Origin of the sequence: Kitasatospora sp. NPDC058046 (genome assembly GCF_042885595.1) — a bacterium.
Lineage (GTDB): Bacteria > Actinomycetota > Actinomycetes > Streptomycetales > Streptomycetaceae > Kitasatospora.
Genome location: NZ_JBHVRS010000042.1, coordinates 22670 through 63533, shown reverse-complemented (window position 1 = coordinate 63533; position 40864 = coordinate 22670). Strand labels below are relative to the sequence as shown.

The window sequence follows — 40864 nt, the reverse complement described above, 5'->3', positions numbered from 1 at the left end:
CGCTACCGAGCCGGCGTCATCCTCGCATCACTGATCTTGTGGCTGCGGGCCGAGGAGCAATGACCCCGCCAAGATCAATTACGAGACACGGCCTAACGCGCCGCGTGACCCGCATGAGCTCGTGACCTACACAAATGCACAACGCTGGGAGAACGGTTTGAGCGTGTACTGCGGCATCGACTGGGCCGAATCGCACCACGATGTGGCGCTGGTCGACGAGGACGGACAACTGCTGGCCAAGCGCCGGATCACGGATGACGCGGCCGGCTACCGGCTGCTGCTGGACCTGCTCTCCGAGTACGGCGACAGCTCCGAGGAACCGGTCCCCGTCGCGATCGAGACCAGTCACGGCCTCCTCGTCGCCGCGCTGCGGAGCGGAACCCGCAAGGTCTTCGCGATCAACCCGCTGGCCGCCGCCCGCTATCGGGATCGCCACGGCGTCTCGCGCAAGAAGTCCGACCCCGGCGACGCCCTGGTCCTGGCGCACATCCTGCGCACCGACATGGCCATGCACCGCCCGCTGCCCGCCGACTCCGAGCACGCCAGAGCCGTCACCGTGCTGGCACGGGCCCAGCAGGACGCGGTCTGGAACCGTCAGCAGCTGGTCAACCAAGTCCGCTCGCTGCTGCGCGAGTACTACCCCGCAGCCCAGGCCGCCTTCCAGCACAAGCAGAGCGGCCTCGCCCGACCCGACGCCCGCACCATCCTGACGGCCGCGCCGACACCCGGCCAGGCCGCCCGGCTCTCCCTCGCCCAGCTCCGCTCGGCCCTCAAGCGGTCGGGCCGACAGCGCGGCATCGACGCCGAGGCCGAACGCCTGCGTGAGGTCTTCCGCGCCCCGGCTGCCCACCAGCCCCCGGCCGTCGAGGAGGCGTTCGGGAAGCAACTCGTCGCATTGATCAAGCAGTTGGACGCGGCCTGCGTTGCTGCCGACGAGCTGGCCAAGGCGGTCGAGGCCAGCTTTCGCGAACACCCCGACGCGGACATATACCTGAGCTTCCCCGGCCTCGGCGTCCAGCTCGCCGCCCGCCTCCTCGCCGAGATCGGCGACGACCGCCACCGGTTCGCCGACGCCAGAGCCCTGAAAGCCTACGCCGGCTCCGCGCCCATCACCCGCGCCTCGGGGAAGAAGAGCTTCGTGGGACGCCGGTTCGTCAAGAACAACCGGCTCATCTCCGCCGGCTTCCTCTGGGCGTTCAGCTCGCTCAAGGCCTCGCCAGGAGCCGACGCCCACTACCGCCGCCGACGCGAAGCAGGCGACTGGCACGCCGGAGCCCAGCGCAACCTGCTCAACCGCTTCCTCGGCCAGCTTCACCACTGCCTTCAGAACCGGCAGTTCTTCGACGAACACCGTGCCTTCACCTCCCCTCTCACGTCATCGTTGGCGGCTGTGGCTTGACTTCTTAGGACCCAGAGATGTCTCTCAGGCCCGTCGGCCCCGCTCGCCCAGCGGACCGCGGCCATGCGGGCCTTGGTGAGCGAGTGCCCGCCGCACCGGATCGAGCAGCAACCTGCGCGTCACGCCAGAAACCGGATCGGACATGCCCGGTCAACGCTATTTCCGAGTAGATCGAGGCAGGCAAACGATTCCACTCTTTCGAATGAATCACTGCGGAGAGCCGTTATGAATCGCCAAAAGCGAGGAATCGAGGACGGGAAACTAACGCTCGGGAGCTGACCATGTGGGCCTTCGCTACGGGGGGCATCGGACACCCCTTCTCGGTAACCGGGTTGCAGGACGCGGTTCGGGTGACGCCGCTGCGTTCTTCGACCACATCGCAGCTGCGTCGGGCCGCGATGTGTCCGGGCAGGCTGATCTGGCGGCTTTCGCCTGGTGCCACCTCGTGCACCGGGCCCTCCGCAGTGGCGTCCCCACCGGCCCGGCCCCGGTCGGATCCAGGTGACGTTCACCGCGGCCGGGCAAACGGGCACGGCCGGAAGAGCAGACACCGCCGCCCTTCCCCTGCTGTTCCGATCACCGTCGTGGCCGGTGCGCGAGCGGCCGGGGCTGGCCACCATCCGCCGCCTCGCCGAAGGCTGTCGTCAGCGGGGCGACCCGAACCATTCGAGAGGTCAGCCGTAGAATTGAGCGCAATTCGATTCCCTCCTGCACCCTGGCACATCGCCGGTGACATGATCGTCTCACTGTGGCGCATTCCAGCCGACGAGCTGCCGGGCTGGCCTCTGCCTCTGCATTGCCGGCCCTGGATCACCCGCGGACGCAGCACCCTGATCACGTTCTGGGTCGACTATCGCGGCGAAAGTGTCATCGCGTACCATGAGTTCCTTATCGCACAGGTCATTCGGCACGGGCGACGACTCACTGCCAGTGCCGTCGCGGCCTGGGTCGACGACGAGCGCGCCCTTCACGGCGGACGGGTCCTGTGGGGCGTACCCAAAGAGCTGGCCACCATCATCCTCCAAACCGACGCTAGCCGTACGGACGCCGAACTCTTCTCCGCAGGCTCCCTACTCGTGCGCGCCGTCCATCGCACCGGACTTCTCCTGCCGCTCCGCGTCCCGGCCCGTGCACATCTGGTCCAGCAGTTGCCCGACGGAGCGACCTGTCGGGTGTCAATGGAGATCAGAGGCCGGCCCGGCGTCGGGCGAACCAGGGTGATGGCGGTCCCGTCGGCACTGACCGCCTTCCTCCAAGGCCGCCGACCCCGGCTGTCTCTGACCGTGCACTCATTCCGCGGCACCTTCGGCCGGGACTCGTGACATTCATCGGAGGCGACCGTGCAGTGCCGAGAGGTACGGGGAATGTACCGGTGCTGACTGCTCGAATGCGCGGGCGACCGCCGCCCGCTTGCGGCGGTCGACGTCGTTTACTCCATCGGTGGAATCCGATGAACGGGGGCGTCACGCCCCTGCCGTAGCGCGGCTAATCTATCATTTGCAGGATTTACAGTTCGACTACAGATTGATTCTGTATAGGAGAATCCGATCCTCTGGCGGATCGTTCGCAGTACTACGGTGACCGACGCGATTGCCTGCCATGCCGGGACAGTTGAGATCGACCTGAAGGGGAGGAATCGGTGGCGACGGAACTCAGGAAGGTCCTGGTGACCGGGGGGAGCGGATTCCTCGGGTCGGAGATCTGCCGACAGTTGGCGAACCGCGGCACCCTGACCAATTCGGTCAGCCGGCGGCCCAACCGCGAACTGGAGGACCTAGGCGTCCGCCAGTACCAGGCAGACATCGCCGCCACGTCCGACCTCGCCGTCCTGGCCCTCGCCGCGGCGGGCTGCGACGCGGTGATCCACAGTGCGGCTCTCGTCGGCTTCAGCGGTTCGCCGCGCCCCTACTGGCGGACCAACGTCCTGGGCACGCTCAACGTCGTCGCGGCCTGCCGCCTGCACCGCATCCCGGTGCTGGTCCACACCTCCGCCGCCCGTGTGGTCTCCCGCCCACGCGGGCTGGAGAACGCCGACGAGACCGTTCCCTACCCGAGGCACCATCCGGCCGTGTACCCGAGGACGAAGGCCAAGGCCGAGCAGATCGTCCTCGCTGCGAACTCGCCATCGCTGGCCACACTCTCCCTGCGCCCCCACGCAATCTGGGGGCCCGACGACCCGCATCTTCTCCCGAGCCTGCTCCGGGCGGTCCGGGGCCACCGGCTCCGCATGCCTGGCGACGGGTCCGCGCTCGTCGACGGCACGCACGTCCGCACCGCCGCGTACGCGCACCTGCTGGCCGTGGATCGCCTCCACGAACGACAGACGGTCGGTGGTCGTGCCTACTTCATCGCCCAGGGCGAGCCGTACCCGGTCGGCACCCTGGCGCTCCTACTCCTGGACAGTGCCGGAGTCTCGGCGCGCTGGGCATCGCTACCGGGACCTCTGTTCCGCAGCGCGGCAGCGGCCCGGGGGGCGGCCGCCCGGGTCGCTCGTTCCGTCGGCTCTCATACGCCGAGTCGCTTGTCGGTGCCCGACCTCACCCGCCCCCACTGGTTCGACCTTACTGCCGCCCGAGCCAACCTCGGTTTCATCCCACCCCTCACTATGGCCGAGGGCCTCGCGGAGCTGACCCCAGACGGCCGCCTGTCCGCTGCCGCCGAACTACTGCTGGGCACACGGCTCAGACGACCGCGGTCGGAGAATGTCACAAAGGTGCTCCCGGAGGACCTGGGAGGCGACCGGCCAGGCGAACCCGGTCCCAGCCGATGCTGACTCCTCGATCGAGAATGGTCGGACACCGGTCGTCTTCGTGCTGGTGAGCGTCGGCGTCGTCACTGACCAGTGCCTGTCGGCGAGAGTGCCCGGGCTGGAGCGCATCACGGGCGCCGCAAGACTACGGCACGGACTGCGCAGCCGTCTGCCTGTCGGACAGACACGGTTGGGGCACCCTCGCCGACCGATCGGCACGGCGTTCGGGGCGATGGTCAGGTCCGGGTCTTGCGCGCGATGAGCGCGCGGGCGGTGGGTGCCCCCTCCAGGCACACGACGCGCTCCGTCTCCAGCCCCCTCTCCGCGAGCCAGGCGGTGTACTCGGGCACCGTGTAGTTTCGACCCCAGGTATCCAGCAGCATGGTCAGGCTTATGAGTGCTGCGGACAGAGGCCCACGCTTATCGTCGTCGACGAACGACTCGCAGATGATCAGGGCACCGCCCCGCGGCAGGGCCTTCGCGCAACCGGTGAGGATCCGCTGGGCATCGGCCTCGCCCCAGTCGTGGAGGATGTTCGACAGCAGGACGATGTCATGACCCTCGGGGAGGGGATCGGTGAAGAAGTCCCCGCCCACGAGGTCGACACGGTCCGCCAGACCTGCCGCGGTGATGCGCGGACGGGTGAGCTCGCAGACGAATGGCAGGTCGAAGATGGTGACCCGCAGCTCGGGAAGGCACCGGCACAACTCGACAGCGAACGCTCCGCCCCCGCCGCCCACATCTAGGACCGACCGGACCTCGCCGAGGTCCAGCCGCTCGGAGAGCCGGCTTGCAGTGAATGCGGACAGCGCGTGCATGCCCTCCCAGAAGTGCTCCACCATCACCGGGTCCGCCGGCACGAACATCGACTCCTGGCGCTGCGGGTCCCAGGACACGGGGCGGTTGCCGCGCAACGCTTCGGCCAGTCCGGAGAGGGCAGGGTAATCGCGCTGGTCGAACAGTGTCACCCAGCCACCGAAGTAGTACGGCCTGCCGCGTACGAGGAACTCCTCGGACAGATCCGTGTTCCGGTAGGCGCCCGCGTCGTCACGTAGCAGGAGACCGAGCGCGGTGCACGCGGTCAGCAGCAGTTCAGCCGGCCGCTCCTCGATGCCGTGCCGTTCGGCGAAGACTGCCACGGTCGCAGAGGTCCCGGACAACTCGGTGAACACCCCCAATTCGGTGGCCACCGCCAATGCCTTGAAGGCCGCCACGCCGAAGGTGAGGTCCAGCAGCGGGAGCGGCACATTGGGAACATTCATGACGATCCTTCGAGGAGAGTCGGAAGCCTCCGCGAGGCCGGTCTCGCCGCGCCACGTCAGCGAGGAGGAGCGGCTGCACATCGGCCTGCGGGCGTCGGAGCCGCCTGACGCGTCTGCGGCAAGAAGGGCACTCGAGACTCGCCGAGCGGAACGATGACGGGATGTCACCCAGCCGCGGCCAGGACGGGGGCCGCATGATCCAGAGCTTGGCCGGACCGTTGACGACGACAGACTCCATCCGCCGGGCCGGGGTGGGTCTGGAGAGGACGAGGCCAGGGCCATAGGATAGGTCACCCTTGTCGGCACACGTCGGATCGAAGCTGCCCGGCCGGTCCAGGTGGGCCTCCGGGTCCCGTCCTACCGCGCCGAACCTGAGCAGGGTCGCCTGCCCCTGCCTGAGGACCACGCCCTCGCCGAGGTCGATGTCTTCCAATGGGTAGACCAGTGGCTGTACATCGTCGGACTCTCCTGGCGCATGGTCTCCTCGATGGTGCCCGCACGGACGGCGGCCAGGTGGCGAGGGTGAGTGAGGAGTGACTAGATGCTGCCGGCCGGCTCGGACCCGGCACCGAGCACCAAGCAGAGCGGGTCGTGGGACTCCTCCTCGGTCGGACCAGTCCCGTCGTCGCCGCTGATCACGTCGCTGACAAGCTCGCGCCCGGGATCGCGCCGTTTGAACTCCAGCAGGTCGGTCAGGCCCCCCGTTGACGTCCTCCCGCGCGGCCGTCGTCTGCTCGGCCGACGCCGAGGCCGTCAGCATGGTGGCATCGCTTCGGTGGCCGTCGCTTCGACCCCGGGCCGCGGTGCGGGACAGCCGACGGGGTGAGAACGAGGGCGCCACCCGACGCCGCGCCGTGCGCTGTTCGTCGCCGTGGAGGTGGGAGAAGTTCCGACGGGAGACGGTCTGTCCCATCGGTCACACCTCGGATACCGAGGCCAGGGCCGGGCCAGTGCTTGGGGGACCACGGGAGATCCGCGTGTCGCCGTCCAAGGCGCGGATCTCCAAACTGCGGATCACAGTCCGGGCAACACCACCGTACGGGAGTTCGACCAGCACAGCGGGCCCGGCGGAGCGCAGCTCAGCGTTCTGTCCATGGGGGTTCGTCGCATTCATGTCCCGCTTTGGGCAGCCGCTGTCATCTGGAGCCATGGCCGCTCCTCAGGATCGTTCGGACACGTGCCATCATATCTTCGCGGGTCATTGCGGCAACCCGCCCAGGCGCTGGAAGAACACGGTTCGGAGTCGTCGGGCAAGGCCGACCACCATCAGGCTCCGCACCACTATTTTAGTCGCCGGCGGCAGTCCCGGCTCGTCCGAACGCGTTAGATTCGGCACCGTGGTCGCGTCGTTCCGGATCACCCGGCGCACAGTCCCAGCAAGCGCGGGAAATGAGGTGTGCGGCTGCGCAGGTGAGAGGTGATTCTGTCCAACTTCAGAAGTTGGACCAGAACCACAACTCACGTATAACGACCTGGTGCGTGATAGGGGCGGCGATGTGACCAGCAGTGTTGTGACCGGCATGATCTGACGCTGTGGCGATCAAGGTGAATCGTGCCGTCCTCGGTCATCAGGTGCTGACTGGAGCCTCGCGCCAGCATCCCTGGCAGGTCGGAGTTGAGGGGCGACGGCATGTCGCCCGTGGTGGAGTGCGTCGACGCGCGGCGGGTGCGGGTGCCAGGCACCGGCTCGTGTTCGTCGACCGGGTGGCCGCCACGCTCATCCACCTGCGCCGCGACCTGCCGCGCTCTGTCCTGGCCCTGCTGTTCGGCGTCGACCGCTCCACGATCAGCCGGGCTGCTGGCGAGGTCCGCGGCCTGCTCGCCGGCCGAGGCTTCGCGATGCCCGATCGTCCTGGGATCCGCCTGCGGACTCTCGCAGAGACGTTTTCGCCTATGCACAGGCCGAGAGAGACGTGCTGCGATTGGACGCCACCGAGGTCCAGGTCCGCCGCTCTGCCCCGTACCGTAGTGGGCGTCGGGCCTACGTTTCCGGCAAGAAGAAGCAGAACACGACGCAAAGGGCCGTAGCCTGTGGGCCGGTAACCTCCGCCCAGGACGCATGCACGACGCCACCGCGATACGGGGTGAAGGCATCGACGATCTCTTCCGTCAGTTCCCCAAGGTCCAAGTACTTTTCAACGAAGGCTACTTTGGCCTCCGAAGGGGCCATCCCGGCAAGGTCCTCACGCCATCCAGGACGCCGAACAAGATCGCCGCTCCCGAGGTGCATGCGGCTGGAGAACAGGCTTGCTATGAGCACTCTTTTCCCAGCGCATTCCCGTCGAGCACGCTCTCGCCGACCACAAACGGTGGAAGAGACTGGCCCGCTGGACCAACCGCCGCGACACTCCCGGCGACCTACCTCGCCGTCGCCGGCCTCGTCTCCGACCGCACCACCGCAGTGTCTGACCAGCGGTCCTGCTCAGGCCATCACATCGCCGCCGCTATCACGCACCAGGTCGTTAGTCTTCGGAATAGAGCCCAAGGCGATGGTTCCACTCTCGCGTGAAGTTGCTGACGAGGTTGCGGATCGCGGAGTCTGTTCGAGGTTGGGTCAGGACCGGGTCGCTCCCGCGCAGGGGACACCGCGGTCCCCGTGTGTCGGACCGGTCCTCCTGCAGGGTTCAGCCGTGCCCGGTGGATGGTACCGGTGCGGCCCTGGTGGGGAGAGGGCCGAGTAGGGCCGGATGGTCGGGGGTCAGGTAGTGGCCCGAGAGGCGGTCGGCGGCGCCCGCCGCGAGGAGCAGCGCGCCCCGGGTGCCTCGGTCGGTGGCGGTGGTCCGGCCCTCGGCGTGCTCCTTCAGGTACCAGCTCTGGATATGGGCCTTCCAACTGTCGGGGGGGAACTGCTCGTCGAAGTGGGCGGCGGCCATGCCGATGGTGAGCAGGCCTGGGTGGTAGGCGAAGACGGGCACGTCGTGGCGGCGGAGTTCAGAGGCGAGGTTCTCCGCGAGTTTGATGACGGCGGCTTTCGAAACCGAGTAGGCCGACAGAAGCGGCCACCGGTGAAGTCCGGCGCGGCTGGCCACGATGATGACCCGGCCATGGCGTTCGATCAGGGACGGCAGGAAGACGCGGCATGGCAGGTAGGTGCCGAGAACGTTGGATTCCTGGGTGGACCACCACTGCTCGGGGTCGTTCTCCCATGCAGGGCCGACCGGGCCGGGGACGCCGGAGTTGCAGATGAGCGTGTCCACCATGATGCCGCGCCGGTCCAGTAACGAGGAGAAGCCGTGTAGGGCCGCCAGGTCGGTGCTGTCCACGGCGGCGGTGCCGAGGACGCCCAGGGGGCCGAGGGCCTTGCGGGTCTCGGCCAGCGCTGCCGGGTCACGGCCTGTGATCAGCACCCTGGCGCCGTGTCGGAGGAAGGCGCTGGCCATGGCCCGACCGAAGCCGCGTGATCCGCCGGTGATCAGAACGGTGCGCGCGGTGAGGTCGGGTTCGTCTCGTGCGGTAAGAGTAGACCCGTTCGCGGCGGGGCCGTGGGTGTCGGGGGCCTCCGGTGTACATAGCCCGCGCAGGGGCTTGCCGGAGGCGGTGCGTTCCACCGAGGTGACGGCGGTGATCCGGCGGGGCCGGTTGTGGACCGCCAGCCGCTGGGTGATGAACTCCTGAAGTTCACCCTCCAGCCCCGCGGTGAGCCGGTGTCCGGGTGTCAGCACGACGCGGGCAAGGGGGACTTCGCCATCGCGGGGGTACGGCGCGGCGACCAGCAGGGCGTCCTGGACCGCGGGGTGCTCGCGCAGAACGCCCTCGACCTCACTGGGAGAGATCTGGTGGCCTCGGTACTTGATGATGTCCTTGAGACGGTCGATCACCTCGAGGCAGCCGTCGTCGTGGACGCGGACCAGGTCCCCGGTGGCGAACCATCCCTCGGCGTCCGTGAACCGGACCAGGCTTCCGTCTGGTTTCAGATAGCCGTCGGCGATCTGAGGCCCGCGCAGGTGCAGCTCGCCCGTCCCGCCCATGCACTCGTCGGTGCGGACCCCGACGTCAGGCGGCCCCGGCACCACGCGGTAGTCGATCCCTGGGACTGGCTGTCCGCAGCAGCCGGGGCGGCGTGGAGCGCCTCGTCGGGCGAAGTGGGACGCGCCGGCCTCGGTGAGGCCGTAAGCACCGTCTACCGGTACTCCCAGGGCCTGCTCGTAGCACCTGGCGGTCTGGGCGGACAACGGGGATCCGCCGCTGAGCACCTGCTGGAGGCTCCCCAGGCGCCACCGCCCCTGAGTCACCCGTTTCGCCAGGTCGTGGACCATTGACGGGACGGCGTGCACCAGTGTTATGCCGTACGTGTCCACCGCGTCGAGGGCCGCGGTGCTGTCCCAACGGGGCAGCAGCACCATGGTCGCGCCGGTCAGCAGGGCCTGGTTGAGGATGTACTGCATCCCGAACAGGTGGCTGAACGGAAGCACCCCGAGCAGGACATCGTCCGGGGTCAGGTGCCGGGCCAGGGACAGCTGGACCTGGCCCGCGATGAGGTTGCGGTGGGTAACCGCGATGGGTTTGGGGCTCCCGGTGGTTCCCGACGACCAGGGCAGCAGCGCGAGTCCAGTGGGAGCGGCGGCCTCCGTGCCGGAATCGGCCCCGGAGCCCGGGGCGATCCTGGACAGGGTCGTCCGCGACCGACTGCCGCTGAGCACTCTGCGGGCTCCGATACAGGCTGCCCGGCGGGCCAGTTCGGGCGCGGGCGAGCCGTGTATGACCGGACTCACCACGGCTCCCGCGGCAAGCAGGCCGAACAGGCCGGCGACGAAGCCGATCCCGTTCGGCGCGCTCAGCACGACCCGCTCGCCGGGGTCGATTCCGGAGCGGCGAAAGTCGGCGGCGGCAGCCAGGGCCCGCTCCGACAGGTCCTGGTGGGTCCAGCGCTCGCCTGTCTCTGCGTCGATCAGCGTGGTGCGCGACGCGACCTGCGACCCGGGGCGCAGCAGCATGGTGTCGAGGGTCGTGTCGGGTATGCCGGGCAGCGGTTCGCCGAACCGCGAAATGGTCGTGTGCATGTTGGACTCCAGTAGTGTGGGCGGCTATCCGGGCGGGACGGCGGTCAGGTCCCGTCCGTGCCGCGGGCCTCGAAGGGTGTGGTAGTCGGCCGCGGCGCGGCGTGCAGGAGGCTGCCGTCGAGCAGGAGGCGGTCGACACGGAGGAGGGCGAGTCTGGCCGCGGCCAACAGGTGTGTCGGTAGTTGTCCACCATGCGTTCGTGACCGCATATGTTGCAGAGCATGTGCAGGTCCCAGAGCACCGCACGAGAGGGGCTGTCGTTCGTGGAGATCAGGCATTGGAAGATCAGGAGCCTGGCGTCGGGCGACATCTGGCGGGCGAGGCCAGCCAACTCGGGCACGGGCGCGAGCATGAGAGCGTTGGCGGCCATCGCGGCGACGCGCAGCCCGGCGTCACCGGGATGGTCGGCGAGGTAGCCGAAGAACCTCCGGCCATGCAGGACCGTGAAGGCGGACTGCCCGGTACGCATGGCCTGGCCCGGGGCTCCGAAGGACCAGTAGAACAGGCCGCCGTTCAGTCGAGCGACGGGCCGCAGCGAGGCCTCCGCCGTGCCGCACACGGGGTCGCCGACGAACGTCAGGGTGAACGCGTCGTCGCGTCGGGTGACTAGGCCGGCGGATTCCAGGTAGCGCAGCAGCCGTGCGAGCGCGTCGGGGTCGACAGGAAGGATCCTGGCGCGTTCGTCCACGCGGGCGGGGAGGTGGTTGTGCAGGCCCAGCTCGGCGGCCGCTGCGATCGCTTGGGTTGTCCAGGCTTCCGTCAGCATGGCCAGCAGCACTCGCTCGTTGCCGTGCCACCTCTCATCTCACTGGCCAGGTGGGAGGCCAGTGCTCGCGGATGGCGGCCCGGGACCCGTAGTTCCAGTCGGTGGTAGCCCAGGTCGTTCGGATCTCTGTCGGTGCGGTAGTAGAAGACGGTAGAATCCTCGCCGGGATTGAAGCCACCGCTCTCGGGGAGCAGTGTGCCCTGCTCCCCGAATAGGCAGCGGAGCCAGTCCAGGACGGCTTCATCTCCTCCCCGGACACTGAATGCCAGGTGGTGTTCGGTGCGTTCGGTGCGTTCGCGGACGGCGATCGCGGTCAGCGGTGACCCGGTCGGCACCGGCAGTACAAAGAGCTCGACGCTCATGCTGCTGCACGCCTCCTGAGGGAGGGCGATGCGCAGGATGGACAGGTCCAGGTCGGCGAGCGGGATCCGGTGGCGTCGGGCGAGACGGTCTCTCACCACCACGCTGGGAACGGGCTCCTCCACCTTCAGCCCTGAGTTGCGCAGCGCGGCGACGAGCCGGTCACGCGAGGGCGGGAAGACCATTGCCGCCACGTGGTCGGGGCTGCAGTGGGCTGTCACTGCGCTCAGTTGGTCCTCGTCGAGCCCGCGGAGGATCCTGCCGGGGAGGTCTTCGGGGGTGGTGCTTCGGACGAAGTCGAGGGCCTCTTCGATCGCGCTGCTGTCCGCCGGACCGAGTTCCGCGGCCCAATCGGTTGTGTGTCCCATGGGGAGCTCCTGAGGGAGGATGCCGCGCCGGTCCGCTCCGGGGCCGCCTCCGCGATGCGTTCAAGTAGAACCAGGGTCTGGTCCTCGTGGCGGGAGGGCTTCCTGCCTGACTGGCTGCCTGGGGATGATTCGATGCTCTGAGGGACCGTCCCCGTGTCCTGGCCCGGCAGCCGGGTAGCCATCGACCGGGCACCGGACTTGTCCGAAGGTCCGGCTGGAGCGCTCCCCTGCGCGTCCGCGGCCTCGACCCGAGTGGACAGCCGCAACCCGGAGCACAGCCGCGTCATGGGTTCCACGAGCGATGCCGTGGTCATCAGCATTCTGGGGCTTGTCAACAGGCACCTGGCGGTCTAGCCGTCGCTCCACGAGGTGTCGAGTGGGACGGCCTCTGAGTAGGGCGCGACCGTAGCGAGGCATGAAGGCAACCACGCGGCCTCGCTCGGCAGGAGCAGCGCCGTGCCTGTGTTCCTCGTCATCTCCGGGATGTGTGCGCGTGTCGCAGGTGCTGCGCCCAGCGGGCGAGCTATTGGTAGGTGACCGTCGTGTGCTCGCCGATCATGGCAGTCCGATCGCTCCCGCTCGTCACGGTGCTGACGACGGTATGTAGGGACACGGTCGGCTTCCTTCGTCGGGGGCCGTTGCGGTCCGTGGGCCAGGAGACGTGCGGGCAGGAGTGCGGGGGAGACCTACAAGGGGGCTGAAGGATTCCCGGATGCACATCAAGTGCATGGTGACGCTCTCGACCACGTAGACCTGGGTCGCGCGCGCACTCCAGTGCTGGCCGACGAGCCACGCCCTCAGAACCGAGTGTACGACGACGCGCGGCAGCGCCAGCCGGGCAGAAGCCAGCGTGATCCCGATGGGCCGCGTCGGATCGGCCACGGCGGCGGTGTGGACCGGGTCCACCCGCTCGCACAGGGCGACGGTGTTTCATGAGACCTCGGCCCCCGGGCCCGGTCAGCAGCCGAAAACGGCGCACCAGGCACTCGTCGCACATGCAGGGCAGCAGCGCGTGCACGGCTGGACCCACCCACGCCCAGGAGACCAGCCCCGGGTCAACTCTGGCCCTTAGCGTGGCGCCGACCATCCGCTGCAGCAGCAAGATTTTCATCACCTTATACGCGAAGAGCGTGTGGGTCTAAGGGGAGGCGAGTCCTCGTACCTGCGCTTGCACGTGCCATCCCCCGGTGGAGGGGAGCAGCTGGATCATGCGAGAAAGGCACCATAGGGCGCCCCTCCACGGCGCTCGCCGGGTGTCGTGCACTCTTCGGCGCGCAAGGCAGTTCGCGCGGAGCGTTCGGGGCCGAACGTGAAATCAGGACACTCGGAGTGTCGTGGGAATCCTGGTGTGCATCCACCTCCAGAGTGGCACACCGTCTCCCCGGCCGCACACACGGTGCAGGTGCCGTCCCGTAGCCCTGGCTACCAGTGCCCCGCCCGGCACTGAACCGCAAGCAAGACCGACCACTACCTGACCGCTTTGCTGGCCCTTCCGGCCGTTCGCCGTGGACGCCATCACCGTGGCCGTGCCGGATTCCCTGCCGCGAAACTGCCCCCGCAATCTCGTACCCTCGACATTTCGAACGGGTACCCCATGTTGTCGCGCTGCAGAACGGTGTCCTGTCGCCTGAGAAGTCCGCGTGCACCCGCTCAACGACTCGACGGGAACTGTCCACCCTGCCCTCGCACAGGTCCTGAGGGGCCTCTCCGGCGATGGCGTCGCCGCCGGATTCCGGCCGGTGCGTTACAGTTTCCGATCCGTGCAATGGCCTCCCACTCAGGCTCTCCCCCTCCCGAGCACCCTCACGGCACCTGGTGCGGGGTCGCACACCGGGCCAGTTGCCCGGAACTCGGCCCGGGACGATGCTGGACTGAGTATGAAGCGACTCGTCCAGCGGCCTGATCCGAACGCTTTCCTCCTCCCCCGTAGAGGCATCTATGAACGGTCTCTTTCGACTCGACGGCAGAACCGCGCTGATCACCGGGGCAGGCGGTGGATTGGGCCGTGAGATCGCCCTGGGGTTCGCCGAGGCCGGTGCCGACGTCGCCTGCGCGGGACGCACCCTCACCGCACTGGAGATGACCGTCCGGCAGGTGCGAAGCCTGGGCCGGAGGGCCCTGGCCGTCCGATGCGACGTCTCGGACGAGAACCAGGTGGCCGACGCGGTCGCCGGGACGATCGACGCGCTGGGGCCACTGGACATCCTCGTGAACAACGCCGGGGTGGCCGACGTGCCGCCGGCGCGCGTGCACGAGGTCGCCACCGAACGATGGCACGACGTCGTCGAGGTGAACCTACACGGAGTCTTCTACTGCTCTCGGCAGATTCTCAGGGGCATGGTGGAACGACAATCCGGCAAGATCGTCAACATCGCGTCGATGTGGGGTCTGGCCGGGTCCGCGACAATCCTTCCTATGCCCGCCTACACCGCGGCCAAGGGGGCCGTGGTCAACCTGACCCGCGAACTCGCCCTGGAGTACGCGGGCGACGGCATCCAGGTCAACTGCCTGTGCCCCGGCTTCCACGCGACCGGCATCTCCGACCACGTCTACGACGACGAGGAGTTCGTGGCGGCGGCGACGACGCTCACCCCCATGCGGCGGATCGCCCGCGCCTGCGAGATCAGGGGCCCCGCCCTGTTCCTCGCCTCAGCGGCCTCCGACTTCATGACAGGCCAGACGCTGGTCGTCGACGGCGGCCTTCTTGCCGGGTAACCCGACCGGGAGCCAGGAAGTGCCATGCCGCGAGGAGTTCGACGTTCTTCCGGACGCTGTCGGCTGCAGCGCCCGGCGACGGCGAGTGGGCACGTACTGGTCACTCACCGTTCCGTTCAGGGTCCAGTTGGTTGCCGGCGTGTTCGGCCAGGCTCCGCAGATCGGCCGCGGCGAGCAGCATCGCCGCTGAGAGGTCGATGCCGAGGCGCTGGCTGATCCCGATCGAGAGTTCCGTCGCCATCAGGGAGTCGAGGCCGAGACTGACGAGCGGAGCCCCCCGGTCGATACGGTCAGGTGTCGTCTCCAGGACGTCCGCCACCATCGCAGCCAGAGCCTCCTCCGTCCGTTCCCCGGCCGTCGCCTCGTCGTCGGACGACAGGGCGCGTAGGGCGACGCTCTCCTGCCGCTCCCCGGAGAGGAGTTCGGCGGTGCGGGGTGCGGTGACGGTCGGCAGGTAGAGCTGCAGCGGCGCGGGGCGCAGCCGGGCGACGCACAGGACGACGTCCTCGTGGTCGGCGCGCTCCAGTACTCGGTCGAGGGCGCCGAGGGCGTAGGCGGCCGTCATGGTGGTCAGCCCGACGGCTTCCAGGTCGGCGGCGAGGCCTTGGTCGTGGACGTAGCCGACGTCGGAGAGCGGCCCCCATTGGATCGCCAGCCCGGGGAGCCCGGCCTTCCGCCGGGCGGCCACGAGGGCCTCCACGGCGGTTCCGGCCGCGGCGTAGGCCGCCTCGGTACGGTTGCCCAGGGCGACCGCGGCGGAGCTGTGCACCAGGAAGAGGTCCAGGTTCCGTTCCCGGGTGAACTCGTCGAGGAGGAGGGCAGCCGTCAGTTTGGGTGCGAGGACGGCGTGCGTCTGGCGGGCCGTGAGCTGTTCGGTCGGCGCGCTGTGGAGGACCATCGCCGAGTGGACCACGCCGGCCAGCCTGCGGCCCCGGGCGTCGAGGTCGGCGAGGACCTCGCGCAGCGCCGACGGGTCGGCGGCGTCGGCGGCGTGGGAGGTGACCCGGACACCTTGCCGGCGCAGGTCTGCGAGCAGGGCGGGGGCCTCGGGGGTGGCCCGGCCCCTGCGGCCGACGAGGATGAGATGACGGGCGCCGTGCACGGCGAGGTGGCGGGCGGTGGCGGCTCCGAAGCCAGAATGGCCGCCGGTGATGAGGTACTCGGCCGTCGGGTCGAGGCGCAGCGGCGCGATCTCCGGTACGACGGGGGGCGCCTCGTCGAAGGTGATCACGATCTTTCCGAGGTGACGGGAGTGCCGCAGGGCGGCGAAGGCCTCGTCGATCCGAGTGGCCGCGTAGCGGCGGTGCGGCAGGGCAGTGAGACCACCCTGCTTTAGCCGGCTGGCGAGTTCGCGGGCGTAGCCGCTCCGAAGGTCTTCTGTGAAGTCCAGGATGTCGACGCCGTGGAACGAGGCGTTGCGCTCGAACACGCCGGAGGGCAGAGCCCGGTCGGCGAGGAAGTCGCGCCTGCCCAGTTCTACGAAGCGGCCGCGCGGCTTGAGCAGCGCCAGGCCGCGCAGCATCGCCTCCCCGGTGAGCGAGTTGAGGACGACGTCGACGCCCTCTCCCTCGGTGGCGTCAAGGACCCGGTCGGCGAAGTCCGGGTTGCGGGAGTCGAAGACGTCCGGTAGGCCGAGTTCGTGGAGGAGGTCGCGCTTGGCCGGAGTGCCGGCGGTGGCGATGATCCGGGCGCCGATGTGCCGAGCATGGCGCACTGCGGCCAGGCCGACTCCGCCGGCGGCGCCGTGAACCAGCACGGTCTCGCCGCTCTGGAGACGGGCGACCCGGTCGAGGCTGTGGTCGACGGTGACGGTGACCACCGGGAGCGTTGCGGCGTCGGCGAAATCGACGCGGTCGGGCAGGATGGTTAGTTCGGCGGCCGATGCGAGGACATGCGAGGCCAGTGACCCGGTCGCCATGCAGGCGACTCGGGCGCCGACGGCCACCGTGGTGACGTCGCGGCCGACTGCGGTCACGGTGCCCGCGCACTCGCAGCCGAGCCGGGGCTCACCCTCAGGGGAGGCGAGCGGCACCAGGCCCGTGGCGGCCATGACGTCGCGGTAGTTGAGGGCGGCCGCGGCGACTTCGACGAGGACCTCGCTGGAGCCGGGTGCGGGGATCGGGCAGGCCCGCCAGTCAAAGTGGTAGCTGGTGCCTTCCTGTACCAGTCGATAGGCACTGGTAGGACGTGTTCGCGGCCGTGGCCGCCAGGGTCGCAGCCGGGGGACAAAGCGGCCATGGGCGGTGAGCACGACCTCGTCCTCGTCGCTGTCCGAATGGATCTCGGTGGCCAGGCGACCGAGGGCGTCGGGAGTCAGGACGATCCGGCGCACGGCGAGGCCGGGCTGCTCGTTAGCGAGGACCCGCAGCGCCCCCCAGAGTGCGGCGCCGACGCCAGTGGCGATGGGCAGGCCGCTGGCGGCTTCTTCGACGGCGGCCAGATGGATGCGCGGTGCGCGGCCTCGCGGCAGCGCACGGCAGGCGGCGGCGAGGGCACCGAGCGCGGTGAGGCGGGAGACGGCGGTCTCGGTCGTCGCGGTGGCGTCGTTGGTGCCGGACGGCCCGGAGAGCAGGACGAGTTCGGCGGCCTGGGCGATGATCCGGGCCCAGTGGGCCGGGCTGTCGCTCGCCGGCTCGGTGCGGGCGCGGAGCGTCGCGCGGGCCAGGGGCAGCAGGGAGCTGCCGAAGTCGACCAGGACGACTGGGCGGCCGTCGGTCTCCGCATGGGGCGCCCTGGAGGCCGGTGGGGCAGGGTGCGGAGCGCGGGCGACCGCGAGGAAGGCTGAGGTGGTCGCCGAGTGGTCGTCCCCGTCGTCGAGCAGGATAGTGTCGGCGAAGCCGCACTCCGGCAGGAGCCTGAGCCACTGTTCGCGGCTCAGGAGCGGTCCGTCCGGGCGCAGGTCCCGGTCGGTCGCGTCCCAGAAGCTGTCCAGGAACCCGAACACCGGGGCAATCAGGGCGAGGTCGTGGTGCTCGACGGCGAGCAGCTGCCCGCCGTCGGTGAGGAGCCTGGACAGTCGGCGCAGCGTGGCGCGCAGGTCGGCAGCGGGATGCAGTGCGTTCGAGGCGGCGATCAGGTCGAAGGAATGCGGGGCGAAGCCCTGGTCGGCCGGGTCGGCGTTCAGGTCGAGTCTGCGGTACTCAATGAAGCCGTGGTCGCGGAAGCGCCGACGGGCGGTGGGGAAGAAGGCGGGTGAGATGTCCGTGTACGTGTAGTGGGTCTGCTCCGGCGGAAGGTGAGGGAGCAGCACAGACGTGAGGCAGCCTGTCCCGGCGCCGACCTCGAGCACTCTCAGCGGCCGGTCGGCGGGCCAGCCTCCGACCGCGCGGCCCAGGGCGCTGGCGGCGTAGCGGTGCTGGTGCGCGGTGGGCAGGTGGGTGTCGTAGTAGCGCTCGGCCAGTTGGTCGGCCTCGCCGAAGAGCAGGTCCTGCGCGTCGGCTCGACCGGTGAGCAGCCCGGCGACGCGGCGGCCGATGACGGCGTGCACCAGCAGGCAGGTGGCGTCCTGCGGGGTGGTGTCCAGGGCCTCGGCCAGGGCGGCGCGCGGGTCGGGTGCGGCGTTCGGCCGCCAGCGGGCGGCGTCGTGGCACACCAGGAGACCGTGACGGGTGGCCTCGTCGAGCAGGAGCGTGAGCTGGCGGCGGTGCTTGGCGTCGACGCCGGCCGCGAGCAGGTCGTCGATCGTGAACCAGCTTTGACTGGGGAGGAGTTCGCGTATCGCCGCAGCGGTGTGGTGGGCGGCCAGGGCGAGGGTGCGGGAGCGGGCGGCGCGCTGGTCCGGCGCACGGCATCGGCGCCGTTCCGCGTCGGCGGGTTTGGTCCCGGCAGCGGCCGCCGGGACCGGCGGTGGGGGCAGCAGGTCCGGTTCAGACCGCTTGCCCCGGAGGGGGGCGGCCTGGTGGACCTCCGTGAGTACGGGCACCGGGGCAGCTTCCTCCTGCCGGTGCATCCGGCATCCGGTGATTTCCAGGAGGATCTGGCCGGAGGCATCCATGACTGTCAGGTCCCATGCCGTGCGGCGGGGGGTGCTTTCCACGAGGCGCAGGCGCGCCAGGCCTTCGGCAGGAAGCGCCTTCCAGCAGCGCACCTGGTCCATCGCCACGGGCAGGTACGGCGCGTCGTCCGGGGCCGGGCGGTCCCGGAGCGCGGGGGCGGCGGCCTGCAGCGCCGCGTCAAGGAACGTGGGGTGCACGACGTGGCCGGGGTCCTCACTGGAGGTGGTGGCATGGTATCGGACCAGTAGTTCGTCCCGGCCAGTCCGGATGTCCTCGAGCGTGCGAAACGACCGGTCGTAGTGTAGCCCGCAGCGTTCCAGTCGGCGGTAGAGGTCCGACGGGTCGACGGTGACCGGGAGACGGGCGCGCAGGGCGGCCAGGTCGACGGGCGGCGGCTGCGCGCGCAGCAACGGCGTGATCCGTCCGTGGGAGCGCTCGGTCCAGTCGCCGTCCTGGCTCGTGCGACTCTCCACCCTGAAGGTGCCGGTGCTCTCCACGGTGACGGCCAGCCAGGGCCACGCCCGTGGTTTGCCGGCAGGTAGGGCCAGGGGCATTCCGATCACGACCGCCTCCAGGGCGACGGATGTACCGTGCACCTGTCGTCCGCTGGCCAGGGCGAGGTCGATGTGGGCCAGTGCCGACAGCACGGTGTCCGGCCCCAGCCGCAGGCCGGTCAGCCACGGGACTCGGTCCGGGTCCAGTCGGCGATGCCAGACGGGGACCGGGCCCGGGGAGCGCCGTCCGCACAGCGGGACGGCCGTCGCCTCGCCCGGCTCGTCATCCCCGTCGCCCCCCTCGGTCCACCAGTCCGGCGAACCGTTCCAGTGGCGCTCGCGCTGCCACGGGTAGGCCGGGAGGGAGATCACTCTGCCCCGGCGGGGGAAGGCCGCCTTCTCGTCGAACCGAGCTCCGCATGCCATCAAGTGGGCCATGGCCGTGTCCAGGGCCGCAGGGGCCGGCTCCGTGCGGGTCAGGGTCGGTACGACGGCCACCGGCCGGGCGCCGGCGACCCGGTGGAGGTAGGTCCTTAGCACGGGGCGTGGTCCGATCTCGAGCATGACGCCGCACTCCTCCGTCGCCATCGCCGCCTCTGCGGCGGCGGCGAACCGGACAGGCTCGCGGATGTTGCGCCACCAGTACGCCGGGTCGAGCGAACGGCCGTCCACTTCGGCGCCGGTGACGGTGGAGATCATGGGGACCCGGGTCGCCCTGCTGTCGAGCGCGGCCAGGCCGTGGTGGAACTCCGGCTCGGCCGCCTCCATCGCGGCGCTATGGAAAGCGTATTCGAGGCCCAAGTCGCGGAAGGCCGTCCCTTCGGCTCGCAGCCGCCCGCCCAGCTCGGCGAGCGCCGCAGCCTCTCCGGTGAGGGTGACGTCGCGTGCGCTGTTGATCCCGGCGATCTCCAGCGCGCCCGGAGCCCCGCACCGGGCAAGACCCGTGAGGGTGACGTCGCGTGCGCTGTTGATCCCGGCGATCACCGGCGCGCCCGGAGCCCCGCACCGGGCAAGCCACCTGCGGGCGTCGGCCTCGCCGAGGCCGACAGCCGCCATCCGACCGAGTCCCGCAGTCGCTGCCTGCGCCTGGCTACGGGCCACGATCAGCCGGCAGGCGGCCTCACGGTCCAGGGCGCCAGCGCAGTAGGCGGCAGCGACCTCGCCGACGCTGTACCCCACAACCGCCGAGGGGTTCACCCCGCGGGCGGCCAGTTCGGCGATCAGACCGGCCTGCAGGGCGAACAGTACGGGCTGGGCGACCTCGGTGCGGTCCCAGTCCCGCTCCTGCCCCGGCTCCGCGAGCTCATCTCGCACCGACCATCCCAGCGTCGGTGCCATCAGCGCGGATACTGCCTCGACCTCCGAACGGAAGGCGGACGACCGTGCCGTGACGAGCAGTTCCCGTCCCATCCCGGCCCACTGGGAGGCGTTTCCCGCGCACACGAAGACGATTCCGCCCTTTGGCACGGCTGCCGCGCGCACTGCGGCCGGTCCGGGCGCCGAGGCCCCGGTCCGGGTTCCTTCGGCCAGCGAGCGCAGCGCTGCGGCGGCCCGGGCGGTGTCTGGGGCGATCACGGCGGCCCGGTGGAGGTGGCGGGTGCGGCGGCGGGACGTCCACGCCGCCGCGTGGAGGTCTTGGTCCGGCAGTGCGTCCAGCCGTGCCGCCCAGCGTTCGAGTGCCTCGTCCAGTGCCCGCGGGGTACGGGCCGAGACGAGCAGGGCAGCGGCTTCGAGGTGCTTCTGCCAGGGGTCGACGAGCTCGGCGGGCGGTGTGCGCAGGACGGCATGTGCGTTGGCCCCGCCGAAGCCGAAGGAGTTGACGCCCACCACGTCACCACCGGTCTGCGGCGCGGGCAGCGACCGGGCCGAGGTGGCGGGCTCCAGGCCGAGGCCGACGAAGTCGATCGCCGGATTGGGCGGCGTACCGTGCAGGGTCCGCGGGATGCGCCGTTCGCGAAGCACCAGGATCGCCTTGAGGACGCCAGCCATCCCTGCCGCCGCCTCCAAATGGCCCAGGTTGGACTTGACCGATCCCACCGGCAGCGGCACCCCGTGGCGCCGGGCCCCCAGTACCCTGCCCAGTGACCGGCACTCGACCGGGTCGCCGGCCTGGGTGCCGGTCCCGTGGGCCTCGACGTAGCTCACTTGCGAGGGCTCGACTCCGGCCTGTCGGTAGACCTGCTCCAAAAGTTCGGCCTGGGCGTCGGCGTCGGGCAGCGAGAGCCCCGCCGTGCGGCCGTCGGAGTTGACGTGGGTGGCCGCGATCACCGCGTGGACGCGGTCGCCGTCCGCCAGGGCCGTAGCCAGCGGCTTGAGCAGCAGGACCCCGGCGCCTTCGGAGCGGACGTAGCCGTCGGCCTTCGCGGAGAACGGGTGGCACTGGCCGGTCGGGCTGAGCATCGTGGCCTGCGAGAACCCGACGAACGCCCCGGGAGCGATCAGAACGTTGACCCCGCCGGCCAGCGCGAGCCCGCTGCGTCCGCTGCGCAGGCTTTCGCAGGCCTGGTGGAGGGCTGTCAGCCCCGAGGAGCATGCGGTGTCGAGCGTCATCGAAGGGCCGCGCAGGTCCAGAACGTAGGAGACCCTGTTCGCAATGGCGCTTGCCAGGTGCCCGCTCATCGTGTAAGCGTTGAAACGCGCCGGCCTCAGCTGCTGCAGTTGGCCCCAGTCGAGGGCGGACGCCCCCATGACCACCGCCGTGTCACTACCTGCCAGCCCCGCCCGGTCCACACCCGCGTCGTCCAGGGCCTCGATCGAGCATTCCAGCACGAGCCGCTGCTGCGGGTCGAGCACAGCAGCCTCGCGCGGTGAGATCCCGAAGAAGTCCGCGTCGAACCCCGCGAGGTCGCCCATGAACCCACCCTCAGAAGTGTAGGTCCCGCCTGGCCGCAGCAGACCCCCGGAGGAGAACCGCGAGGCGTCGAACCGGTCGGCCGGGATCCGGCCGACCACGTCTCGCCCATCCTCCAGCGTGGCCCACAGACTGTCCAGGTCGTTGATCCCGCCCGGCAGTCGCATCCCGACGCCGATGATGGCCACTGCTCCGAGGGAGGGGCTGGACTCCCGGGCCCCGCCGTCGGCGGCACGGCTCTCGGCGGGTAGCCCCGCGCTGTTGTCGCTCATTTCCCACCCTGCCCAAACCGAACTGAAGACTGATCGATAAGCTGAATATGTACCCGGCGAAGGGGGAGGCCGACTGCGTGCCCGGTTCCCTTCACTCCTGTGGCCGGTGTCCGGAGGGCGCAGCCCCGGGCACCGACCGGTCCCGGGGCCACCGCGGTCGTACTGTGCGCGGCACGACAGCGGCGGAGCATATCGGGTGCGAAGCCGTCAGCCTGCTGTGGTGGGACCAAGGTGGAGGGAGACGGCTTCGGCGACCAACCGGGGCCCGAGCCCTGTGAGGACTCCGTGCGACGGGCAGTACCTCCGGGACCGTGGCCGGGTCGTGGTGCGCACGGTCCTCCACGCGTTGAAGGCCGCCCATCCCCGAGCCTGCACCGGGTCGGGCGCGGGCTCTCCCGGTTCGCGCCACTGGGCGAAGCTGAGGAATGCATGGGCGTGCCGACCGGGGACGGGGGCATAGTCGGGTGATCGTCCGCAAGCTCGGGCCACTGCTGGGAGCGCAGGCCAGGCACTCTCGGCACGGAACTGACCCGCATCCGCCCTGAGGGCCCCGACAGCGACCGGCTCGTCGCCGATCAAACCGACAAGGCGTTCCTGTCCGCTGTGGTGGCCGACCGGCAAGCTGGACCTCAACGCTCCGAGCCCTGCCGCGCGGCGCGGTCTCGGTGACGACCTGTCCGACATCATGCTCTGAGCTCTGTCGTGCCGTGCGTCCGGTGCCGACACCTCGGCGGCGCTCGCCGCCCGTGTTCGATGAGTACGTGTTCCCCGGGACCGCGACGGAGCAATGGATCACACACGGGCGCCTACCAGCAGAGCCACTGCCGCCGGCCGGTTGCGGTGACATGCACATCATGCCAGGGTATTTGAGAGTTGCTCTTGCCGGATCAGTGAGCATCCACGGGTGATCGACCAACAAGCTGTGCTCGGGAAGGCGTCATCCTTCGCAGTCCTATAGCTGTCGAAACCCCTCTCCATTCGGAAGTGCCGCCTCACAAGGTCAAGGGACCAGACTCACCTCGGAGGCGATAACGGAGAATCGCTCCGTCGACCCGTCGTCCGCAGATTGGTCGGGATCATGTCTGAGCAGCCCCTGTTGCGCACTCCGCGCGAACGCGACGCATTCGACTATTATGACAACAAGCGGGATGATGCACTCAATCTCGGCCTCGGTGACCTCGACGGCTATTACCACCACCATTTCGCCGTCGGCACCTTCGATGCCAGCGTCCTCTCCCTTGCCGGAGCGGATCGAGAGCGGGCCGTCAACGCCGAGATGCACCGGATGGAGACCAGGCAGGTCGACTACATAACTGAGCTCCTCAGGGCGCTCCCCGGAGACGGACGCATCCTCGACGGAGGTTCGGGACGCGGCGGAACCGCGCTGCTCCTCCACCGAGCCCTCGGCTGTCAGGTGGACGGCGTCAACATCTCCGCCTACCAGAACGAATTCGCCCGTCAGCAAGCGTACCTGCATGGCTGTGCCGATCACGTGCATTTCCACAACCGGAACATGGCGGTGACCGGGTTCCCGGACAACTCCTTCGACGCCGTGGTCACCAATGAGGCGACCATGTACATCGATCTCCACGAGACGTTCGCCGAGTTCGCGCGAGTCCTCAAGCCGGGTGGCCGGTATGTCCTCATGACCTGGTGCAACAACGACGCGATGGGTTCGAGCCCGGCAGAGACTATGGCGATCGACACCCACTACCACTGCCATACGAACGCCCGTAGCACATATCTACGAGAACTTCTCAATGCCAACCTGATCCCCTACCAGGTGGACGACTTCACGCGAGCCGCCGTTCCATACTGGGTGCTGCGTTCCCTCTCACATCTGGCCACCGGAATCGAGAAGCCCTATCTGGACGGCTATCTCAGCGACCGTGTCAACTATATGCGTATTGCCGCCCGACTCAAGTGAGGACGACCTGATCTGAAGGTATGTGGGAGATCGGATCGACGATGCCGACTCCCAAATGCGGCGGACCTCCGCCCGTACCTGAGAGACATCTCTGGGTCCTATTGACCCGAAACGGTAAGGTCCCGCGCTCGTTGATCCGGGCGTGACGGATCTGGTGGGGGACGCACGGCGCCTGTCGCCGAAGGCTCAGGAAGCTCTGCGGATGCGGGCGGTTGCGGCACTTCGCGCGGGTCGGGACCGGAACGAGGTGGCCGAACTCCTGGGCGTCACCACGGAGTCGGTGACCGACTGGTGGGCCGCCTGGCAGGCCGGCGGTCGGGACGCGCTGGTGTCCAGGACCCGTGGCCGGCGAACGGACGAGAATCAGGTGCTCGACCCGGACCAGCAGCAGTGCGTCCGGCAGGCCCTGATCGACCACCGGCCCGAAGACCTCGGTCTGGGTGGGCAGTTGTGGACCCGCGCGATCGTCGGCGACCTGATCGCCCTGCTCTATCGTGTGCGGCTGACCGAGCAGGGCGTGGGCAAGTACCTCAAGCGATGGGGGCTGTCGTTCCAGCGCCCCGACAAGCGCGCGATCGAGCAGGACGTGGAGGCGGTCCACGCCTGGCGCGAGGAAGACCTGGCCCGCCATCCGGGCGAAGGCCCAGGAGGAGGGTGCCGAGGTGCTGTTCGCCGACCAGACCGGCGTCCGCTCCGACCAGGTCTCAGGCCGGACCTGGGCCCCGCGCGGCGAGACGCCGACCGTGCGGCGCACGGGCAACCGCTTCTCGGTCAACGCGATGTCGGCGATCAGCCCCCGGGGCCGGATGTGGTTCACCGTCTACCGGGGATCGTTCACCGCCGAGGTGTTCTGCGACTTCCTCGACCGCCTGAACAGGCAGTTCGACCGCCCGGACCACCTGGTCGTCGACCGGCACTCCGTCCATGGCAGCAAGAAGGTTCGAACCTGGCTCGCCGACCATCCCGGCCGCATCACGGTGCACCTGCTACCTGCATACGCGCCCGAGACCAACCCGGACGAGCTGGTTAACGCCGACCTGAAACGGACCCTGCTGCCGGCCTCCCGAGCCCGCAACGCCGCCCAGCTCGCCGACGAAGTCCGACGCTTCTTCCGCAGCCGCCAGAAACAGCCGCACGTCGTCCGCGGCTATCTCCCGGGCCCGCACGTCCGCTACATCTCCGATACGCCGGAAAATTAGCGTTTCGGGTCAATACCTGCGACGACGGCAGATCCCCGCCCGCATCGCCCGCCGCAGGATCGAGACCTCCAACCGTCTCGGCCGGCACCGCTGGGTCATCGAACGCACCGTCGCCTGGCTCGGCGGCTTCCGCCGACTCCACCGCCGCTACGAACGCAAGGCCGACCACTTCGCAGCCTTCGCCAGCATCGCAGCAGCCATCATCTGCACCCGCAGAATCCCCAAATGAGATGTCCTCTTAAAGCGATCGTGCTGTGCGATCCGCGACATACTGCGCCCGAGTGCCGGGATCACGTGCCGCGGATGAGGTCTGCAGCACGTTCACCGATGACGACAGAGGGAGCGTGGGTGTGCCCTCGGGTGATGCGCGGCATGACGGAAGCATCGGCGACCCTCAGGCCGGACACCCCGTGGACACGGAGTTCCGTGTCCACCACTGCTCCGGAGTCGCTGCCCATCCGGCAGGTACCCACCAGGTGGAAGGCACTGCCGGAGTGGTGCCGGATGTGTTGGTCGACACTGTCCGGGTCGCCGAGATCGAGGTCCTCGAACCACTGGTCACCGGTGTACGGAGCCAGCGCGGCCGTCCCGAACAGACTGCGGGCGATTTCCAGGCCATGCCGCAGCCGACGGATGTCGTCGCCCCCCGGGTCCGTCAGGTAGCCCGGGTCGATCTCCGGCGGATCGGCTGCGGCAGCGGACCGCAGACGCACTCTCCCGGTGCTGTTTGGCTGGAGCAGCACGGCGGCGATGGTCAGTGCGTGTTCGGACTGCGACTCCAGGCCGTCATTGACGAAGGCAACCGGAAGGAAGGCGATCTCCAAGTCGGGGGCGGGCTGTTCGGCACCACTGGCCAGGAAGCACGCCGCCTCCGCAATGTTGGAGGTCAGCGGGCCACGGCGGTGCAGCTTGTAGGCCTCCGCCGCGTCGGACCCGCCGGCCGACGCCAGAGTAACCGGCCGGGGGCAGTGGACAATCAGAGGTACGAAAAGATGGTCCTGCAAGCCGGTCCCGACTCCGGGCAACGGACTCACGCACTCGATTCCGTGTCTAGCGAGGGGGCCTTCCGGCCCGATGCCGGAAAGCATCAGCAAGTGGGGCGAGTTGATGGCACCCGCACTGACGATGACCTCCCGCCTGGCGACGAGTGCCACCGACCGGCCGCTCCGGGAGAGAGCCTCGACGCCCGTGGCACGCCGATCGCTGATGGTGATCCGCTGCACGTGCAGGTGGGTGAGGACATCCAGGTTGGAGTGGCTGATGGAGCGCAGATAGCCGTCGGCCGAACTCCAGCGCTCACCCCGTCGCTGGGAAGTCGACACGCGACCGGCTCCGGTGTTGTCCGGCGCGTTGACGTCCTCGGAGAAGGGCAAACCGAGTTCCGCACAGGCCGCGAGGAAGGACGCGGTGGCCTCGGACTCACCGCGGACGTTCTCCACGTACAACGGGCCGTCGACGCCATAGAGGGAAGGGATGTGAGCGCCGGCGCGGTGCTCGATCCGGCGGAAGAGGGGTTCGACGCCGGCGAAGGACCATCCGGGGCCGCCGACGCCCGCCCAGCCGTCGAAGTCGGCCTGGTGACCACGCGTCCACACGTTCGCGTTGATCGATGAACTGCCGCCGAGCCCCCGCCCTCTTGGGCACCGGATGACCCGTCCCGCCAGGCCCCGTTGCGGCGTGGTCCGGAAGTCCCAGTCGTGTTCGCCCCCGAAAAGCGTCGGGAACGCCGCCGGGATCTTGATGGCCGGATCATCGTCCTGTCCTCCCGCTTCGATCAGTGCTACGCGCACCCGAGGATCGACGCAGAGGCGAGCCGCGACCGCACAGCCGGCCGATCCCGCGCCCACGACCAGATAGTCATAGATTGCATCCATGGGGAACCTCTCGAATAGGAGATTTCCTTCAAGAGAAACATAGCGCAAAGGCGACAGGGCCCGATGCGAAGAAGATTCACGACCAAATCTCCCATTTACCGAAAATCAGCCCACACTGCCGGGTGACATTCTCATGTTCTCTTATCCCCAGATAATTGGCCCCATAGAATCACATACAACCACTCCTGAACGCCTACCGCCCGGAGGCCCATGGTCGGGTGACCGGCGACACTGGCGCAGTCGACAGGGAGGAGAACGAAGTGTCTACGCACTGCCGCCGGTTCACCCCAATGTCAACGGCCATAACGCTCGGATCTGATCAACATTTCGGGATCGCCCAGCGTGACTGATCATCAGGTCGATCTTTGAATAGTAGTGCTATGTGATCAGACGTTGAAGGTGCTGCTGCCGCAGCTGTCCGGCCTGGTGGTCGAGGAGGTCCGCGACGCGGAGACCGGGCTGCGGATCACCGCCCGTACGGCCTGCGACCAGGCACGTTGCCCACAGTGCGGTGCGAGCTCGACCCGGGTGCACGACCGCTACCGGCGGCGGATCGCCGACCTGGCCGTCGGCGGTCGTGCCGTGACGATCGCCCTGTCGGTACGCCGGTTCCGCTGCGAGACCTCCGGCTGTCCGCGCAGGACCTTCGCAGAACAGATCGAAGGCTTGACGTTCCGTTACGGCCGCCGCAGCCTGCTCCAGCGCGGGCTACCGCCGGATCGTCAAACGCCGGGGCCACGCCAAGGCGCTGGTCGCCGTCGCCCGCTCGATCCTCGTCATAGCCTGGCACCTGATCAACGACCCGGACGCCCGCTACCAGGACCTCGGCGCGGACTGGCACCAACGCCACCTGAACAGCGCCCGCCGAACCCGCGACCTCGTCCGCCAGCTCCAAGCCCTCGGCCACCAGGTCACCCTCGCCCCCACTGCCTGACGGAACCCGATCACGAGTTCGTCCGTTCCGCTCCGCGCAACGGACGCTGCCGCCTGCCCGGCTGAAGTTCGATTTTCCGTTCAGCATCCGAGCCTCGATCGCCCACCACCACCGGGAAGGGGAGTGTGATTCCGGCTCTGCCCCGTAATCGGTGGTAACCGATTGTGATTCAGGCGAGGAGGATGCGGTGGCGGAGGAGGGCGAATCCGGCCCGGCCGTGCATCTGCCGCATGATCCTTTTGGTGTGGGTGTTGACGCCCTCGGTGCGGCCGTTGTGGTGGGGCAGGGTGAGGCCGGCGTCGACGGCGGCCCGGTCGAGTTCGAGGCCGCGGATGAAGGATTGCAGGTGGGGAAGGCCGGCGGCGCGTGCGGCGGTGATCCATTCGGTGAGATGGGCGTCATTGCCGGGGGCGGGGACAAGCAACTCGGCGAAGGAGCGGATGAGGCGGGAGAGTTCCGTCATTTCGGGGCAGGCGGCGGTGAGGGCCTGAAGCAGGTCGGTGTCCTTGTCCCGTAGCCGGTCGGGGCGGGTGAGCATGAGGCGGGCAAGGCGGCGCGGGCTGGTCACCGGGCGGTCGCCTTCGGCGCGACCCTGGGTGATGTACCTGTTGAGGAGGTTGAGGCTGCCGGTGTAGCCCAGCTCCTGGATCTCGCGGAAGAGGTGAAGTACGGGGACGGCAGGGTCCTCGGCGCGGCGGGTGCGGAGGTGGCCGCGGTAGGGGTCGACGAGCGTGGGCCGGTACTGCGGCGCCCGGCGAAGGCCCTCGGGCTCAGGGACGCGCGCATAGCGCTTGACGGTGTTCAGGGCCAGGCCGAGGCGGCGGGCGCATTCCAGCAGGCCCACGCCCTTGCCGAGCAGGTCGTGGACCTGGCGCCATCGCTCGCGGGTAGTCACCTCGCGCACGCCCTCCGGGCGGGGCGGATTCGCGGTGGCCCAGCAGGCGGAGTGCGCCCGCACCTCCTTCAGGACGGCCTCGCACAGGTTGCGCCAGATGTGCCACCGGTCGCCGACCTGCACCGCCTTCGGCAAAGCGCGGCGGACGGCCTCGCCATAGGCCCCGGAGCCGTCTCGGCACACCACCTCGACACCCGGGTGCTCGCGCAGCCACGTCTCCAGGGCTTCGGCACCTCGTCCGGGCAGGACGTCGATCCGCTCACCGCTCTCGGCGTCGATCAGCACGGTCGCGTACCGGCAGCGCCGACGCAGGGCGAAGTCGTCCACGCCCAGGACCCGCGGCACCCGCCGCGCGGGCAGCGGCACCCGCAAGAGCACCCGCAAGGCCGTGGACCGGGAGGCCGGTGCGCCGAGCACCTCCAGGAGCCGCGACGCGGCCCGGCCCGCTAACTCTTTGACCATGGAACCGAGTTGGCTCGTGAGGCGGTTCGTGCGACGTTGGTAGCGTTCCAGCAGACTGGGTACCTGCTCGCGGAACGTCTGCCGTCTGCAGCCCAGCACCGGGCAGGCCAGGCGGCGAACGCGTACCACCACGAGCACCTGCCGACCATCCGCCGGCACGTCCGCCACCGTCCGGTGGTGGAAGCCGTGCACCCGGTCCGTCGGTGCCCCGCAGACCGGGCAGGGCGCCGGACCGTCCTGGGTCCGGGCCACCACCCGGATCACCTCGCCCTCGTCCAGCACGTCCTCGATCACCAGCGGCATCAGCCCGGAAAACACCGTGCCCACAAGCTCGTTGACATCTCGCATGGTCTGTCAACGGCGCCCGTCACGCTTCGTTACCACCGATTACGGGACAGAGCCGGGGAGTCTGCAGCGTCCGCTGACACCGTCTCTTCCACACCTCATGTCCTGCCGGTGGTCGGACGCCTCGGACCACTGTCGCGGGGCCACTAAAGTCGAATGGTAGTCCCGGCGATGGCTTCCCGTCGGCCGCAGCTCGTGGATGGCTGGCCGCGCCGAGCAGTCCCGGTCCCCTGCCAATTATCCGGGGCTCTGAACTGAACCTGGCTGCGGCGCAGTTGTCCTGCGGTGCTGTTCCATTGACGGACCATCTGTGCCGCCGAGGTGGAGCGGATCTGGGCGGCGGCGAGGAGGAGCTCATCCGAGTAGGCCAGGGAGGCCTCGACGTGGCCGGCTTCGGCCAGTTGTATGGCCATGGAGGCTGTAATGAGCACTGATCCATGTCGATCGGCCGGGTCGGTGAGCAGCAGTGCCCGTTCGAGGGATCCGATAGCCTGGGTCCGGTTGCCGAGGGCAAGCGCCGCGATCGCAGCCTGGTGTTCCACAGTGGCATCGAGACGGGTGCACGGGCCCAGCGGGCAGGCGTGATGGCTGTTTCGGGGAACCTGAGAGGCGAGTGCTCGGGCCTGATCGACGTGGGCGCTACTTTCCATGGCGGAGTGTAAATAGGCAGTGGTGACCCCGAGTTGGGCTAACAGGAGTGCGGATGTTGCGGGCAGGCAGCTGTCGGCGACGTCGACGGCGGAGCAGGCTAGGCGGTGGCCGGTGCGGTGGTGGCGGAGGCCCGTAGCCTGGATGCTGAGCGCGCACACCGCGATGGCCCAGGTGTCGAGGTCGCGAGCGTGCCAGGCGTAGGACATTGCCGTGATGTAGGCCTGCTGGGCTTTGCCGTGATGCAACTGTCCCTCGTACGTTCTGCCGAGCAGTAGGACCAAGCGGGCGGTTTCCCCGATATCAGCCTGCGAAGGACGGGCGGACAGTCGAGGACCGGTCACGCTGGCGAGATACGCGTGCAGCGGGCCCGCGACGCAGCCGGTTCCGCAGGTACTCAGGAGGGTCTGGAAGAAGCATTCCGCCTCTGAGTTCGGAGCAGGCTCGACCGGTGAGGACGGCGGCTTGGGTAGCGGGACCGGGCTGAACTCGTAGGTAGCCCTTTCGGGAGTCGACCCCAGCAGCGCAGCGAGGGCCCGGGCGGGGGAGGGGGACATCTCCAGGTGCCTCGTCGTGGAATCAGGGAGAGCGTTGAAACCTGCGTCACTCGGGGTGATGATCCGGCCGAGCCTGAGGCTCAGAGCCTCGCAGATGAAGATCATTGCTTTCCCGCGCGGTCTTGTGCCAGACAGCCAGTGGGAGACCGACGTGCGGTCGTAGGCGAACCTCACGCCCTGGAGCGATGCCCTGCCGTTCACCGCCCGGGCGAGTGCGTCCTGGGTCCAACGGGACTCGTGGAGCAGCGAACGTAGGTCTTTGTTGGGGGTGCGGGCTGGCATCGGCACTCCTCCCGCCTTGCTGGTCGATTGACGATGGTTGTCGGTGCCGGCACGCGGCCGTAGCGGGCAGCCTGCGGGGACGTGGGTGATCGGGCGTGACAGGGCTCTGTCGATCAATGGTCTGGTAGGGCGGTGGCGGGAGGGTCTCGGTTCGTGTGTGATCCTGCGTTTCTTCGAAGCCGGGAGGCCACGCAGAGGCCGGATCAGCGGACGAGGAACCCGACAGCCTCGAACCGGTTGAGGTAGTGGTCGAGGAGAGCCGCGTCGACTGGGGGGCAGGAGAGAGCGAACGTGGCGTCGGTGGCTGGGGCCATCGGAGTGAATACGCTTTGTGCCGGGGCCGGAGGGGATGATGCGGGACGTGGACCGCTCGCGATGAGCGGCAGGAAGGTGGCGAACGGCAGCCCCGGGGTGCTCTCGGCCGCCCGTTCGGCCTGAGCGATCCAGACCGGGAACGGCACGGTCAGTATCGGGCGGCCTCGCGTTGTCATACGTTGGGCGAGCAGCGTTGTGGTAGCTGGGCGAGGGTTGCTGAGGTGGTGGATCTCGCCGCGGAGCGGGGTGCGCCCGAACAGGTGATGGACAGCGTCTGCGGCGATGTCGACGGGGACGAGGTCGAGGGGAAGCGGCGGGTCGGGGGCCGTGGCGGTGTACCAAATGGCGTGGACGATTGCGCATACCAGGGAGTCGGTGGGCCAGGTGCCAGCTGTGGTGAGTGGACCGCTGAGCTCTGCGAGTCGGTACGTGGCGACGGGCAAGCCGGTGTGGCCGGCGTTGTCGACGAGGGCTTCGGCGGCGCGTTTGGAAGTGGCGTAGCCGCTGTCGGGATGCGCTGTTGCGTCGCCTGCCGGGACGGAGGTGGCGAGGGCGTCGACGGTGGATACGTGGTGGAAGGGCAACGGTCGGTTGCTGCTGGCGAGGTTGAGAAGGGTTTGGGTGCCGTGAACGTTGACTGCTTCCAGTGCGCTGTGCGGGTAGAGCAGGTTCACGCGGGCGGCGCTGTGGATGACGGCGTCGACGGATCCGGCGAGCGTCTCGAACGTCTTGGAGGTCAGTCCGAGCAGGGGGCGGCTCAGGTCGCCCGGGACGATGCGGACACGGTGCAGGGCATCGTCGTCCAGGGCGAGTCCCTGTCGGCGCAGGTTCGCGGCCAGGCGTTGGAGGGCGTGCTCTTCGTCGTCGGCCCGGATGAGGCAGTGGACGGTGATCGCGGGGTCGCGCAGCAGGCGGTCGATGAGGAATGCCCCGAGGTATCCGGTGGCGCCGGTGAGTAGTGTGTGTCGCGGATTGTGAGGATCGTCGGTCGTTTCGACAGTTCGCGGTGTCGACCCGGGCGCGACCGCGATGGTGAGGTTGGTCCTGGTCCTGGTCCTGGTCCTGGTCCTGGTCCTGGTCCTGGTGCTGTCGATGGCGAGGGCGAACTGGTGCAGTTTGGGGTGGGTGAGCAGTGCCCGGATGAGGCGGGGTTGGGTGTCAGGGGGAAGTGCGAGGCGACGCTGGAGGCGGGCCACGGCATGGACGGCTTGGAGAGACTGGCCGCCCAGGGAGAGGAAGTCGTCGTCGCGTCCGAGCGCCGGGAGATCGAGCAGGTCGCCCCAGACCTCGGCGACCGCGCGTTCGGTCGGTGTCCGAGGTGGGGCGCCGGCCGGTTGCCTCGGTGATCCCGATGCGTCGGGAAGCCGCTCGTGGTCGACCTTGCCGTTGGCGTTGCGTGGCAGGTCGTCGACGATGTGGACAGTGGCCGGGAGCATGAAGGCAGGCAGGCGGTCGGCGAGGAACGTACGCAGGCTGCGGGTGAGGTCGGCCCGGTCGGGCAATGCGCAGTGGCGCCGATCCGGTCCTGGCAGGACCCAGGCAATGAGTCGGCCGTGTCCGTCACGGGTGGTCCGGAGGTCGGCCGCCGCGTCGCTGACGTCGGCGTGTGCGCGCAGGGCGTGCTCGATCTCGGCGAGTTCGACCCGGTGGCCGTTGAGCTTGACCTGGCGGTCGAGGCGGCCGAACAACTCGAAGGTACCGTCGGGGCGGCGGCTGACTCGGTCACCGGTCCGGTAGAGCCGGGGTTCGCCACCGGGTAGGGCCGGGCTCTTGGGGAAGCGCTCAGCGGTGCGTATGGGGTCGGCGTGGTAGCCCACTGCCAGACCCGCGCCTCCCACCCACAACTCTCCGACATCCCCGGGTGCAGCTTCGGTGCCGTCGGGCCGCACCACGTACCCAGTGGAATACGGGGTGGGATGGCCGATAGGGATGGCCGAGTCGGCCTCAGGCAAGGCGGTGATTTCGTAGGCCGTGGAGAAGATCCCATTCTCGGTCGGACCGTAGGCGTTGAGGAGGTGCTCGGGCGCACCGGCGCTCAGGACGGCTCGGATGGTACGTGGACTGACCGTGTCGGCGGTGCTGATCAGGTAACGCAGGCGGTGGAACATGGCTGGCCGCCAGGCGGCGAGTTCGTGGAGAAGCCCGGCACTCAGGACGAGTACGGTCACTCGCTCCTTCCGGAGGCGCCTAGCCAGGGCATCGGGAGCTAGCAGGGTCGGCTGGTCACACAGCACCAGCCGGGAGCCGGTGAGGAGGGCCCCGAAGATCTCGAAGTAAGACACGTCGAACGACGGGCCTGCGGTCGCCAGCCAAGTGTCTCCGGGGCCGACGTCGACCAGGCGCGGCCCTGGGCCGAGGAGCAGTCGGGCGGGTGCACAGTGGGGGACGACGACGGCCTTCGGGTGGCCGGTCGTCCCCGAGGTGAAGACCACGTAGGCGGGGTCTGCGCCGGTACCTGGGATATCCGGTGGTCGGGCGATGCCGGGGACGGATGGGTCGGGCAGTGCGATGCGTGGCGCGGGCAGGTTGGGTGCCTCAGGGGCTGCGACGACGGCTCGCAGGTCGACCTGTTTACACATGGTCGTCAGCCGTGCTTTGGGATAGGAAGGGTCTAGCGGTACGTGGACCCCTCCGGCTTTAAGGATGGCAAGTGTGGAGACGACCGCGTCGGCGGAGCGGCTTGCGAGTACCCCAACCCGGTCGCCGGGTTCAATACCTCTATCGACCAGATGTACGGCCAGGCTGTTGGCGAGTCGGTCCGTCTCCCGGTATGTGAGGGCGGTCGCGGCGTCCTGGAGGCAGGGTGCGTTCGGAGTGGACCGTGCCTGTCTCTCGAACAGGCGGTGCAGCGGGTGCCGTTGCCAGACGATGGCCAGCCCCGAAGGGGTCTGTTGACCGGCCGTGGCAGAAGACGGTGCGGATCGATCGGAACGGTAGCCTCTCATGGTGAGAGCTCCTCGTGGTTGGGGACGGGCGCGCGACTTTTGGGAACGGAGCAGTAGTGCCGGCAAGGAGCTGGACACCACCGCTCCGCAGGGCTTCAGCGTCCGAGTGAGAGCCAGAACGAGGCGAGGTGATCGTGCATCAGCCGGGCAGTGTCCGCGGCCTGACCAAGGTCCGCTCCGGTGTCGACCTCGTGCACCACGAGTTGGACGGACTGTTCCAGCACGTCTTCCGGAGGCTTCTCATAGGAGGCGAAGTAGGCGATGACCTCCATCGGCAGGTTTTGGTGCGCGCGCAATGCGGGGGTGAGCACCACACATGCGTCGTGCCACAGCAGGAGGTCGGTGTGGGCGACCAGTGCGAACGCGGCCGGGGTGGCGTGCAGAGCCAGCCAGTTGATGAAGGAGGCGTAGCCGTAGCCGATCGACTGCAGTTGCTGACCTGGGTACTCCTCGGGTGTGATGCCGAGGGCGGCGGCTCCGGCGCGGATCCCAGCCTGGTCGACGGCGACCGTCCCGGCCAGATCGCGCAGGTAACTGGCACCGGGGGTGTTGCGGAACCGAGCGGCGGCCAGGTCGAGGCAGGTGGTGACGTTTTCCAGGGTGGCGGCCTCCAAGCGGACGAGCGCCTCGATGTCGGGGCGGGTCAGTTCGCCGCGGGCGGCCGTGGCGACGAACGGGTTCGCCGTAGCTACGTGCCGCATGCCGTCGGCGAGTTGCTTGACGGTCAGGCGGACCTCATGGTCGGTGCTGCTCATGACGGGATTCCTTCCTTGTGGTGAGAGAGGGCTTCGGTGATGGATTCAGAGATGACGCGGGCGGCTTGGACCAGGTCGACACGGCGGTGGTCGCTGTTCAGTTGGAGCCTGAAGTAGGCGTGGCCGAGCGGCACGATGGGGAATTCCACGACATGGAGCAGGACCCCCTGCTCGCGGGCCAGGCGCAGCGCGGTGCGGGCCGCCGCGATGTCGGGGATGTCGACGGGGACGATCGGTGAGGGCGAGCCGAGCACCGTGCAGTCGGGGGCTTCCGTCAGAGCGGCCCGTAGAGCGATGCTGTTGTCCAGGACCGCATTCCGACGGCGCTGGCCTTCGGGGGAGGACATGATCTGTGCTGCGGCAAGTGCACCGGCGGCCTGGAGCGGGGTGAGCGCAGAGGAGAACATGTGTGTGCTGCCGAAGTAGCGCACGTACTGGGCGACCGCTTCGCTGTGGGTGGCGATGTATCCGCCGTTGGTGGCGAACGCCTTGCTGAACGACCCAACGACGAGATCGAGTTCGCCGTGCACCTTGTGGATGGCGGCGAGGCCGTGGCCGTTCGGGCCCATGACCCCGAGGTCGTGGGCTTGGTCGACCAGCAGCACCGCCCCGTACTCGCGGCACACCTGCTGCAAGCCGTGTAGATCGGGGGTGTCGGAGTTCATCGAGAAGAGGCTCTCGGTGACCATCAGGATCGCGTTGTGGGAATCCTCGGCCCGGATCCGGCGGAGCTGTTCGCGGACTGCCTCGTTGTCCAGATGGGGCACCCGGGTCACGTGGCTGCTGTTGCAGGAGGTGATTCCCTGCTGGAGCGAGGCATGGGCCAACTCATCGACCAGCACGTGATCATGACGGCCGACCAGGGATTCGACGGCCCCGTGGCTCGCTCCCCAGCCGGTCGGGAACAGGACAACGTGTGCCATGCCTGTCAGTTGCGCCAGGGCTTCGCGCAATCGGGCGTGCACGACGGTTTCGCCGGCCACCACGGCCGAGCCGGCCGCGTGTGGGCCGTAGCGCTCCAACGCTTCGGCGACCGCGTCGAGGACCTGCGGGTGACGGCTGAGGGCGAGGTAGTCCTGGCTCAGGAGATTCACCCCGGTGTCGGTGTGCCCGAACTCGTCGTGCAGCGAGGTTTCGGAGGCGAGGTGGTGAGTGGAGCGTTCGTGGTGGTAGCCCCACCTGCCCTGTACCGCCAGCGGTCGACGCCAGGTCTCGAAGCCTGCGACGCGTTCCAGCAGGTGCGGGCCGCGGAGGAAGGAGAACAGGCCCAGGGCGTGACAGCCTTCGGGATCGGTTGTCATGGGTCCTCCCAGAGAAAGGGGTCGTAATGGAGGGGGTTCACGCGTCACGCGTGTGTCAGGACTAGGGAGGCGTTGGTGCCACCGAAGCCGGAGGAGTTGCTGATGGCCGCGTGGAGTGGCAGCCGACGCGGTCGTCCGGACACCAGATCCAGGTCGATCGCCGGGTCTGGGTCATCGAGGTTGGCTGTTGGCGGCGCCAGCTGGTCGCGCAGCGCGAGCACCGTGTAGCCAGCTTCCAGCGCCCCTGCGGCGCCGAGCGGGTGTCCCGTGACACCCTTGGTGGAGCTGACGGCGACACGGGTGCCGAATACCGAGGCGATGGCACGGCCCTCGGCCGCGTCCCCGAGTACGGTCGACGTGGCGTGCGCATTGACGTGGCCCACATCGGCGGGCGTCATCTGTGCGTCGCGCAAGGCCGCGAGCATCGCTCGTCGGATGCCGTCTCCTTGGGGGTGAGGCCGGATAGGGTGGAAAGCATCCGCGCTTTCCCCATAGCCGGCGACCACGGCCAACTGGCGGGCCCTGCGGGCCGAGGCATGCTCCGCGGCTTCCAGCACGAGTATCCCCGCGCCCTCGCCGAGAACGAAGCCGTCACGGCTGGCGGAGAACGGGCGTGAGGCACCCGCAGGGTCGGTCACTCGGCGGGAAAGCGCACCTAAGCGTTGGTATCCGACGGCGGTCATCGGTGTCAGTGGGGCCTCGGCCCCGCCTGCCAGCACGATGTCCAGCAGGCCGGATCGCACCATGGCCAAGGCCATGCCGATTGCCACAGTTCCGGACGCGCACGCCGTGGAGACGACGAGAGAGGTGCCACGCAGGCCGAACCGCATCGACACTGCGCCGGTGGCGGAACTGGCCATAGCCATCGGAATCATGCCTGTGGCCACGTCGTCCGGGCCGCTTTCCAAGAGACGGGCGTGCTCGGCTTCGAAGGTCCCGACACCACCCGCCAGTGTTCCCAGCACCGTGCCGCAGCGCAGGCCGTCGACGGGAGTGGTGTGCAACCCGGCAGACGTCCAGGCCTCCGTGGCCGCGGCCATGGCGAGCTGCGCGAAGCGGTCCAGGCGGCGTGCCGCCGGTGTCGCAGGGGCGAACCCGGGTACCCGGCAACTCAGGTCGACCGGGCACCCTGTGAGGGCCGGATCGACTGCGGCAGTCGGTTGTGCCGCAACCACGTACCGCCAGTTGTTCTCGGTTCCGACTCCGGCAGCGCTGACCAGTCCCAGCCCCGTGACGACCACCTGCCGCGTTGTCACGGTCGCTCCCGTGCGACGCGCAGGAATTCCGACAGTTCGCCCAGGGTCGTTGCTGCCCGGAGGAGATGCTCCGGAATTGGGAACCTGAAGCGTTCCTTCAGTTCGGCTCCGAGCTCAGCTCTGGCCAGCGAATCCAGTCCTGCGGATTCCAAGCTGGACATAGTGTGTAGGCTGCGTCGGTTCACCTGGAATATCTCGACTAGTAGGTCAGCGACCACTTCGTCGATCATGTCTACAGCCCTCCTCTGTCTCTTGCCGGAGGATTCGGAGGGGTACGGATCCGTCACGGCTGATCTGGGGGGACAGCCTGTCCTCGTTGATGAGGCCCTGAATCGATTGAAGCAAGGAGACATCGAGGACAGCAGGGGCAGACGGGCTCTGTGATGTTGAACGTGTTGTAGCAGTGACTCCTCCACGGCGCGTCGACAGCCCGCCAACCACCTCAACCCCGCCCACCCGCAGTGGGATGCCACGATCGAGCCCGGTGTTGAACCGCTGGTGGACTGTCTGACCCGGACGTGGCTTCTGGTCACTCGGCCACCGGCAGGGCCACCGCCGGTCCGGCTGCCCACCCCGCAGAAGGCGCCGGTCTCGGCGGGCGGGGGGGTGCCTCTATGGGGTTCGTCAAGGAAATCGGGCTGCATTCGGGTGGGGTGGCCAGGCAGCATGGCAGGATGCCGGATCTGCTGTGGGACGACGTCAGGGAGTTCTTCGACCCTGACCTGATGGGGTCGCTGCCGGACGTGCAGGTCGCAGATACCTCGGTCGAGGACTGGCAGGCGGTACTTGATCTGGTGCGGTCGCAGGGATGGTCGTGCGAGTACTCCGAGGACGGTGTCGCGGTTCGGCTGCCGCGAGCTGCGGACGTGCTGGCCCGCAGCGAGGGCGCCGACGCAGTGTTGAGGGTCTGGCCCGCCGCCGGATTTCTGGTGATCTTTCGGGCGTATGAGGCCAGCTCTATCGACTTCGATGTTGATCTGCGGGAACTGCGGGGCCAGGACGGCGTCAACCTGCTGTGCCGTCTGATGCGGGCGATCGGGCGCCGACTCGGCAAGCCGGTGACGTTGACTCCGGAGTCCGATCCGCTCCACCCCGTTCTCGGGTTCGATGTCGAGGCCGACCGCGTGGTGCTGCTGGCGGAACCACGGCTCAGCTGACCGCTTCGGCTGGCCGGGACTCGTAGAAGGTCCCGTTGCGGAGCATCGCGAACAGGACGTCGACCCGGCGTCTGGCCAGACAGAGAAGTGCCTGGGTATGCCGCTTCCCTTGGCCGATCTTCTTGTCGTAGTAGGCGCGGGAGGCCGGGTCGCTGAGCGAGGCGAACGCGGCCAGGAAGAACGCCCGTTTGAGCTGCTTGTTGCCGCGGCGGGAGGGTTGCTCGCCACGTATGGAGGAGCCGGAGCTGCGGGTCGCGGGGGCGAGGCCGGCGTAGGAGGCCAGGTGGGCGGCGGTCGGGAACGCTCTCGCATCGCCAACGTCGATCAGGACCCGGGCACCGGTCCTGGTGCCGATGCCGGGCATGGAGGTGAGGATCTTGGAGAGCGGGTGCTCGTCCAGCAGCTCCTGGATGCGCTTCTCCAGGAGCTTGCGCTGGTCGAGGACGGCTCGCAGGGAGCCGGCCAGGCTCGGCACGATCAGCGCGGCCGCCTCGGTGCCCGGGACGACGACGGTCTGCTCGTCGAGCGCGGTGAGGATCTCCTCGACCAGGCGCTCGAACATGCGCGGGGCCAAGGGTCGGGCGATGCCGAGCAGGCGACGGCGTCCGGCCTTGCGCAGGGCGGCCGGTGAGCCGAACCGCTCCAGCAGGGCCAGCACCGCCGGGTGGTCCAGTCGCGGTCCCAGGACACGTTCCAGGTGCGGGTGGATCTGCGTGAGCAGTCCGCGCAGGCGGTTGGCGACGCGGGTGGCCTCGCCGGCGAGGTCGTCGTCGAAGCCGACGACCATCTCCAACTCTGCGATGGTCTCGTCGGTGAGTTCGATGCCGCGCAGGGTGTGCGGCATGGTGCGGGCGGCATCCGCGATGACGAAGGCGTCGCGGGCGTCGGTCTTGGCCTCGCCAGGGTAGAGGTCGGCGATGCGGCGCATCGTCAGGCCGGGCAGGTAGGCGACGCGGCAGCCGACGTCCCGGGCGACTGCCAGGGGCAGGGCGCCGATGGAGGCGGGCTGGTCGACGATGACCATCACGGTGCCGTGCTTGGCGGTGAGCTTGTCCAGCACGGCCCGCATCTTGGGCTCGCTGTTCGGCAGCCGCTTGTCGAAGACCCGCTTGCCCGCCCGGGTCACCGCGGTTCCGTGGTGCTCGCCCTTGCCGACGTCCAGGCCGAGGAAGACGTCCACATCGCCGGTATTGATCACGCTGATCCTTCACGAGGTTGTCTGTCCCGGCCTCGTTGGCGTGGCACCAGTCGCCGGCATCCACGTTACGAAGAGCCTCCCAGCATGCTGGTGGTCCTGCCTCTATCAGCGGTCTACCGATGCCTCCGGCCCGGTGACACCACCCCCCGGATCATGCGAACTACAGGGGGGAACAGTCATGCCGGGCCGGAGGCCGGGAGCCCCGTTGCGGGGCCACGAAGAAGGTAACGGGGGCTGTTGGCGTGCAGGGTGCCGGCGACGCACCGGCCTGCCGCCGGAGGTCGGGCATACGGAGAAGTGGCGGCTGGCGATCGACGCTCTCGAAGAGTTGATCTCCTGGAGGCTCGCGCCGCAGGTCGTGGTCGCCGACGCCGGCTACGGCCAGTCCGCGGCCTTCCGCCATGCCCTGCGCGCGCGGGGCTTCGACTACATCGTGGCGGGCGGCGGGGGTACGGCACCCCCCCCCCCCCCCCGCCCACACCCCCCACCAACCCCCCACCAACCACAAAGCAAGACACGCCAAACCCCCCCCCCCCCCCCCCCCCCCCCCCCCCCCCCCCCCCCCCCCCCCCCCCCCAAAAAC

Annotated in this window: 22 protein-coding genes and 3 pseudogenes; 12 read left to right on the top strand and 13 right to left on the bottom strand. The window is 69.0% G+C overall.

Going from position 1 to position 40864, the window contains the following annotated elements; translation table 11 throughout:
* The first annotated feature begins 121 nt into the window (after window positions 1-121).
* The 3 genes from ACFVU7_RS43455 to ACFVU7_RS43445 all read left to right on the top strand — a co-directional run bounded on the left by ACFVU7_RS43455 (window position 122) and on the right by ACFVU7_RS43445 (window position 4172).
* The gene (locus ACFVU7_RS43455) at window positions 122-1399 is read left to right on the top strand and encodes an IS110 family transposase (protein WP_388052102.1); all 1278 of its coding nucleotides are present in this window, start codon (window positions 122-124) and stop codon (window positions 1397-1399) included.
* A gap of 734 nt (window positions 1400-2133) precedes the next feature.
* Entirely contained in the window at window positions 2134-2721 is a 588-nt protein-coding gene (locus ACFVU7_RS43450) for an acetoacetate decarboxylase family protein (protein ID WP_388052099.1), read from the top strand.
* A gap of 317 nt (window positions 2722-3038) precedes the next feature.
* A complete protein-coding gene (locus ACFVU7_RS43445) occupies window positions 3039-4172 on the top strand; it encodes an NAD-dependent epimerase/dehydratase family protein (RefSeq protein WP_388052097.1) in 1134 nt (377 codons plus the stop codon).
* A gap of 212 nt (window positions 4173-4384) precedes the next feature.
* On the opposite strand, the gene ACFVU7_RS43440 is transcribed toward ACFVU7_RS43445, so the two are convergent.
* Window positions 4385-5410, bottom strand: coding sequence for a methyltransferase (locus ACFVU7_RS43440; protein ID WP_388052095.1), 1026 nt, complete (start codon window positions 5408-5410; stop codon window positions 4385-4387).
* A 1533-nt stretch (window positions 5411-6943) separates the two neighbouring features.
* Between ACFVU7_RS43440 and ACFVU7_RS43435 the strand changes: the two are divergent.
* A pseudogene (locus ACFVU7_RS43435) lies at window positions 6944-7814 on the top strand (transposase family protein); the annotation flags it as partial.
* 220 nt (window positions 7815-8034) lie between these two features.
* Here the strand turns inward: ACFVU7_RS43435 and ACFVU7_RS43430 are convergent.
* Both ACFVU7_RS43430 and ACFVU7_RS43425 read right to left on the bottom strand, forming a co-directional pair.
* On the bottom strand, window positions 8035-10410 hold the full coding sequence (locus tag ACFVU7_RS43430; protein WP_388052092.1) for an SDR family NAD(P)-dependent oxidoreductase: 2376 nt from the start codon (window positions 10408-10410) through the stop codon (window positions 8035-8037).
* A gap of 759 nt (window positions 10411-11169) precedes the next feature.
* Window positions 11170-11904 (bottom strand): hypothetical protein, encoded by a 735-nt coding sequence (locus ACFVU7_RS43425; protein WP_388052090.1) that lies wholly within the window; start codon window positions 11902-11904, stop codon window positions 11170-11172.
* Between the two features lie 1938 nt (window positions 11905-13842).
* On the opposite strand from ACFVU7_RS43425, the gene ACFVU7_RS43420 reads away from it, so the two are divergent.
* The gene (locus ACFVU7_RS43420) at window positions 13843-14619 is read left to right on the top strand and encodes an SDR family NAD(P)-dependent oxidoreductase (protein ID WP_388052087.1); all 777 of its coding nucleotides are present in this window, start codon (window positions 13843-13845) and stop codon (window positions 14617-14619) included.
* Window positions 14620-14719: 100 nt separating this feature from the next.
* Here ACFVU7_RS43420 and ACFVU7_RS43415 read toward each other — a convergent pair whose 3' ends face one another.
* Entirely contained in the window at window positions 14720-22231 is a 7512-nt protein-coding gene (locus ACFVU7_RS43415) for an SDR family NAD(P)-dependent oxidoreductase (RefSeq protein ID WP_388052085.1), read from the bottom strand.
* A 1078-nt stretch (window positions 22232-23309) separates the two neighbouring features.
* On the opposite strand from ACFVU7_RS43415, the gene ACFVU7_RS43410 reads away from it, so the two are divergent.
* The 4 genes and pseudogenes from ACFVU7_RS43410 to ACFVU7_RS43395 all read left to right on the top strand — a co-directional run.
* Entirely contained in the window at window positions 23310-24158 is an 849-nt protein-coding gene (locus ACFVU7_RS43410; RefSeq protein ID WP_388052082.1) for an SAM-dependent methyltransferase, read from the top strand.
* A gap of 202 nt (window positions 24159-24360) precedes the next feature.
* Window positions 24361-24714, top strand: a pseudogene (locus ACFVU7_RS43405) (winged helix-turn-helix domain-containing protein); the annotation flags it as partial.
* Window positions 24715-24787: 73 nt separating this feature from the next.
* On the top strand, window positions 24788-25357 hold the full coding sequence (locus tag ACFVU7_RS43400) for an IS630 family transposase (RefSeq protein ID WP_388052114.1): 570 nt from the start codon (window positions 24788-24790) through the stop codon (window positions 25355-25357).
* A 19-nt stretch (window positions 25358-25376) separates the two neighbouring features.
* Window positions 25377-25586, top strand: a pseudogene (locus tag ACFVU7_RS43395) (transposase); the annotation flags it as partial.
* A 61-nt stretch (window positions 25587-25647) separates the two neighbouring features.
* On the opposite strand, the gene ACFVU7_RS43390 reads toward ACFVU7_RS43395, so the two are convergent.
* The gene (locus tag ACFVU7_RS43390; protein WP_388052079.1) at window positions 25648-27231 is read right to left on the bottom strand and encodes a GMC family oxidoreductase; all 1584 of its coding nucleotides are present in this window, start codon (window positions 27229-27231) and stop codon (window positions 25648-25650) included.
* 375 nt (window positions 27232-27606) lie between these two features.
* Between ACFVU7_RS43390 and ACFVU7_RS43385 the strand changes: the two genes are divergently transcribed.
* Window positions 27607-28230, top strand: coding sequence for a transposase family protein (locus ACFVU7_RS43385; protein WP_388052076.1), 624 nt, complete (start codon window positions 27607-27609; stop codon window positions 28228-28230).
* 104 nt (window positions 28231-28334) lie between these two features.
* Here ACFVU7_RS43385 and ACFVU7_RS43380 read toward each other — a convergent pair whose 3' ends face one another.
* The 7 genes from ACFVU7_RS43380 to ACFVU7_RS43350 form a co-directional block, all read right to left on the bottom strand.
* Window positions 28335-29840 (bottom strand): ISL3 family transposase, encoded by a 1506-nt coding sequence (locus ACFVU7_RS43380; protein ID WP_388052111.1) that lies wholly within the window; start codon window positions 29838-29840, stop codon window positions 28335-28337.
* Window positions 29841-30013: 173 nt separating this feature from the next.
* Window positions 30014-31354 carry a hypothetical protein gene (locus ACFVU7_RS43375; RefSeq protein ID WP_388052073.1) on the bottom strand — a complete coding sequence of 447 codons (1341 nt, stop codon included), beginning with the start codon at window positions 31352-31354 and terminating at the stop codon, window positions 30014-30016.
* Window positions 31355-31557: 203 nt separating this feature from the next.
* The gene (locus ACFVU7_RS43370; protein ID WP_388052071.1) at window positions 31558-34614 is read right to left on the bottom strand and encodes an amino acid adenylation domain-containing protein; all 3057 of its coding nucleotides are present in this window, start codon (window positions 34612-34614) and stop codon (window positions 31558-31560) included.
* 95 nt (window positions 34615-34709) lie between these two features.
* Window positions 34710-35369: a hypothetical protein gene (locus ACFVU7_RS43365; protein WP_388052068.1), complete on the bottom strand. Its 660-nt coding sequence runs from the start codon at window positions 35367-35369 to the stop codon at window positions 34710-34712.
* On the bottom strand, window positions 35366-36670 hold the full coding sequence (locus tag ACFVU7_RS43360; RefSeq protein WP_388052065.1) for an aminotransferase class I/II-fold pyridoxal phosphate-dependent enzyme: 1305 nt from the start codon (window positions 36668-36670) through the stop codon (window positions 35366-35368). Before ACFVU7_RS43360 ends, ACFVU7_RS43365 begins: the two co-directional genes overlap by 4 nt.
* Window positions 36671-36714: 44 nt before the next feature.
* The gene (locus ACFVU7_RS43355; RefSeq protein WP_388052062.1) at window positions 36715-37926 is read right to left on the bottom strand and encodes a beta-ketoacyl-[acyl-carrier-protein] synthase family protein; all 1212 of its coding nucleotides are present in this window, start codon (window positions 37924-37926) and stop codon (window positions 36715-36717) included.
* Window positions 37923-38156, bottom strand: coding sequence for an acyl carrier protein (locus ACFVU7_RS43350; RefSeq protein ID WP_388052059.1), 234 nt, complete (start codon window positions 38154-38156; stop codon window positions 37923-37925). Before ACFVU7_RS43350 ends, ACFVU7_RS43355 begins: the two co-directional genes overlap by 4 nt.
* A gap of 444 nt (window positions 38157-38600) precedes the next feature.
* Here ACFVU7_RS43350 and ACFVU7_RS43345 point away from each other — a divergent pair, with 444 nt between their 5' ends.
* Window positions 38601-39083, top strand: coding sequence for a hypothetical protein (locus ACFVU7_RS43345; protein WP_388052108.1), 483 nt, complete (start codon window positions 38601-38603; stop codon window positions 39081-39083).
* On the opposite strand, the gene ACFVU7_RS43340 is transcribed toward ACFVU7_RS43345, so the two are convergent.
* Entirely contained in the window at window positions 39076-40281 is a 1206-nt protein-coding gene (locus tag ACFVU7_RS43340; RefSeq protein ID WP_388052056.1) for an IS110 family transposase, read from the bottom strand. The two genes, ACFVU7_RS43345 and ACFVU7_RS43340, sit on opposite strands and share 8 nt — an antisense overlap.
* 178 nt (window positions 40282-40459) lie before the next feature.
* Here ACFVU7_RS43340 and ACFVU7_RS43335 point away from each other — a divergent pair.
* On the top strand, window positions 40460-40864 hold a 405-nt coding region (locus tag ACFVU7_RS43335; RefSeq protein ID WP_388052105.1), incomplete at its 3' end, for a transposase.

Coding starts and splice junctions, on each gene's coding strand:
- ACFVU7_RS43450 (WP_388052099.1), top strand. CDS start 2,134: ATGATCGTCTCACTGTGGCGCATTCCAGCCGACGAGCTGCCGGGCTGG.
- ACFVU7_RS43440 (WP_388052095.1), bottom strand. CDS start 5,410: ATGAATGTTCCCAATGTGCCGCTCCCGCTGCTGGACCTCACCTTCGGC.
- ACFVU7_RS43430 (WP_388052092.1), bottom strand. CDS start 10,410: ATGCACACGACCATTTCGCGGTTCGGCGAACCGCTGCCCGGCATACCC.
- ACFVU7_RS43425 (WP_388052090.1), bottom strand. CDS start 11,904: ATGGGACACACAACCGATTGGGCCGCGGAACTCGGTCCGGCGGACAGC.
- ACFVU7_RS43420 (WP_388052087.1), top strand. CDS start 13,843: ATGAACGGTCTCTTTCGACTCGACGGCAGAACCGCGCTGATCACCGGG.
- ACFVU7_RS43415 (WP_388052085.1), bottom strand. CDS start 22,231: ATGAGCGACAACAGCGCGGGGCTACCCGCCGAGAGCCGTGCCGCCGAC.
- ACFVU7_RS43410 (WP_388052082.1), top strand. CDS start 23,310: ATGTCTGAGCAGCCCCTGTTGCGCACTCCGCGCGAACGCGACGCATTC.
- ACFVU7_RS43390 (WP_388052079.1), bottom strand. CDS start 27,231: ATGGATGCAATCTATGACTATCTGGTCGTGGGCGCGGGATCGGCCGGC.
- ACFVU7_RS43375 (WP_388052073.1), bottom strand. CDS start 31,354: ATGCCAGCCCGCACCCCCAACAAAGACCTACGTTCGCTGCTCCACGAG.
- ACFVU7_RS43370 (WP_388052071.1), bottom strand. CDS start 34,614: ATGAGAGGCTACCGTTCCGATCGATCCGCACCGTCTTCTGCCACGGCC.
- ACFVU7_RS43365 (WP_388052068.1), bottom strand. CDS start 35,369: ATGAGCAGCACCGACCATGAGGTCCGCCTGACCGTCAAGCAACTCGCC.
- ACFVU7_RS43360 (WP_388052065.1), bottom strand. CDS start 36,670: ATGACAACCGATCCCGAAGGCTGTCACGCCCTGGGCCTGTTCTCCTTC.
- ACFVU7_RS43350 (WP_388052059.1), bottom strand. CDS start 38,156: ATGATCGACGAAGTGGTCGCTGACCTACTAGTCGAGATATTCCAGGTG.
- ACFVU7_RS43345 (WP_388052108.1), top strand. CDS start 38,601: ATGCCGGATCTGCTGTGGGACGACGTCAGGGAGTTCTTCGACCCTGAC.